The sequence below is a fragment of the Flavobacterium sp. LMO8 genome (genome assembly GCF_009495755.1).
Classification (GTDB): domain Bacteria; phylum Bacteroidota; class Bacteroidia; order Flavobacteriales; family Flavobacteriaceae; genus Flavobacterium.
On record NZ_WIBJ01000031.1, the window covers coordinates 537,092 to 594,762 of the forward strand.

At 31.9% G+C, this 57,671-nt stretch carries 54 protein-coding genes and 2 tRNA genes (2 of these 56 running past the window's edge); 35 read left to right on the plus strand and 21 right to left on the minus strand.

Annotation, left to right across the window (positions count from 1 at the left end):
- Positions 1 to 238, minus strand: partial view of a 30S ribosomal protein S15 gene (gene rpsO / locus GFJ94_RS10385; RefSeq protein WP_133608153.1) — the 5' portion only. It extends 32 nt beyond the left edge of the window; 238 of the gene's 270 nt are visible here — the first part of the coding sequence; its start codon is at positions 236 to 238; its stop codon lies off the left edge, out of view.
- Between the two features lie 90 nt (positions 239 to 328).
- Positions 329 to 787, minus strand: coding sequence for a GAF domain-containing protein (locus GFJ94_RS10390; protein WP_153201464.1), 459 nt, complete (start codon positions 785 to 787; stop codon positions 329 to 331).
- Positions 788 to 850: 63 nt separating this feature from the next.
- Here GFJ94_RS10390 and xrtF point away from each other — a divergent pair, with 63 nt between their 5' ends.
- The 12 genes from xrtF (at position 851) to GFJ94_RS10450 (ending at position 14,493) form a co-directional block, all read left to right on the plus strand.
- Entirely contained in the window at positions 851 to 1,411 is a 561-nt protein-coding gene (xrtF, locus tag GFJ94_RS10395; RefSeq protein WP_238989455.1) for an exosortase family protein XrtF, read from the plus strand.
- Positions 1,392 to 1,835 carry an exosortase F system-associated protein gene (locus GFJ94_RS10400; RefSeq protein ID WP_153201466.1) on the plus strand — a complete coding sequence of 148 codons (444 nt, stop codon included), beginning with the start codon at positions 1,392 to 1,394 and terminating at the stop codon, positions 1,833 to 1,835. Before xrtF ends, GFJ94_RS10400 begins: the two co-directional genes overlap by 20 nt.
- 33 nt (positions 1,836 to 1,868) lie before the next feature.
- On the plus strand, positions 1,869 to 2,693 hold the full coding sequence (locus GFJ94_RS10405; protein WP_153201467.1) for a restriction endonuclease: 825 nt from the start codon (positions 1,869 to 1,871) through the stop codon (positions 2,691 to 2,693).
- A 10-nt stretch (positions 2,694 to 2,703) separates the two neighbouring features.
- Positions 2,704 to 4,059 carry an MBL fold metallo-hydrolase gene (locus GFJ94_RS10410; RefSeq protein ID WP_153201468.1) on the plus strand — a complete coding sequence of 452 codons (1,356 nt, stop codon included), beginning with the start codon at positions 2,704 to 2,706 and terminating at the stop codon, positions 4,057 to 4,059.
- Positions 4,060 to 4,105: 46 nt separating this feature from the next.
- The gene (locus GFJ94_RS10415; RefSeq protein ID WP_153201469.1) at positions 4,106 to 4,513 is read left to right on the plus strand and encodes a hypothetical protein; all 408 of its coding nucleotides are present in this window, start codon (positions 4,106 to 4,108) and stop codon (positions 4,511 to 4,513) included.
- A 55-nt stretch (positions 4,514 to 4,568) separates the two neighbouring features.
- Complete coding sequence (locus GFJ94_RS10420) at positions 4,569 to 6,806, plus strand: TonB-dependent receptor domain-containing protein (protein ID WP_153201470.1); 2,238 nt, start codon at positions 4,569 to 4,571, stop codon at positions 6,804 to 6,806.
- A 25-nt stretch (positions 6,807 to 6,831) separates the two neighbouring features.
- Positions 6,832 to 7,176, plus strand: a complete 345-nt coding sequence (locus GFJ94_RS10425; RefSeq protein WP_153201471.1) for a heavy-metal-associated domain-containing protein — start codon at positions 6,832 to 6,834, stop codon at positions 7,174 to 7,176.
- A gap of 150 nt (positions 7,177 to 7,326) precedes the next feature.
- A complete protein-coding gene (locus GFJ94_RS10430) occupies positions 7,327 to 7,662 on the plus strand; it encodes a hypothetical protein (protein ID WP_153201472.1) in 336 nt (111 codons plus the stop codon).
- Positions 7,663 to 7,738: 76 nt separating this feature from the next.
- Positions 7,739 to 10,234: a YbcC family protein gene (locus GFJ94_RS10435; protein ID WP_153201473.1), complete on the plus strand. Its 2,496-nt coding sequence runs from the start codon at positions 7,739 to 7,741 to the stop codon at positions 10,232 to 10,234.
- 3 nt (positions 10,235 to 10,237) lie between these two features.
- Entirely contained in the window at positions 10,238 to 12,106 is a 1,869-nt protein-coding gene (locus tag GFJ94_RS10440; RefSeq protein ID WP_153201474.1) for a proton-conducting transporter membrane subunit, read from the plus strand.
- 13 nt (positions 12,107 to 12,119) lie between these two features.
- On the plus strand, positions 12,120 to 13,718 hold the full coding sequence (locus tag GFJ94_RS10445; RefSeq protein WP_153201475.1) for a SulP family inorganic anion transporter: 1,599 nt from the start codon (positions 12,120 to 12,122) through the stop codon (positions 13,716 to 13,718).
- Between the two features lie 55 nt (positions 13,719 to 13,773).
- A complete protein-coding gene (locus GFJ94_RS10450) occupies positions 13,774 to 14,493 on the plus strand; it encodes a DUF2490 domain-containing protein (protein ID WP_370513821.1) in 720 nt (239 codons plus the stop codon).
- Positions 14,494 to 14,533: 40 nt separating this feature from the next.
- On the opposite strand, the gene GFJ94_RS10455 is transcribed toward GFJ94_RS10450, so the two are convergent.
- From GFJ94_RS10455 to miaB, 10 genes are all read right to left on the minus strand, one after another.
- The gene (locus tag GFJ94_RS10455; protein ID WP_153201476.1) at positions 14,534 to 16,786 is read right to left on the minus strand and encodes a hypothetical protein; all 2,253 of its coding nucleotides are present in this window, start codon (positions 16,784 to 16,786) and stop codon (positions 14,534 to 14,536) included.
- 178 nt (positions 16,787 to 16,964) lie between these two features.
- Positions 16,965 to 18,590, minus strand: a complete 1,626-nt coding sequence (gene groL, locus GFJ94_RS10460; protein WP_153201477.1) for a chaperonin GroEL — start codon at positions 18,588 to 18,590, stop codon at positions 16,965 to 16,967.
- Between the two features lie 36 nt (positions 18,591 to 18,626).
- Positions 18,627 to 18,902, minus strand: a complete 276-nt coding sequence (groES, locus tag GFJ94_RS10465) for a co-chaperone GroES (protein WP_153201478.1) — start codon at positions 18,900 to 18,902, stop codon at positions 18,627 to 18,629.
- 139 nt (positions 18,903 to 19,041) lie between these two features.
- Positions 19,042 to 19,407, minus strand: coding sequence for a preprotein translocase subunit SecG (gene secG / locus GFJ94_RS10470; RefSeq protein ID WP_162523851.1), 366 nt, complete (start codon positions 19,405 to 19,407; stop codon positions 19,042 to 19,044).
- Positions 19,407 to 20,213, minus strand: a complete 807-nt coding sequence (locus tag GFJ94_RS10475; protein ID WP_153201480.1) for a tetratricopeptide repeat protein — start codon at positions 20,211 to 20,213, stop codon at positions 19,407 to 19,409. Before GFJ94_RS10475 ends, secG begins: the two co-directional genes overlap by 1 nt.
- A gap of 14 nt (positions 20,214 to 20,227) precedes the next feature.
- Positions 20,228 to 20,731 carry an LptE family protein gene (locus GFJ94_RS10480; RefSeq protein WP_153201481.1) on the minus strand — a complete coding sequence of 168 codons (504 nt, stop codon included), beginning with the start codon at positions 20,729 to 20,731 and terminating at the stop codon, positions 20,228 to 20,230.
- On the minus strand, positions 20,731 to 21,990 hold the full coding sequence (locus tag GFJ94_RS10485; protein ID WP_153201482.1) for a sigma-54-dependent Fis family transcriptional regulator: 1,260 nt from the start codon (positions 21,988 to 21,990) through the stop codon (positions 20,731 to 20,733). Before GFJ94_RS10485 ends, GFJ94_RS10480 begins: the two co-directional genes overlap by 1 nt.
- Before the next feature lie 84 nt (positions 21,991 to 22,074).
- A complete protein-coding gene (locus GFJ94_RS12745; protein ID WP_162523852.1) occupies positions 22,075 to 22,248 on the minus strand; it encodes a YcxB family protein in 174 nt (57 codons plus the stop codon).
- 12 nt (positions 22,249 to 22,260) lie between these two features.
- Entirely contained in the window at positions 22,261 to 22,578 is a 318-nt protein-coding gene (locus tag GFJ94_RS10495; protein WP_153201483.1) for a hypothetical protein, read from the minus strand.
- A gap of 20 nt (positions 22,579 to 22,598) precedes the next feature.
- The gene (miaB, locus tag GFJ94_RS10500) at positions 22,599 to 24,047 is read right to left on the minus strand and encodes a tRNA (N6-isopentenyl adenosine(37)-C2)-methylthiotransferase MiaB (RefSeq protein WP_153201484.1); all 1,449 of its coding nucleotides are present in this window, start codon (positions 24,045 to 24,047) and stop codon (positions 22,599 to 22,601) included.
- A gap of 266 nt (positions 24,048 to 24,313) precedes the next feature.
- Between miaB and topA the strand changes: the two genes are divergently transcribed.
- The 7 genes from topA (at position 24,314) to GFJ94_RS10535 (ending at position 33,858) form a co-directional block, all read left to right on the plus strand.
- The gene (gene topA, locus GFJ94_RS10505; protein WP_153201485.1) at positions 24,314 to 26,815 is read left to right on the plus strand and encodes a type I DNA topoisomerase; all 2,502 of its coding nucleotides are present in this window, start codon (positions 24,314 to 24,316) and stop codon (positions 26,813 to 26,815) included.
- A 3-nt stretch (positions 26,816 to 26,818) separates the two neighbouring features.
- Positions 26,819 to 27,967, plus strand: a complete 1,149-nt coding sequence (locus tag GFJ94_RS10510) for a formimidoylglutamase (protein WP_153201486.1) — start codon at positions 26,819 to 26,821, stop codon at positions 27,965 to 27,967.
- Positions 27,968 to 28,123: 156 nt separating this feature from the next.
- Positions 28,124 to 29,506 carry a gliding motility lipoprotein GldK gene (gldK, locus tag GFJ94_RS10515; protein WP_153201487.1) on the plus strand — a complete coding sequence of 461 codons (1,383 nt, stop codon included), beginning with the start codon at positions 28,124 to 28,126 and terminating at the stop codon, positions 29,504 to 29,506.
- 52 nt (positions 29,507 to 29,558) lie between these two features.
- Positions 29,559 to 30,188, plus strand: coding sequence for a gliding motility protein GldL (gene gldL / locus GFJ94_RS10520; protein ID WP_153201488.1), 630 nt, complete (start codon positions 29,559 to 29,561; stop codon positions 30,186 to 30,188).
- A gap of 51 nt (positions 30,189 to 30,239) precedes the next feature.
- Entirely contained in the window at positions 30,240 to 31,769 is a 1,530-nt protein-coding gene (gene gldM, locus GFJ94_RS10525; RefSeq protein WP_153201489.1) for a gliding motility protein GldM, read from the plus strand.
- A 50-nt stretch (positions 31,770 to 31,819) separates the two neighbouring features.
- Positions 31,820 to 32,746, plus strand: a complete 927-nt coding sequence (gldN, locus tag GFJ94_RS10530; protein ID WP_162523839.1) for a gliding motility protein GldN — start codon at positions 31,820 to 31,822, stop codon at positions 32,744 to 32,746.
- 65 nt (positions 32,747 to 32,811) lie between these two features.
- Positions 32,812 to 33,858, plus strand: coding sequence for an FAD-binding oxidoreductase (locus GFJ94_RS10535; protein WP_153201491.1), 1,047 nt, complete (start codon positions 32,812 to 32,814; stop codon positions 33,856 to 33,858).
- A gap of 80 nt (positions 33,859 to 33,938) precedes the next feature.
- On the opposite strand, the gene GFJ94_RS10540 is transcribed toward GFJ94_RS10535, so the two are convergent.
- The gene (locus GFJ94_RS10540; RefSeq protein ID WP_153201492.1) at positions 33,939 to 34,352 is read right to left on the minus strand and encodes a DUF983 domain-containing protein; all 414 of its coding nucleotides are present in this window, start codon (positions 34,350 to 34,352) and stop codon (positions 33,939 to 33,941) included.
- A 144-nt stretch (positions 34,353 to 34,496) separates the two neighbouring features.
- Here GFJ94_RS10540 and GFJ94_RS10545 point away from each other — a divergent pair, with 144 nt between their 5' ends.
- Entirely contained in the window at positions 34,497 to 36,413 is a 1,917-nt protein-coding gene (locus GFJ94_RS10545) for an ABC-F family ATP-binding cassette domain-containing protein (protein ID WP_153201493.1), read from the plus strand.
- Between the two features lie 4 nt (positions 36,414 to 36,417).
- On the opposite strand, the gene GFJ94_RS10550 is transcribed toward GFJ94_RS10545, so the two are convergent.
- Complete coding sequence (locus GFJ94_RS10550) at positions 36,418 to 37,410, minus strand: GSCFA domain-containing protein (RefSeq protein ID WP_153201494.1); 993 nt, start codon at positions 37,408 to 37,410, stop codon at positions 36,418 to 36,420.
- 82 nt (positions 37,411 to 37,492) lie between these two features.
- Between GFJ94_RS10550 and GFJ94_RS10555 the strand changes: the two genes are divergently transcribed.
- Positions 37,493 to 37,870, plus strand: a complete 378-nt coding sequence (locus GFJ94_RS10555) for a RidA family protein (protein WP_153201495.1) — start codon at positions 37,493 to 37,495, stop codon at positions 37,868 to 37,870.
- Positions 37,871 to 37,919: 49 nt separating this feature from the next.
- Here the strand turns inward: GFJ94_RS10555 and GFJ94_RS10560 are convergent, their stop codons facing one another.
- Both GFJ94_RS10560 and alaS read right to left on the minus strand, forming a co-directional pair.
- Positions 37,920 to 38,507 carry a hypothetical protein gene (locus tag GFJ94_RS10560; protein ID WP_153201496.1) on the minus strand — a complete coding sequence of 196 codons (588 nt, stop codon included), beginning with the start codon at positions 38,505 to 38,507 and terminating at the stop codon, positions 37,920 to 37,922.
- Between the two features lie 40 nt (positions 38,508 to 38,547).
- Positions 38,548 to 41,184 (minus strand): alanine--tRNA ligase, encoded by a 2,637-nt coding sequence (gene alaS / locus GFJ94_RS10565; protein WP_153201497.1) that lies wholly within the window; start codon positions 41,182 to 41,184, stop codon positions 38,548 to 38,550.
- Between the two features lie 263 nt (positions 41,185 to 41,447).
- On the opposite strand from alaS, the gene GFJ94_RS10570 reads away from it, so the two are divergent.
- From GFJ94_RS10570 to GFJ94_RS10590, 5 genes are all read left to right on the plus strand, one after another.
- Entirely contained in the window at positions 41,448 to 42,425 is a 978-nt protein-coding gene (locus GFJ94_RS10570) for a M23 family metallopeptidase (RefSeq protein ID WP_153201498.1), read from the plus strand.
- Positions 42,426 to 42,497: 72 nt separating this feature from the next.
- Entirely contained in the window at positions 42,498 to 42,830 is a 333-nt protein-coding gene (locus GFJ94_RS10575) for a MerR family transcriptional regulator (RefSeq protein ID WP_026724163.1), read from the plus strand.
- Positions 42,831 to 42,859: 29 nt separating this feature from the next.
- The gene (locus tag GFJ94_RS10580) at positions 42,860 to 43,453 is read left to right on the plus strand and encodes a LemA family protein (protein ID WP_153201499.1); all 594 of its coding nucleotides are present in this window, start codon (positions 42,860 to 42,862) and stop codon (positions 43,451 to 43,453) included.
- 5 nt (positions 43,454 to 43,458) lie between these two features.
- Positions 43,459 to 43,896 carry a TPM domain-containing protein gene (locus GFJ94_RS10585; protein WP_153201500.1) on the plus strand — a complete coding sequence of 146 codons (438 nt, stop codon included), beginning with the start codon at positions 43,459 to 43,461 and terminating at the stop codon, positions 43,894 to 43,896.
- A gap of 1 nt (position 43,897) precedes the next feature.
- Positions 43,898 to 44,662: a YgcG family protein gene (locus tag GFJ94_RS10590; RefSeq protein WP_238989456.1), complete on the plus strand. Its 765-nt coding sequence runs from the start codon at positions 43,898 to 43,900 to the stop codon at positions 44,660 to 44,662.
- A gap of 182 nt (positions 44,663 to 44,844) precedes the next feature.
- Here GFJ94_RS10590 and GFJ94_RS10595 read toward each other — a convergent pair whose 3' ends face one another.
- The gene (locus tag GFJ94_RS10595) at positions 44,845 to 46,131 is read right to left on the minus strand and encodes an Omp28-related outer membrane protein (protein WP_153201502.1); all 1,287 of its coding nucleotides are present in this window, start codon (positions 46,129 to 46,131) and stop codon (positions 44,845 to 44,847) included.
- A gap of 154 nt (positions 46,132 to 46,285) precedes the next feature.
- Here GFJ94_RS10595 and GFJ94_RS10600 point away from each other — a divergent pair, with 154 nt between their 5' ends.
- Together GFJ94_RS10600 and GFJ94_RS10605 are read left to right on the plus strand one after the other, a co-directional pair.
- Positions 46,286 to 46,759 (plus strand): TlpA disulfide reductase family protein, encoded by a 474-nt coding sequence (locus GFJ94_RS10600; RefSeq protein ID WP_153201503.1) that lies wholly within the window; start codon positions 46,286 to 46,288, stop codon positions 46,757 to 46,759.
- A gap of 60 nt (positions 46,760 to 46,819) precedes the next feature.
- Positions 46,820 to 48,583 (plus strand): DUF6029 family protein, encoded by a 1,764-nt coding sequence (locus GFJ94_RS10605; protein ID WP_153201504.1) that lies wholly within the window; start codon positions 46,820 to 46,822, stop codon positions 48,581 to 48,583.
- Positions 48,584 to 48,652: 69 nt separating this feature from the next.
- On the opposite strand, the gene GFJ94_RS10610 is transcribed toward GFJ94_RS10605, so the two are convergent.
- Positions 48,653 to 51,436, minus strand: coding sequence for an outer membrane beta-barrel protein (locus tag GFJ94_RS10610; RefSeq protein ID WP_153201505.1), 2,784 nt, complete (start codon positions 51,434 to 51,436; stop codon positions 48,653 to 48,655).
- A 131-nt stretch (positions 51,437 to 51,567) separates the two neighbouring features.
- Positions 51,568 to 52,878 carry a ribosome biogenesis GTPase Der gene (gene der, locus GFJ94_RS10615; protein WP_153201506.1) on the minus strand — a complete coding sequence of 437 codons (1,311 nt, stop codon included), beginning with the start codon at positions 52,876 to 52,878 and terminating at the stop codon, positions 51,568 to 51,570.
- A gap of 212 nt (positions 52,879 to 53,090) precedes the next feature.
- On the opposite strand from der, the gene GFJ94_RS10620 reads away from it, so the two are divergent.
- Positions 53,091 to 53,612 carry a hypothetical protein gene (locus GFJ94_RS10620; RefSeq protein ID WP_238989457.1) on the plus strand — a complete coding sequence of 174 codons (522 nt, stop codon included), beginning with the start codon at positions 53,091 to 53,093 and terminating at the stop codon, positions 53,610 to 53,612.
- A 16-nt stretch (positions 53,613 to 53,628) separates the two neighbouring features.
- On the opposite strand, the gene GFJ94_RS10625 is transcribed toward GFJ94_RS10620, so the two are convergent.
- The gene (locus GFJ94_RS10625; RefSeq protein WP_153201507.1) at positions 53,629 to 54,021 is read right to left on the minus strand and encodes a hypothetical protein; all 393 of its coding nucleotides are present in this window, start codon (positions 54,019 to 54,021) and stop codon (positions 53,629 to 53,631) included.
- A gap of 37 nt (positions 54,022 to 54,058) precedes the next feature.
- Positions 54,059 to 54,943 (minus strand): GTPase Era, encoded by an 885-nt coding sequence (era, locus tag GFJ94_RS10630; RefSeq protein WP_133608057.1) that lies wholly within the window; start codon positions 54,941 to 54,943, stop codon positions 54,059 to 54,061.
- Between the two features lie 117 nt (positions 54,944 to 55,060).
- Between era and GFJ94_RS10635 the strand changes: the two genes are divergently transcribed.
- The 6 genes from GFJ94_RS10635 to GFJ94_RS10660 form a co-directional block, all read left to right on the plus strand.
- Positions 55,061 to 55,133: transfer RNA gene (locus GFJ94_RS10635), tRNA-Met, on the plus strand.
- Positions 55,134 to 55,163: 30 nt separating this feature from the next.
- Positions 55,164 to 55,236 (plus strand) — tRNA-Met (locus tag GFJ94_RS10640).
- 139 nt (positions 55,237 to 55,375) lie between these two features.
- A complete protein-coding gene (locus GFJ94_RS10645; protein ID WP_153201508.1) occupies positions 55,376 to 55,825 on the plus strand; it encodes a KTSC domain-containing protein in 450 nt (149 codons plus the stop codon).
- A 55-nt stretch (positions 55,826 to 55,880) separates the two neighbouring features.
- A complete protein-coding gene (locus tag GFJ94_RS10650; protein ID WP_153201509.1) occupies positions 55,881 to 56,369 on the plus strand; it encodes a DUF1761 domain-containing protein in 489 nt (162 codons plus the stop codon).
- Positions 56,370 to 56,434: 65 nt separating this feature from the next.
- A complete protein-coding gene (locus tag GFJ94_RS10655; RefSeq protein WP_153201510.1) occupies positions 56,435 to 57,580 on the plus strand; it encodes a GNAT family N-acetyltransferase in 1,146 nt (381 codons plus the stop codon).
- Positions 57,581 to 57,660: 80 nt separating this feature from the next.
- Positions 57,661 to 57,671, plus strand: partial view of an OmpA family protein gene (locus GFJ94_RS10660; protein ID WP_153201511.1) — the start only. Its footprint extends 2,068 nt past the window's final position; only the first 11 of its 2,079 coding nucleotides appear in the window; it begins with the start codon at positions 57,661 to 57,663; the stop codon falls past the right edge of the window.

The following is a 57,671-nucleotide window of genomic DNA, read 5'->3' on the forward strand; positions in this document are numbered from 1 at the left end:
CACGATATCTGTTGATATCTTTCTTTTTTAAGTAGTCAAGAAGACTTCTTCTTTTACCTACTAAAAGTACTAATGAACGCTCAGTGTTATAATCATGACGATTTTTTTTCAAGTGCTCAGTTAAGTGAGTAATTCTGAATGTAAATAATGCGATTTGCCCTTCAGCAGATCCAGTGTTTTCAGCTTTTCCTCCGTGTTTAGCGAAGATTTCAGCTTTAGTTTCTTTAGACAAGTACATGCTAATATTATTTTAAATGATTATTATGTATGAATTGTATGGTTGCAATTCGGATGCAAAGGTAGTTTTATTTTTTAAAATCACAAGTAATTATGAAAATAACTTCCCAACTTCTTGATTTACAAATTCTAAAAAGCGTTCATCAGCTTCTGTAAATGGGTCAATAACATGAGAATCGATGTCGATTTGTCCAATATTAACTCCGTTAGCAAATAAAGGAACCACTATTTCTGATTTAACAGTAAAACTACAAGCAATATAATTATCTTGTGCTTTCACATCAGGAACCACAAAATTTGTGTTTGATTCTGCAACTTGTCCGCAAATTCCTTTTCCAAATGGTATAACTGTATGATCAGTTTCTGCGCCAACGTATGGACCTAAGTGTAGTGTTTTAGCTTCGTGATTTGCAAAATAGTAACCAACCCAGTCATAATAACTAACGCTCTCACTCAGTAATTGGCAAATTTCTTTTAGTTTTTCGTCACGAGTAGCGTTTTCTTTTTTAATAATGCTTGAAACGATTGGTTTTAATTCTTCAAATGTCATAGTTGTATTTTTTTACAAAAGTATTTAATCTTTACTATAAAAAAATCTATATTTTTGTTAAAAATGTACGTTTTGAAAAACACCATTAATCAATACAAACCTTTTTTTGCTTTTTTAATTAAGTTTCTACTTTTTTATATAGTCTTTACATTTATTTATAAAATGTATTTGAGTCAATATGATCTGGCAAAAAATGAGGTGGATTATTTTACAGAAATCGTTTCTAATCAGACCAAACAATTTATGTTGTTTTTTACTGATAATGCACAATCTATAAAGCATGATAAAGAACCTTCGTTAAAATTTTTTTATAAAGAAAAATATGTAGCAAGAGTTGTTGAAGGTTGCAATGCGGTAAGTGTAATGATTTTGTTTGCAGCATTCGTTTTTGCATTTTCAACTCAATGGATAAAAACATTGCTTTTTATTGTTTTTGGAGTTGTTTTGATACATGTTTTAAATGTGATTAGGATTGCATTATTGACTTTTGCACTATATTATTATCCGCAATATGAAGAACTTTTACATGGCACTATTTTCCCTCTTTTTATTTATGGAGTTGTCTTTATTTTGTGGATTTTATGGGTAACCAAATTTTCAGGCTATGTTAAGAGAACTAATTAAAAATAAAAGAAGACTTCTTTTTATAGGATTAGCGCTCTTGGGACTAATTTTAGTTAGAGCATTCGAAGATAATTTGTTTTACGATCCCTTTTTATCTTTTTTTAAAACGGATTATCAAAATAAACCGTTGCCAAACTTAAATCAGTTTTTATTGTTTTTGAATTTACTTTTGCGATACACTTTAAACACTTTTTTTTCATTGATAATAATTCGATTATTGTTCAATGAAAAACAGTTGATGTTTTTTTCAGGATATTTATTTCTTTTTCTTTTTTTAGTTTTAGTCGCAATTTTTTTCGGATTACTTCATTTTTCTGACCAACCTGATTATTTGATTTTATTCTACATCAGACGTTTTCTAATCCAGCCTTTATTTTTAGTACTTTTTATTCCGGCTTTTTATTATCAGAAGTTAACTCGCTAATTTTTTGTATCTTTATGTAATAATCTTTTGATTATGAAAGTTACAAAATACTCAGGTGAATTAGTTCATTACGATGAACAGAAGCTAATTAGTTCACTCCGAAAATCAGGAGCCGAACTAGCTATGGCAGAAACCATTGTTAAGGAAATTGAAAGCGAAATGTATGAAGGCATTTCCTCGAAAAGAATTTATAAGCGTGCTTATCAGCTATTAAAAAATATTTCCAATGTTCATGCAGCTCGTTATAATTTAAGATCGGCTTTGTTAGGACTTGGTCCAGCTGGATTTTTCTTCGAAAAGTTTATCTCAAAAGTCATGCAAGAACAAGGCTTTCAAACTAAAGTTAGCATTACACTAAATGGGAAATGTATTTCTCATGAAATTGATGTTTTACTTCTCAAAAACGATATAGTTTCCATGATTGAATGCAAATTTCATTCAGGGCAAGATGCAAAAAGTGATGTAAAAGTTCCGATGTATATTCTCTCTCGATTTAATGATTTGAAAGATAAAAAGTACGATTTGTTTTCGGCGAAGCGAAGTATTTCAAAATGTATCATTGTAACTAATAATAAGTTTACCACAGATGCAATTCAATTTGGAGAATGTTCGGGTTTGAGCATGTTGAGTTGGGATTATCCTCAAAAAAACGGTATCAAAGATTTGGTTGATCGTTTTCGAGTTTATCCTGTAACTTGTTTAACCACTTTAACAAAAGCAGAAAAAGACCAATTGTTGATTTTAGATTGTATTACTATTAAAGATTTAATTCAACATCCCGATTATTTAAAAACCATCGAGTTAAGTCATAATCGAACTATAAATGTTTTAAAAGAAGCGAATCAATTAACAAATTAAAGCAAAAATCATGAAAATTCATTTTTTAGGCGGAGCAGGAACTGTAACGGGTTCAAAAACGTTAATCGAACACAATAATCTTAGAATTTTGATTGATTGTGGCATGTTTCAAGGAATAAAATCATTGCGCGAATTAAATCGTGAGCCGCTTTCCATTTTACCTGAAACGATTGATTTTGTATTGCTTACTCATGGACATTTAGATCATTGTGGTTGGTTGCCAAAACTAGTTAACGAAGGTTTTAAAGGAAAAATTTTCTGTACACGACCAACAAAAGAAATTTCACGATTGATTTTGTACGATAGTGCGAAAATTCAGGAAGAGGAAGCTAAAAAAGCCAATGAAGAACATTTTTCAAAACACGACCCAGCCGAACCGTTATATACAGAGTCCGAAGTAGATGCTGTAATTCCGAAATTCAGAGTTGTGGAAAAAGATTTGGATGTGAAATTAGATGATGATGTTTCTTTCAAATTCTTTTATGCAAGTCATATTTTAGGCGCTTGTTCAATTGAATTAACCATCGACGGAAAAGTTTTGGTTTTCTCAGGTGATATTGGTCAAGATGATGATGTGTTGATGTTTCCACCACAAAAACCAAAAAAAGCTGATTATATTTTTTTAGAAAGCACTTACGGAAATCGACTTCATCCTCAAACTGACGCTTTGTTGGAGTTAGAAGTCATAATAAACAACACATTTAATAAAGCAGGAACAGTTATAATTCCAAGTTTTGCTGTGGAACGAGTACAAACCATGATGTATTTGATTTGGCAATTGAAAAAAGAAGAACGTATTCCTAATATGCCTTATATTATAGATACGCCAATGGGAATTAGCGTTTTAGATGTTTTTAAAGATAATCGCACATGGCATAAATTATCTTTTGAAGATTGCGACGAAATGTGCAAAGTTTTTACACTAATTTCTGATTACAAAGATAGCATGAATGCCGTTTACGATAAGCAACCAAAAGTAGTTATCGCAGCAAGCGGTATGATTACAGGCGGAAGAGTGTTGTCCTATTTAGAGCATTTAATAGATAAACCAGAAACTACGGTAACGTTAGTAGGCTATCAAGCAGAAGGAACTCGCGGAAGAAAACTTTTAGAAGGCGCTCAAGAAATTAAAATTTACGGAAAATATTATCCTATTTTAGCAAATATTCTCTTAATAGAAAGTTTATCAGCACATGGCGACCAAAAAGATTTACTGAATTGGTTATCCGAATTGGAAAACAAACCTAAAAAAATATTCTTAGTTCATGGCGAAAATGAAGCTGCAGATGAATTGCGATTAAAGGTGCAAGAGCAATATGGTTTTGATGCTCAAGTTCCGTTTTTAGGGCAAGTCATTGAAATTTAGACTAAAATTAACGTAAATTAAAATTCAATTTCCTACTTTTGCTCCGATGAATTTCAGAAAACACATAAGTATTGTATTAGCTTCCTTAGTATTGCTTGCCAATTTAGGGTTGAGTTTTGCTGTGCATTATTGTAAAGATGAAATTGCATCGGTTTCTTTTCAATATCAAGAAGACGAACCTTGTGTTGAAGATGTAAAATCATGTTGTGCAAAAGAAGATTCTCACGATTCTTGTTGTTCAAACAAATTAATCAAAGTTGAAAAGAAGACTGATGATATATTGGTTAAAACCTTTCAATTAGATTTAGAACCAACTGTTTTTGCTGCTGATTGGAAACCAAATTTAGAGGTATTCAACCCTGTTGCTACAACATCAAACGAAGTGGCTTTTTATTGCGATTCTCATGCGCCGCCACTCTACAAGCTCTATTGTCAATTAGTTTTTTACGCATAATTTATTGTTTTTTATTCTGTAAATCAAAGAATTAATAACAATAAATAAACTTATTATGTTTAAAAATATAGCGTTTTTGCTATTCTTTGTTTCTCAATTTATTTATTCGCAAGAAACCATAAAAGGAATAGTAACAGACGAAAACAATCAACCTTTATTAGGCGCAAATGTGTTTTGGTTCAATACCGCAATTGGTACCACAACAGATGGAAATGGGAATTTTACCATAAAAAAATCTCCCGAAACTACTTTTTTAGTAGTGAGTTACATTGGTTTTGAAACTAAGAAAATTGAAATTACTTCAAGCACGATTTCTGTAGTTTTAAAAGAAGTTAATACTTTGAAAGAAGTAACGATTACCAAAACCAAAAAAGGAACCGAACATTCTTTGTACAAAGTTCAAAACATTCAGGTAATGGGACAAAAAGAGTTGTTAAAAGCAGCTTGTTGTAATTTGTCTGAAAGTTTTAGTACAAATCCATCAATCGATGTTAATTTTTCAGATGCCGTAACAGGTAACCGTCAAATTAAGATGTTGGGATTAACAAGTCCGTATATTTTAATTGCGGAAGAAAATATTCCTTCGGTTCGAGGTGCTTCTCAAGCTTACGGATTGTCGTTTGTACCAGGAACTTGGGTAGAAAGTATCCAAATTACTAAAGGAGCAGGAAGTGTGATTAATGGTTACGAAAGTATTTCAGGCCAAATCAATTATGAAGTTTTGAAACCTTCAAATGATATTCCATTTTTCTTAAATGCGTATGCTTCGCAAGATGAACGTTATGAAATCAACACTCATTTCAATAATAAATTTACTGATAAATTGAGTTCGACTTTGTTTTTACACGGAAATACACGAGTAGGAAAAAATGATATGAACGACGATGGATTTTTAGATGGTCCAATCGGAAAACAAGTTAATATTTTAAATCGCTGGCAATATAATGATGCCGAAAATGGTATTGTAAGTTTTTTAAATGTTCGCTACATGAACGATGAAAAACAAGCAGGTGAAATGAGTTTCAATCCAGATACAGACAGATTAACTACAAATGCTTGGGGAAGTGAAATCAATACTGAAAAAATTGAAATTTCAAACAAAACAGGTTATGTTTTTCCAGATATGCCATATCAAAGTTTCGGATTTCAAAATTCGTTTCAATCGCACAAACAAGATTCGTATTTTGGTTTGAGTCAGTATGATATTCATCAAAAAAGTTTTTATTCGAATTTATTGTTCAATTCAATCATCAACAATACCAAAAATAAATTCACAACAGGTCTAAATTTCACTTACGATGATTATAATGAATTAGTAAATGTGAATTTCAATCGCGATTTTTCAAGAATTGATAATTCGGTTGGTGCCTTTTTTGAATATACGTATGATAATACTGATAATTTCAGTTTAGTAGCCGGAGCACGTGTAGATAATCACAATCGTTTAGGAACTTTTATCACGCCAAGATTACATATTCGTTACAATCCTTGGGAAGAAGCTGTAATTAGAGCTTCAGCTGGAAGAGGAAAACGTGCTGCAAATATTTTTGCTGAAAACCAACAATTGTTTGCATCCAACAGAAGTTTTTCAATCTTGAATACTGATGGGAAATTATACGGATTAAACCCTGAAATTGCTTGGAACTATGGTTTGAGTTTCATCCAAAAATTCAAGTTAGCTGGAAAAGATGCTGAGGTGATTTTGGATTATTATAGAACTGATTTCCAAAATCAGACTGTTGTTGATGTGGATCATTCACCACAAGAAGTCTTGTTTTATAATTTAGAAGGAAACAGTTTTGCTAATTCATTTCAAGCAGAATTTTCAATTGACTTGATGACGCATTTAACTTTTAAAACGGCTTATAAATATTACGATGTGCAAACACAATTCACAAGAGGACAATTAGAAAGACCTTTGCAAGCAAAACACAGAGTTTTTGGAAATTTAGCCTACGAAACACACATCAAAGACAAAGGACAACAATGGAAGTTTGATGTAACATATAATTGGTTAGGCGAACAACGTTTACCTTACACGCAATCAAACCCAGTTCAATATCGTTTGGATGAATATGCACCAGCTTTCGGAACGTTGAATGCTCAAATTACTAGAACGTTTTCAAGTACTTTTGAAGTGTATATTGGAGGAGAGAATATGACGAATTACAAACAAATGAACGGAATTGTTCAAAATGAAAACCCTTTTGGTACTTATTTTGATAGTAGTATGATATACGGGCCAACTTTCGGTGCCATGTACTATGCTGGATTGCGATTTAAAATTAAATAGTATTAAGATTTAAAATATAAAAATCATGAAAAAAATAGTAGTAATAATTTTATCAAGTCTTTTTTCACTAACAATGGTAGCACAAGAGAAAAAAAGCAAAAACAAAAAAGTAGAATTTAAAGTAGCAGGAAATTGTGAAATGTGCGAAAAACGTGTTGAAAAAGCAGCTTTTTCAGTAAAAGGAGTGAAAAGTGCAGAATGGCATGCTGATCATGGCGATATTCATTTGATTATTGATGAAACAAAATGTTCAGTACAAGATGTAGCAAAAGCTATTGCTGCTGTTGGTCACGATACTGAATTTGTAAAAGCAAAAGCCGAAGTTTATAATAAACTTCATAGTTGTTGTAACTATGAAAGAATAGAATAATACCAAATCCGATTAGAATTTCTAATCGGATTTTTTTTTTAAATTAAGGGTAAATTAATTTTTTGAATCAAAATATAACATACATTTGTATTGTTTTTAGTTAGAAGTGAAATCAATTTGAAAAAAAATATAAAATTATTTCCAATTTTCATGCTTGCATTTTTTATGTGGGCTATTGGTGTTTCTTTGAATACTTCAAATGAGGTAGCATTAGAATCTCAAGTTGAATTTCAACAAAAATATAAAGCTTCTGATTTTTCTCATTTTCATACTATTGAGGTTGAAGAAGGAGAGTTTGTAATAATTGAATCAGAACCTGAATTTGAAGTTGAGTTAGATTGTTTTTCAATCTCAACTAAATCTGTAAACATTAAAAACACAAAGTTTACAGAAAGTTCAAATTCCTATTCTGCCCAATTATCTTCTTCAAAAGAAACTATTCCACTTTACGATTTATATTGTAATTGGAAATTCCATTTGTCTTAATACGATAATTATTTTTTAAGATTTCAAACCTTTTGAAATCAATAATTTATTTGTATTAATTCAATTTCATTATAAAATGAAAACACAAAATGTTAGTTTTGATGAGCACAAAGTTCTTCATAACTTAACCCATTATTTACCAGCACAAAATCCGTTGAAAGACTTTGTGCACCACAATACTTTGCACGCTTTTCAAAGTAAAAAATTTCACGATGCACTACTAGAAGCTTCTACTATTTTTGGTTATAAGACTTATTTGTCTATAGCTGATTTCAGACAACGATTTGCTAATAAAGAAATCAATGAAGCCGTTTTAGATAGTATTGTTACAAAAACAAAAGGAGCTGAAAATCTTCAAACTTGGAAAGAAAAATTACTGAAAACCAATTATGATGAATCCGTTTCTCCAAGAATAGGAAGTTTGCGTTCTAATTGGAAGAAATACTATGCTATCAATTTAGAGAAATCGACACATAGTTTATTGTTTAGAGTTTTGTGTAGTTATTTAGATCAAGGGGTTGCTATTTGGAATTTTCCAGTTCATGACAAGGGGTTTTTAGCTTCAATTAGAGAATTAGAAAAAAACACGTTCAAAGGAATTTTCAATTCAAACAGAGCTAAAAAATTATTAGATGAAAATGCTTCTATTACCCAATTACTTGAATTAATTGTAGGGAAAGAAGAATTATTTGAGCAGTATTTGTTTGATCAACAATTTGGACATCCTGGTTGGAGTGGAATGGTAGCCACGATTGAAAATAATCCAAGCTCTTTATTAGATACTAAGCAAATCAGTTTAGAAGAATTAATAAAATTTGAATTGCTTTTAGAGATTGATACTTTAGACACTAAGTTTCATGATATTTGGGCACCACTTGGTTTTAAAATTGAAAACGAGGAATTTTTATTGTTTGAAAAAGTAGCGTACAACGAACTTTTCGATGTATTGTCGCTTTGGCAACAAGCATTTGAATGGAATTTTTATGACGCAGTTTTATCAAATGTTCAAAATGTAAAAGAAGTTAAACAAGAGAATATGCCTAGTTTTCAAGGTATGTTTTGTATGGACGATAGAGAATGCTCGTTCAGAAGACATATCGAACACATCGATAAAAATGTTTGTACTTATGGAACGGCCGCTTTCTTTAATTTTGAGTTCTTCTATCAACCAGTAAATGGAAAATTTTATACCAAATTATGCCCAGCACCGGTTACTCCAAAATTTTTAATCAAAGAAGAACCTAGAAAGAAAAAACAGGCCAAAGATTTGCATTATCACAAACAATCACACTCGTTGTTTTTTGGTTGGATCATTAGTCAAACCTTAGGTTTTTCATCGGCTTTAAAATTGTTCTTGAATATTTTTAAACCTTCGATGTCGCCAGCAACAACATCTTCTTTCAAACATTTACATAAAAAATCAAAATTGGTTATCGAAAACAAAGATGCCAATCAAAGAGAAAATGATTTGCAGATTGGTTTTTCAGTAGAAGAAATGGCCAATAGAGTAGAAGGCTTGTTGAAAAGTATCGGATTAGTGTCAAATTTTTCTCCAATAGTTTACGTTGTTGGGCACGGAGCAACTAGTATCAACAATACACATTATGCAGGTTACGATTGTGGTGCTTGTTGTGGAAGACCAAGTTCGGTAAACGCAAAAGTAGCTTCGTTTGCAGCAAATCATTCAGAAGTTAGAGCTATTTTGAAAGAAAGAGGAATTGATATTTCAACTTCAACGCAATTTTTACCGGCTTTACATGATACGACTCGTGATGAAATTGCTTTTTATGATGAAGATACTTTGTCGGAAAATAATAAAGCATTGCACCAACAAAATGTAATTACGTTTACCAAAGCTTTAGATAACAATGCAAAAGAGCGTTCAAGACGTTTCGATACGATTGATTCTTCATATACTATAGAAAAAGTACACGAAAAAGTTAAACGTCGTTCGTTATCCTTATTTGAACCGCGTCCTGAGTTAAATCATGCTACAAATGCGATGTGTATTGTAGGAAGAAGAAGTTTGTCAAAACAATTGTTTTTAGACAGACGTTCTTTCTTGAATTCGTATGACTACGAAGTAGATCCTTCTGGAGATTATTTAGCCATTATTTTAGGAGCTGTTGCTCCAGTGGGTGGCGGAATTAATCTGGAATACTATTTCTCAAGAGTTGATAATCAAAAACTTGGAGCAGGTTCTAAATTACCTCATAATGTGATGGGGTTAATTGGAGTTGCTAACGGAATTGATGGCGATTTACGTCCAGGTTTACCAAGTCAAATGATTGAAGTGCATGACCCAGTTCGTTTGTTAGTTATTGCCGAACATTTCCCAGAGAAAGTGATGTATGCGATTACCAAAAATCCAGCTACTTACGAATGGTTTAAGAACGATTGGGTGAAATTAGTATCTGTCCAACCTGAAACTAAAGAACTTTTTGTTTTTGAAGAGGAGAAGTTTGTTCCCTATCAACCTATTCAAGCTGTTAATTTCATTAAAGATGAAATGCAGTTGATTGAAACCACAAAAGAGAATCTTCCGGTAGGAATAATTACAAATACGATTTAAGTCATGAACGAGTTATTGCAATATTTTATAGGGTTACCTTTTTTAGGCTTTATTATGAGTTTATTTTTGCCTGAATCAAGAGAAAAAGCCATCTCATGGACGGCTTTTGGAACGGTTTTTTTACAATTTATAGGATTGGTAGTTTTTATCATTTTTTGGATAATTGACGGTGCTAAAGATCTGAATTTAGTAGAATTATCAATATTAAAAACGGATCATTACGAGTTTTTTATCGATTTCTATTTTGATCAAATTTCTGCTGTTTATATGTTCATTGGAGCTTTATTAACTTCAATGATAACTACGTATAGTCGCTATTATTTACATAGAGAAAAGGGATACAAACGTTTTTTTAATACGGTTTTGTTTTTCTTTTTCGGATATAACTTAGCTATTTTATCAGGAAATTTCGAAACTTTATTCATTGGTTGGGAAATCATTGGAATTTCTTCTTTCCTTTTAATTGCTTTTTATAGAGAACGTTATTTGCCAGTCAAAAATGCTTTCAAAGTATTTTCAATTTATAGAATTGGCGATGTCGGATTGTTATTAGCCATGTGGGCAAGTCACCATTTATTTCATGAAAATATCACCTTCATGAAGTTAAATAATTACGAATTGGTTAACGAGCACTTGCAAAATCATTCCATAATCGGAATATTTATTGCGCTTTGTTTGGCTTGTGCTGCGGCTGCAAAATCGGCTCAGATTCCGTTTTCGTCCTGGTTGCCAAGGGCTATGGAAGGGCCAACACCGTCGAGTGCTATTTTCTATGGTTCATTATCGGTGCATTTAGGGGTTTTCTTAATGCTGCGAACGTATCCTTTTTGGGAACATCAAACATCAATGCGAATTGCAATAGGTTTAATGGGACTTACAACTAGTTTAGCAACTTCGGTTATGGCAAGGGTGCAATCTTCTGTAAAGAGTCAGGTAGCCTATAGTTCTATTTCTCAAATCGGAATTATTTTCATTGAAATTGCGCTTGGGTTTGAAACATTAGCATTGATCCACTTTGCCGGAAATGCATTCTTGAGAACGTATCAGTTATTAGTATCGCCATCTGTGGTTAGTTATTTGATAAGAGATCAATTTTACAATTTTCAACCCAAAAGTAAAAAGGAAAGTTTCTTTTTTTCAAGTCGAATTGAAAACACATTCTACATTCTGGCTTTAAAAGAGTTTAATTTGGAAGGTTTCTTGAATATTGTATTATGGAAACCATTGAAAATAATAGGGAAATCACTTAACTTTTTAAACATCAAGAGAATTTATTTCTTTTTTATTCCACTTTATTTAATGGGATTCTTAGCCTATAAATTCAAAGTGGATTTGCCACAACAACTCATTTCAGTTTTGCCAGAAGTTTTCGCTTTTATTGGATTGGTATTTGTATTCAAATCTTTTTCAGAACGAAGAAGTCCATTTTTAGCATGGATTTTAATTGTGATGAATCATTTTTGGATTGCATTAGCCATTGTGTTTAACGACAAAGTTAGCGTAAGTGAAATTGCTTTTTATTTGGCAGGAATTATTCTTGCAGGAGGCATAGGTTATATTGCTTTGCTTCAGCTGAAAAAAATAGAAATGCGAATTTTAATTAGTCAATATTTAGGACATGTTTATGAACATCCAAAATTTGCTTTCTTTTTCCTATTGGCAACACTTGGAATTACAGGATTTCCAATCACTTCAACCTTTATTGGCGAAGATTTGATTTTTAGTCACATCGGTAGTAATCAAATTGTACTTGCCTTTTTCGTAGCATCAAGTTTTGTAGTTTCGGGTATTGCCGGAATCCGAATTTATGCTCGTTTATTCTTAGGGCCTCATGTTAAAACATATCATGAGTTACCTTATAAATCATCATAAAAAATAATTAAAAATGAATTCAAATATAAAAAAATACATACCTGCTGATGGATTAGCGGGATTAAAGGAAAATTTTAAATCGGATGCAATATCTGGTTTTATCGTATTTTTATTAGCATTACCTTTAAGTTTAGGAATTGCAAAAGCTTCTGATTTTCCTCCAATTATGGGATTAATTACAGCTATAATTGGTGGTTTAGTCGTTTCTTTTTTTATGGGTTCTCGCTTAACGATTAAAGGACCAGCTGCGGGTTTAATTGTTATTGTTGCTGGCGCTGTTGCTGAGTTTGGTCAAGGAAACAACGATTTAGGTTGGAAATTAGCCCTTGGAGCAATGGTTGTAGCTGGAATTATCCAAATTCTTTTCGGTGTTTTGAAATTGGGTAAGTTAGCCGATTTCTTTCCACTCTCAACTATTCACGGAATGTTAGCTGCTATTGGAATTATTATTATTGCCAAGCAAATTCCTGTTTTATTGAATGATAATCCTGCTTTAGCAAAAGGGATGGGTCCAATTGAATTGTTATTAAATGTTCCGAAATTCATCGTCAATTTAGATACAAAAGCGTCGATTATTGGAGTTGTGAGTTTGGCAATTATGTTGGGTTGGCCATACATCAAAAACAAGTCGATTAAAATGATTCCAGCGCCTTTGGTAGTGTTGTTATTTGCTATTCCATGCGAATTATTTATGGATTTTGCACACACCGAACCACCTTATGCTTTAGTGAAAATCGGAAATTTAGTAGATAATATCAATTGGAATGTCGATTTTTCGGGAATTAGTCAAACAGGATTATTTATTAAATATGTTATCATGTTTGCTTTGGTTGGTACTTTAGAATCGTTGTTAACTGTAAAAGCCATCGATTTGTTAGATCCGTTTAAAAGAAAATCAGACACTAACAAAGATCTAATTGCGGTTGGAATTGGAAACACATTAGCTGCTGTTTTAGGTGGTTTACCAATGATTTCTGAAGTAGCTCGTAGTTCTTCTAATGTTAGTAATGGTGCAAAAACACGTTGGGCAAATTTCTTTCATGGATTTTTTATTTTGCTTTTCGTTTTATTAGCTGCTCCGTTACTAGAAATGATTCCTAATGCAGCTTTAGCCGCTATGTTAATTAGTGTGGGAATTAAATTAGCGCATCCAAAAGAATTTATTCACATGTTACACATTGGGAAAGAACAATTATTCATTTTCACGGTTACTGTTTTAGTAACTTTATTTGAAGATTTATTACTTGGAATTGCTGCAGGAATGTTGGTTAAAATGATTATTCACGTTGTAAATGGTACGCCAATTTCCTCTTTCTTTAAAGCACCTACGGTGGTTTCCTTTGTGGATAATGAATATAAAGTTGAAATTAATAAAGCCGCTATTTTTTCTAATTATTTAGGAATCAAAAGAAAATTAGAGGAAATTCCGCCAGGTTATCAAGTTAGTATTTGTTTGAAAAAAACAAAATTAGTAGACCATTCTGTGATGGAAAATTTGGAGCATTTTAAACATGATTATGAAGCTCATGATGATGGTGGAACAGTAACTATCATTGGTTTAGAAAATCATAAACCCTTATCTTCACATCCAAAAGCTTCAAGAAAAATCTAATTACGGAATAATGATGAAAAATATAAAAATAAGCTTGCTGTTCTGTATTGGAATAGTGAGCTTACTTACTGTGAATATTAGTCAAGCACAAGTAAAAGAAAGTAATAATAATATTTGGTTGCATTATTTTGGAAAGAATATGATTACTGAAAAATTTTCTTTTTCATTTGAAACCACAATGCGCTACGCCAACGGATTTTCTGAAAAGCAGCAATATTTTATTCGTCCTTCAGTAGATTATCAATTTGCTAAAAAGTTTATGGGAAGTGTTGGATTTAGTCATTACAATACGTATTCCTATGGAAATCCAGCGATGAACAAAATCAGTATTCCAGAAAATCATTTTTGGATTCAAGGAACTTTTGTTCACAATAGCGGAAAATTAAAAATTACACACCGATTACGAGATGAATTTCGATATGTTGGAGTTCCAGCAATGCAATCGAATTGTGATTTAGAAATAGATCATTACGATTATAGAAACCGAATGCGCTATATGTTTTTATTCAATTATCCTTTGATAAAAAATGAAGAAGTAACGAAGTTATTTGCATTATTTGGCGATGAGATTTTCATGAATTTAGGTTCGAATGCAGGAAAAACATTTTTAAATCAGAATCGAGTAATAGGTGGAGTTGGTTATAATTTTGACAAAAACCATCAAATTCAAATGAGTTACATTCATCAAAATATTTGGAATTATACCAATACATTTCAAGAAAGTAATCCTACATTTCGGCTAACTTATACAACTAACTTTGATTGGTCTAAGTAATAAAAAAATCCGATGAGAATTTCTAATCGGATTTTTTTATTTATTTTACTTCTATTACAAAATTTTCATTGTAAAGTTGTCCATTGTTATCGATTCCTTGAATATTGATTGTTACTTCTTTTTGTCCAAAATGTGGAGTTGAAAATTCAAATTCTCCTTTTTCGTTTGTGTAAATATTAGGAATCCAATCAATTGTGCCATAATTTTCAAAAGCTTCTCCACTATGGATAAGATATTTTGGGTTTTCATAGTCAGTGTATGGCTGAAAACCATTTTTAACAACTATTGGTTTTGATTTAATTTGGTTAGGTTTTTCTTTAAATGCGGTTGTTTTTTTTGTATAAATTCTGATAGATCCATTAGCACCGTCGCTTCCCATTCCGTAACCTCTTTTGTTAATGTAAATTTCATCAATATCATTCAAATTCATATTCAAAAGAAAAGTAAAATCTTGTAGTTGTACATTGTCTAAGAAAACTATAGGGGTTCTACTACCCATTAATGATGTTGCATATCTCGCTCTAATTGTTACTTGTCCAGCTTGTTGCGATACATCATAGCCATGAGAAGCTATGAATGATAAAACATCTCTAAAGGTTCCGGCTTCTGTATCATCTATTTTGTATCCTTTAGCCATTGAATTTCCATATTCTCCTCTTCTTTCTAGTTTAACTTTTTTTGCTTGAATTACATCTACATCTTTCAATTCATAAACACCTTCTAGTTTTGGAAATTCAAAATTAGAATCGTAAAGATTTTTTGTAAATGTAATTTCTTCACATATTGGTTTCTGATAGTTAAATGCTTTTAAAAATTTTCTATTTGTATTTTCTAATTTCGAATAAATGCTTAGACTTTCTAATTTGTCATCTTTTTTAATTAACGAAAAATACAAAGTAGACGAGTCAACCGCCATAATGTTTTGAAATTCAAAGCTGTTGTCACCTTTTATTTCAGTACTTTCTTCTATACCGTTTATAGAAAACAATCTTAGTTTTGTATTTTGCTTGTTTGGAACATTTTGATTTATCTTACCAGTAACTGTGATTCCCATATCAAAAGGATGTGTTGGTTTTGGTGCATCATTTAATATGCGAGACCAATTGTATTTTGATTCTTTAACATGTAACAGCATTAAGTCTAACTCAAATGCTTTACGCTTGTTAAAATTTGTAAAATAGTAAGCGGCATCAAAATCTTCGCTATCAAAGTAGTTTTTAAAACCAAGATTAGTTTGAATATTATTATAATTATAGTTTGATTTTGTATTCTTAGGCAATACAGTAATGCTAAAATTTCCAATTTTATTAGGAATTGATGCCTTTATATTTAAACTTTCTTTTGTTTTTACTGTAGAAGTTAAGTTTAGTTTTGTTGAGTTTTCGTTTACATTATATATAACTCTTTCTGAAATAGAATTTAATTCACTATCTAATAATCGTATAATGTTAATTCCTTCAAACAAACTATTTTTCTCAATAAAAAGTTCTTTAAATGGTTGGTCTAAAATAAAATCGACATAGTTAGCATAGTCGTTTTTTTGAATTAAAATAGAATAATTTTTATTTTTATTCTTATTAAAAGTTGTTTCATTAGTATTAATTTTTACCACAACTTTTCCTTCAATAGCATAATTATTTATATGAAGATTTATTCCTTCAATCACGGGTCTTGGTAATTCTTTTGTTAAGGCTTCTTCATTATTTGGAATAATCAATCGATACGTTTCATTTTCGATATTTTTTAATTCAAATTTTCCAAATCCTTCTTGATTTGTTGAAAAACTATTAACAACAACGTTTTTACTGTTTTTTACTTCAATGTTGCTTAATTTTTGACCTCTTCCGAAGCAATTTTTTATGGAAACACCAATGTTGTTGTTAGTTTGGTAAAGTAAACTGCCGCCTTCGAAAGCAAAATTTACAGAGAGTTGATTTTTGCTATTTGTGTTAACTATACTTTTATCTTGAACGTTAATAATTTTAATTTTTTGATTTGTAGCTTCATTTTCAAAAAAATTATTCATGTAATTCGTGTAGGTTTGAAGAAAATAATCTCCTGAGGGTAAATTTTCATTAATTTTAATTTTTCCTTCAACTATTCCATTTGCAGTATAGAATAACTGATTTGAAATTTCCGTATTTTGGTTGTCTACAAGACGCACAAAAACATTAGTGGTTTGAAAATTTAGTTTTGATTCTTTTTTTTCAATGATATATCCTTTAAACCAAATAGTTTCATTGGTAAGGTATGTAGTTTTATTGCAATGTAAATGGATGTTTTCTCTATCCATTTCGTAGTATTTTAATATCCCTTGTTCAGTTTTTTCTTTTATGGTTGACTGAGAAAAAACGCTTAAACATATAAAAGAAAATAATAAAGAGTAGATTTTCATAAAAATAATATTTTGTGTAAATAAAAAAAAACCGCTTGAATTATACAAGCGGTTTCACATCTTTTTAAGAAAAATATTACATCATGCCAGGCATTCCTCCGCCCATTGGCATACTTGATGATTCTTCTTTGATATCGATTAAAGCACATTCAGTAGTTAAAATCATACCAGATACTGAAGCAGCGTTTTCTAAAGCTACACGAGTTACTTTTTTAGGATCTATAATTCCAGCCACTAACATTTGAACGTATTCTCCTGTTTTTGCATTGAATCCGAAATCGGCTGTTCCTTCAGTAATTTTTGCAATTACTACAGAGCCTTCTCCACCTGCATTTTCAACAATAGTTCTCAAAGGAGCTTCTACTGCTTTATTTATGATTTGAATTCCTGTTGCTTCGTCTGCGTTTTCTGCTTTGATGTTTGCTAAAGCGGCTTTTGCTCTTACTAAAGCAACACCACCACCAGCAACAATTCCTTCTTCCACTGCTGCACGAGTTGCGTGTAAAGCATCATCAACACGGTCTTTTTTCTCTTTCATTTCTACTTCAGAAGCCGCTCCAACATATAAAACTGCTACACCACCAGCTAATTTAGCTAAACGCTCTTGTAGTTTTTCTCTATCGTAATCAGAAGTAGTTGTTTCAATTTGCGATTTGATTTGGTTCACTCTTGCTTTGATGTTTTCTGTATCACCAGCACCATTTACAATTGTAGTATTGTCTTTGTCAATTGTAATGTTTTCTGCTGTTCCAAGCATGTCTAAAGTTGCGGTTTCTAATGCATAACCACTTTCTTCAGCAATTACTGTTCCTCCAGTTAAGATAGCAATGTCTTCTAACATAGCTTTTCTTCTGTCTCCAAAACCTGGTGCTTTTACAGCTGCGATTTTTAAACCACCACGTAATTTATTTACTACTAACGTTGCTAACGCTTGTCCGTCAACATCTTCTGCAATAATTAATAACGGTCTTCCAGATTGTGCCACTGGTTCTAAAACCGGTAATAATTCTTGTAAATTTGATATTTTTTTATCGTATAATAAAACGTATGGATTGCTTAATTCAGCTACCATTTTATCTGCGTCAGTTACGAAGTAAGGCGACAAATAACCTCTGTCGAATTGCATTCCTTCTACTACATCAACATAAGTGTCCATTCCTTTTGCTTCTTCAACTGTAATGACACCTTCTTTTCCAACTTTTGAAAAAGCGGTTGCAATTAAATCACCAATTGTATCATCGTTATTAGCCGAAATAGACGCTACTTGTTTAATTTTTTCTGAAGAATCACCCACAGCTACCGATTGTTTTCCTAATTCAGCAACAATGGTTTCCACAGCTTTGTCAATTCCTCTTTTTAAATCCATTGGATTAGCTCCAGCGGCAACGTTTTTCAAACCTTCTTTAACGATAGCCTGAGCTAAAACCGTTGCAGTAGTTGTTCCGTCTCCAGCTAAGTCATTGGTTTTAGAAGCTACTTCTTTTACCATTTGAGCTCCCATGTTTTCTAATGGATCTTGTAATTCGATTTCTTTTGCTACAGAAACTCCATCTTTAGTTACTGTTGGTCCACCAAATGATTTTGAAATAATTACATTTCTTCCTTTTGGTCCTAGAGTTACTTTTACTGCATTTGCTAATGCATCAACGCCACGTTTTAAACCATCGCGAGCTTCAATGTCGAATTTTATATCTTTTGCCATTTTAATTTTGTTTAAATGTTATTGATTAATCTGTGATTAAAGAATTGCGTAAATTTCGTCTTCTCTCATAATCAGGTAATCTTTACCTTCAAATTTGAATTCTGTTCCCGAATATTTACCATATAAAACGGTATCTCCAATTTTTACCGTCATGGTATAGTCTTTTTTGCCATTTCCCACGGCTACAACAGTACCTTTTTGTGGTTTTTCTTTTGCAGTGTCTGGAATTATAATTCCTGAAGCTGTTGTAGTTTCTGCTGCCAAAGGAGCAATTACTACACGATCTGAAATAGGTTTAATGTTTAATGACATGATTATATGTTTTATTTATTAAAATTAATTTGTTGTTTGTTGTTTTTCAGAAATTGTGCCAAAGCGATTTTCTGACAATTTTTCTGTAAAAAAAATGCCAGCACTGACATGCTGGCATTTTTATCTATTTTATCAATTCTTATTTTGCAGAATCAGTTGCAACTGGTGCTGGTGTTGTAGCAGGAGCAGCTTGTTTGGTAGATTCTGGAGTTGTAGGAATAGTAGTTGTGGGAACAGTTGTTTCGTCTTCTCCTAAAACTTTAGAACCAGATGCAGCTCCATTAAAACTTAAACTAGAAAGTAAGATTAATGCAATTAAAATTCCTCCTAATGTCCAAGTACTTTTATCTAAAAAATCTGTTGTTTTTTGAACTCCACCTAATTGTTGAGAACCACCAAATGAAGAAGATAAACCTCCACCTTTAGGGTTTTGAACCATAATAGCTAAGATTAATAAAAAACAAACAATTGTTATCGCAATTAAAAAACCTGTGAATCCCATAATTAATTATTATTTTGTTGTAAATTTTTGATTTCATTTATTCGGTCTGCAAAGAAACTACTTTTTTCTGGATATTTCAAAATTAATATTTCATAAGCTTGTATCGCTTTTGTATATTTTTTTTGTTCCAAATACACTTTAGCTAATGTTTCTGTCATTAAGTGTGTTGGCTCTTCAGTGCTTTTGCTAATATTTGCAGGCGGTTTGGTCGTTTCTTTTACTGGAGCAATTTTTGGATTGGCTTCAATAAATTTATCGATTATATCTATTTTTTTTTGCTTCTCAGGGTCTTTTGAAGTGCTTTTTTCTTCAATTTCACGATTAATTGGGTTAAATTTTGTCAATTGCAACCATTCTTGAAACGAATGTCTTTCAGTAGGAGTAAAAGGTAAAGGTTTACCAATTTCTAATTTTTCTTCTGAAGTTGGTTTAATTATTTCAAGCTCAATTTTTTCTTCTTTAGTTGCAATAGTTTCTATTTGAGGCAAAACAATTACTTCTTCCATATGATGCACTTCAATATCTAACAATGATCTTTGAATTTTATCAATTTTTTCTTGTTGGATTGCGGTGAAATTATCCGAAGTAATAAACTCAAATAAAATCGTTCTATCAGTTGTATAAGCTGCTGTTTTTTTTAATTCGTAATTGTATCTAAAACTTTCCTGATTGAATAATCCTTTTAAATGTAATGTTCGTGCTGCCTGAAAATACGGAAACTGCAAAACTACATTCTCTAAAGCAATAGTTTGCTTTTCGTTTATAGTTTCGGGCTTATTTAAAAGATATGTTAAATCGGATATGTTCAAAATTCACAAATTAATTACCATTTAGCTAATGATTCGTTGAAAACATCTTGCGTAATTCGCTCAAAAATCACATCTAATGCCGTTGTTAATTGTGAACCAACTAATTGCTGATTGGCATCGAAATCATAAAAGAATGTGAAGCGTTTTTCAAAATTATCGTCTTCTTTATTGCGATTTGTAAAACGAACCATTACTGTTACTGTTAATCTATTTTGTGCTGCTCTTTGATCTGCAGTAGCTGTCATTGGTGTAATACGATAATCTACGATTTCTCCTTCGTAAATTAATTCACCACCTTGAGAAACTAAATTTAGATTCGTTTGGTTTTGGATGATATCTTGTAATTCTAAAGTGAAAGTTCTTTCTATTCCAGGCTCAATTAAAGGAGCATTATTTTGAAAGTAATTTACTTGAAATGTTTTAGCATCAACAGGTTTTGCACCAGTAAAATTATAAACTCCACAACTGTTTAGAAGTAGTGAAATAGTGATGCTAAAAACAATTATTAAATATCTCATTATAAATCGTATTGTTTGATTTTTCTATAAAGTGTTCGTTCCGAAATCCCTAATTCATCTGCTGCTGCTTTTCGTTTTCCTTTGTTTCGGTCTAACGATTTTTTGATTAATTCAATTTCTTTTGCTTCTAAACTCAAAGTTTCTTCTTCGTCAACAGTTTCAGCAAATAGATAATTCTCATCATCATCGTCTTCAAACTCTTCTTGCATCAGATTATTTTGATTCGGAAGCATTTCCACTCTTGGTTTTTCTTCAAAAATAGCATTTTCTTCGGGTTTACCGTAAATTTTCTGAATTAATCCTTTATTTGCTTCTTGCACTTTTGAACTTCCGTTTTGCATCAATTCCATCGTAAGCTTTTTCAAATCGTTCAAATCGCTTTTCATATCAAAAAGAACTTTATACAAAATTTCTCTTTCGTTACTAAAATCACTTTCCGATTTTTTAGTTCCAATTACCGAAGGTAAATTTGCATTTTCCTGAGGTAAATAGGAGTGAAGCGTTTGCAACGAAATCTCACGCTTCGTTTCTAAAACTGAAATTTGTTCGGCTACATTTCGTAATTGACGAATGTTTCCGCTCCATCTGTATTTAATCAACAATTGAATGGCGTCGTCATCTAATTTAATAGGAGGCATTTTATATTTGTGCGCAAAATCGGCAGCAAATTTTCTAAACAACAAATGAATGTCATCTTTACGTTCGCGAAGCGGTGGCAACATAATGTCAACCGTACTCAAACGATAAAATAAATCCTCACGGAATTTGCCTTTTTCAATCGCATCAAACATATTCACATTAGTAGCAGCTACAATACGAACATTTGTTTTTTGTACTTGCGAAGAACCGACTTTAATAAATTCCCCATTTTCTAAAACACGTAATAAACGTACTTGAGTGGTTAAAGGTAATTCACCAACTTCATCTAAAAATATAGTTCCGCCATCGGCAACTTCAAAATATCCTTCACGTGTGTTAGTTGCTCCAGTAAAAGAACCTTTTTCGTGACCAAAAAGTTCACTATCAATTGTTCCTTCAGGAATTGCACCACAGTTTACTGCAATGTATTTCCCATGTTTTCTGTGCGAAAGCGCGTGAATGATTTTTGGAATACTTTCTTTTCCAACACCACTTTCACCTGTTACCAATACCGAAATGTCCGTTGGAGCAACCTGAATGGCTTTCTCCACGGCACGATTGAGTTTTGGGTCGTTCCCAATAATTTCAAATCGTTGTTTTATAGCTTGTACTGATTCCATTTTTTTAGTTTAAAAGTTTAAGGTTTAAAGTTTAAAAGTTTCTTCACAATCTTGTCATTCTGACGAAGGAAGAATCTCATAAAATTATTTTAAACTCTTTTTAATGTTTAATGAACTTAAAAGTTCTTTTAATTCGTTATATTGATTGTCTACAAGGTCTGATTTTATAATAACTTTAGCTTGCTTTTTTTGTATGAAAATTAAAAACCATTTATTAGTTTCTTTGATATTATAAATTTCTTTCCAATCGTATTTTATATTATAGGTTTCTCAAATTTCTTCAAAAAAAGAATTATTGAACTTCATTGTTACATCCTCTTTTAATTTAGGATTTTGTAATGATTTTTTTGTTCTTAAATAAATTAAATAGATTGCTATTAATGGATATAGAATAAATATCAAATGCACTGGCTCAAACAAAAGTTCATTCATAGTTCCCAAAAGAATGTTGGCTAACATTAATAGAAACATGATAATGATAAAGAATGAAAATATTTTATATGGTAAAGTAGAAAAAGCAAGATATAAATTTACTTTAAAATATTCTTTTAATTCATATTTTGGTTTTATTATAATTTCTTTTTCCATTTAATCCGTGGCTTATATTCTTAGTTCATTACAGTTGAGTAACCAACCGCTTCTCCAATTAATGTTGCAGCGGTGCAATCTGTGATTTTTACTAGTACGAATTCGCCTACTTTGTAATTTTCTTTTGGAAAAACCACTACGGTGTTTTGGGAGTTTCTTCCACTCCAATGTGCGTCAGAACGTTTTGATTCTTTTTCAATCAATACTTCTACTTCTTGTCCAATGAAACGTTGCGTTCTTTCTAATCCGTGTTTTTGTTGTAAATCTACAATTTCGGTTAACCTACGTTTTTTGACTTCTTCTGGAACGTCGTCTTCCATTTTTCTGGCAGCTAATGTTCCTGGACGTTCTGAATATGCAAACATAAATCCGAAATCATATTTTACATATTCCATCAAACTCAAAGTGTCTTGATGATCTTCCTCTGTTTCTGTAGGGAAACCAGCAATCATATCTTGAGACAATGAAATATCTGGAATAATCGAGTATATTTTATCAATCAACGCCATGTATTCTTCACGGGTGTGTTGACGATTCATTTCTTTTAGAATTCTTGTGCTTCCACTTTGAACCGGTAAATGAATGTAATTACAAATATTATGGTGTTTTGCCATGGTTTCAATCACTTCAACGTGCATGTCTTGCGGATTCGAAGTAGAAAATCTAAAACGCATTTTTGGGAACAATGTCGCACATTTGTCTAACAATTGAGCAAAATCAACTGCTGTAGCTTTTTGGATTTCTGTAGCTTTGTCGTAGTCTTTTTTCAAACCACCACCATACCAAAGGTAACTGTCTACGTTTTGTCCTAATAAAGTAACTTCTTTGAAAGCTCTATCGTATAAATCTTGAATTTCGTCAATAATACTTTGTGGTTCACGGCTACGTTCACGGCCACGTGTAAAAGGAACAACGCAAAACGTACACATATTATCGCAACCTCTTGTAATCGAAACGAAAGCATTAACACCATTACTATTCAAACGAACAGGTGAAATATCGCCATACGTTTCTTCCTTTGAAAGAATTACATTGATGGCATCTCTTCCTTCTTCTACTTCAGCTAATAAATTTGGTAAATCTTTGTAAGCATCTGGTCCAACCACCATGTCTACAATTTTTTCTTCCTCTAAAAACTGACTTTTCAAACGTTCCGCCATACAACCTAAAACCCCAACTTTCATGGTTGGATTGATTTTTTTAACCGCATTGTATTTTTCTAAACGTTTACGAATCGTTTGTTCTGCTTTATCGCGAATAGAACAAGTGTTTACCAAAACTAAATCGGCATCTTCTAAGTTTTGAGTTGTATTATATCCGTTTTCATAAAGAATAGACGCCACAATTTCGCTGTCCGAAAAGTTCATTTGGCAACCATAACTCTCTATAAAAAGTTTTTTTGTATTTCCTTCTTTTTGGTCAAGCACTAAACTCTGACCTTGTTTTTTCTCGTCAATTTCCTTTTCCATATAAAGATTTCCTTTAAATCATTCCGAAGTTTCGGATTGCAAAGATAATACTAAATTATAAAATCTGACAAGATGGCAGAAAAGGTTTAACATGAAATTTTTAAATTATTTTTTGTTCTAATTCTAAGTAGCTGTTTTTTGTGGTTTTTACACCTATATATATAGGAGTAAATTATGTTATAAATGAATTAATTATTGGTAAAAATGCGTTCAAGAAGGTGAAATTTAAAAAAAACCTATACTTTTGCGATTCAAAAAAATGTGAAATGGCAAAGAATTTAGTAATCGTTGAGTCACCAGCTAAGGCAAAAACCATCGAGAAATTTCTGGGAAGTGAGTATCAAGTAGAGTCGAGTTACGGGCACATTGCCGACTTACCTTCAAGAGAAATTGGAGTAGATGTAGAAAATGATTTTAAACCTAAATATGAAGTTTCGGCTGATAAAAAAGCATTGGTGACCAAATTAAAAGGATTAGCTAAAAATGCCGAAATGGTTTGGTTAGCTTCCGATGAGGACCGAGAGGGAGAAGCAATTTCTTGGCACTTATCTGAAGAGTTAAATTTAAAACCAGAAAAAACAAAACGTATCGTTTTTCACGAAATTACGAAAACGGCGATTCAAAAAGCAATCGAAAACCCAAGAGGAATTGATTACAACTTAGTAAATGCACAACAAGCGCGTAGAGTTTTAGATAGATTGGTAGGTTACGAATTATCGCCTGTGCTTTGGAAAAAAGTAAAAGGTGGATTATCAGCTGGTCGTGTGCAATCAGTTTCTGTTCGTTTGATTGTGGAACGTGAGCGTGAAATTCAAAATTTCAATCCAGAAGCTTCTTACAGTATTACAGCTGAATTCACTAACGAAGCTAAAAAAACATTCAAAGCGAAATTACCTAAGAACTTCGCAACTAAAAAAGAAGCGGAAGATTTCTTAACTAAAAATATAGGTTCATCATACAAAGTAGGAGATTTAGAAACCAAACCCACAAAAAAATCACCAGCAGCACCTTTTACCACTTCAACGTTACAACAAGAAGCTGCAAGAAAGTTGTATTTACCAGTAGGAATTACGATGCAAATTGCACAACGTTTATACGAAGCCGGACTTATAACTTATATGAGAACGGATAGTGTAAACTTATCGCAAGAGGCAATGGCGGCAGCTCAAGCCGAAATTACAAGTTACTACGGAAAGGAATTTTCTAAACCAAGAAATTTCAATACTAAGTCAAAAGGAGCACAGGAAGCGCATGAGGCAATTCGTCCAACGGATATGTCGCGTCACACAGTTGATATTGATAGAGACCAAGCACGTTTGTATGATTTAATTTGGAAAAGAACATTAGCATCTCAAATGAGCGATGCCGAATTAGAGAGAACTAATGTAAAAATCGAAGCGAGCAATCATTCGGAAACTTTTTCAGCAACTGGAGAAGTTATTAAATTTGAAGGTTTCTTAAAAGTTTATTTAGAAGGAAACGATGACGACGATGAAGAACAAGAAGGAATGTTGCCTGCTTTAAAAGTAAACGAAAAACTTACGAATAATTACATCATGGCTACGGAACGTTTTTCGCGTCCACCAAGTCGTTACACAGAAGCTTCTTTGGTGAAGAAATTAGAAGAATTAGGAATTGGTCGTCCATCAACTTATGCGCCAACTATTTCTACGATTATTGCCAGAACCTATGTTGAAAAAGGAAGTTTCGAAGGGCAAGAAAGAAAATACACGCAAATAGTTTTAAAAAATAGCGAAGTAAAAGCGCAAGTTTTAACGGAAAATGTAGGTTCAGACAAAGGAAAGTTAGTTCCAACAGATATCGGAATTATCGTAAATGATTTCTTGGTAAAAAACTTCGGAACTATTTTAGATTATAATTTCACAGCAAAAGTAGAGCAAGATTTTGACGAAATTGCAGAAGGAAAAGTGGATTGGGCTAAAATGATGAATGATTTTTACAAACACTTTCATCCAAATGTAGTTGATGTTGAAAAAAATGCAGATAGAGAAAGTGGTGAACGTATTTTAGGAGTGCATCCTGTTTCAGGAAAACAAGTTTCAGTTCGTTTAGGAAAATATGGAGCGATGGCTCAAATTGGTGATATAGATGAAGAAATCAAGCAATTCGCAAGTTTACGTCAAGATCAAAATATTGGAAATATCACGTTAGAAGAAGTATTGAATTTATTCTTACTTCCAAAACAATTAGGTACATATAAAGGAGAAGAGATTGAAGTGAACAATGGTCGTTTTGGACCTTATGTAAAATTTGGAACTCAATTTATTTCGTTACCAAAAGGCGTTGATCCAATGGATGTAACCATGGAAACGGCTCAAGTTTTAATCGATGAGAAAGTTCAGGCTGATGCTCCAATTGGAACTTATGATGGTTTGCCAATTCAAAAAGGAGTTGGGCGTTTTGGTCCTTTCATCAAATGGAACGGAATGTTTATCAATGTGAATAAAAAATACAATTTCGATAATTTATCGCAATCAGATTTAAACGAGTTAATCGAAGAAAAACAACAAAAAGATATTGATAAAGTACTTCATGATTGGAAAGAAGAAGGTATTAAAGTAGAAAAAGCACGTTGGGGTCGTTCGGTAATTACAAAAGGGAAAATCAAAATTGAATTAAGTAAAGATGTTGATGCTTCAAAATTAACTTTGGCGCAAGTTCAGGAAATGATTGAAAAGAAAGCTCCAGCTAAAAAAACGGCAGCTAAAAAAGCACCTCCGAAAAAAACAACCGCAAAAAAGAAATAATCAATGGTTTTTGATTTTTTACAACCCGTTTCAGCTTCAGTTGAAGAATTTATTTCAAAATTATCTAATCAAACATTAGGAAAAAAAGTTGCGTTGCATACTCAAACTGATTTTCCTGTTTTAGAAGGCGTTTCTATTGCTGTTTTTACCGTTAATGAACATAGAGGCAATAATAAAGAGAATGAGGATTATTCTTTTGAAGCCTTCAGAAAAAAGTTCTACGGAATGTTTCCAGGGAATTGGAATACTTCAATTGTAGATTTAGGAACTATTGAGTCAGGAGCTAGTATTGAAGATGCTTATTTTGTGGTAAAAAGTTTGATGGCGGAGTTAATCAAGAAACAAATTATTCCAGTTGTCATTGGAGGAACTCAAGATTTGACTTATCCAATGTATCGAGCTTATGATAATTTAGATCAAATGGTAAATTTGGTTTCGGTTGATAACCAATTTGATTTTTCTAAAGAGAATAAGTTAGATAAAGATGCTTATTTATCAAAAATTATTGTTGAAGAGCCTAATAATTTATTTAATTTCAGTAACATAGGCTTTCAAACGTATTTTAATTCGCAAGAAGAAATAGATTTAATTGAGAAATTATACTTTGAAGCGTATCGTTTAGGAGAAGTTTCAAATAATATAGTGGTTGCAGAGCCTGTTTTTAGAGATGCAGATTTAGTGAGTATCGATATGAATTCAGTGCAATCTTCTTATTCTGGTAATTTTGAAGAGTTTAATCCGAATGGATTTACAGGAAAGGAAATATGTGCTTTGGCGCGATATGCTGGAATAAGTGATAAAGTGACATCATTTGGAATTTTTAATTTTAATCCGAATAGTCAAGAAGTTGTTTTAACGGCTCAGATGTTATGGTATTTTATTGAAGGTTTTTGTTTTCGTTCTAACGAATATCCGTTTGGGACAAAAGAAAACTATATCAAGTATATTGTACCAATAGAAGACGAAGAATTAATCTTTTTTAAGAGCAATAAAACTGAAAGATGGTGGATAGAAATACCGTTTTTAACAAATGTTAATAATAAATTAAAAAGAAATACGTTATTACCTTGCACACATGAAGATTATTTAGCAGCTTGCGAGCAGGAAATTCCAGAAAGATGGTGGAAAGCCCAAAGAAGGAATATTTTGTAAAAGTCGTTATTTTTCAAAGTGTTAAAGCAATGTTAATGCAGGTGTAATGCTAAAATTTAATATTTTTTGCACGTTTTTTAAAAAAATGTTGTTTTTTTCAAAATTATTGAATAGGTTTACGCCCTTAAATAGAAATTACATTTAACCCAAGTTTATATGAAGAAGTTTGTTGCATTTTCAGCAATTTTGTCATTATTTATCAGTTGTGGTAAAGGCGATAAAGGAGAATTAGTAGGAGTGAAAGGAAGGAAATGGCATCCCGAGAAACCTTATGGTATGACGTTAATTCCAGGTGGAGCTTTTACTATGGGTAAAGCCGATGATGATTTGGCTAATATTCAAGACGCACCTACTAAGACAACTACAGTACGTTCATTTTATATGGATGAGACTGAAATTACTAATAGTGAGTATCGTCAGTTTGTTGAATGGGTAAAGGATTCAACTATCAGAACAAGACTAGCTATTCTTGCAGATGAGCAAGGTCAAAAGCCTGGTTCTGGTGGAGGAAAGGGTGGAAGTATTGGTGATTTTGCCTTTGCTGATGTAGACCCAGAAAAAATGACTCCTTACGATAAGTATATGTATGAGAATTATTACAGTGTTGGTACTGATGATGATATTTATGCAGGTAGAAAGTTGAATAAAAAAATCAAACTTATTAAAGAACCTGGAAAATATCCTGATGAACATTATGTAGAGGTAATGGATTCCATGTATTTGCCTGAGTCTGAGTCGTATAATGGTTTAAAAACTATTGATGCTACTAAACTTAAGTTTAAATACAATCAAGTAGATTTGAATAAAGCGGTAAAGAAAAAAGGGCGTAAAAACTTTTATGAAGATGCACCGCCAATCGAAATTTATCCTGATACAACTGCTTGGATTAAAGATTTTGCATATTCTTATAATGAACCAATGCATAATGATTATTTTTGGCATCAAGCCTATGGGGATTATCCTGTAGTGGGTGTTTCATGGAATCAAGCTAAAGCTTTTTGTGCATGGAGAACTATGTATAAAAATTCACACATTAAAAAGAAAAAAGGTAGAGATCAAGTAAATTCATTCCGTTTGCCTACAGAAGCTGAATGGGAATATGCTGCAAGAGGTGGAATTGAAGGAGGTACTTATCCTTGGGGAGGTCCTTATGCTAAGAATGACAGGGGTTGTTTTATGGCTAACTTCAAGCCAAATCGTGGGGATTATGCTGCTGATGGTGCCTTATATACTGTGGAAGCAAAATCATATGAACCTAATGATTTTAATTTGTATAACATGGCTGGAAATGTTTCTGAATGGACTGAGTCTTCTTATTATGCAGAAGCTTATGAGTTTGTTTCTACAATGAATCCACATGTAGCTGATAAGAAAAATCAAAGAAAAGTAGTTCGTGGAGGTTCTTGGAAAGATGTTGCTTATTTCTTGCAAGTTTCAACTCGTGATTATGAGTATGCTGATTCGGCAAGAAGTTATATAGGTTTCAGAACCGTTCAAGATTACATGGGAACTGATGCAACGGGTACCCGTCCAAAATAATTTAACCAATTTTATTAATATAATTAACTTAACTAACTAAATTTTATTTATTATGGCAATTTTAAGCAAAAAAATGATGGGATTCCTTTACGGAATGGGAGCGGCAGTAGTAATCGTTGGAGCATTATTTAAATTAATGCACTGGCCAGGTGCTGGACCAATGCTTGTGATTGGTTTATTAACTGAGGCGTTAATCTTCGCGTTATCAGCATTTGAACCAGTAGAACATGAATTAGATTGGTCTTTAGTTTACCCTGAATTAGCAGGTGGTGAAGCTAAAGCAAAAGATAAAAAAGAAAACCCAGCTGATGCTCAAGGTTTATTATCTCAAAAATTAGATAATATGTTGAAAGAGGCTAAAATTGATGGTGAATTAATGGCAAGCTTAGGAAACAGTATTAAAAACTTCGAGGGTGCTGCTAAATCAATTTCTCCTACTGTAGATGCTATGGCAGGTCAAAAGAAATATGCTGAAGAAATGTCTACAGCTGCAGCTCAAATGGAAGCTTTAAATAACTTATACAAATTACAATTAGATAGCGCTTCAAGAAATGCTACTGCAAATCAAGAAATTGCTGACAATGCAGCTAAATTGAAAGAGCAAATGCAATCAATGACTTCAAACATTGCATCTTTAAATGCTGTTTACGGAGGTATGCTTACTGCTATGAGTAACAGATAATTAGTTTTATCAAATTAAATAATTATTAATTAAAACTAATTTAAAGAAAAAATGGCAGGAGGAAAATTAACCCCTAGACAGAAGATGATTAACCTAATGTACTTGGTTTTCATCGCAATGTTGGCATTAAATATGTCAAAAGAAGTATTAACGGCTTTTGGTAATTTTAATGACAAATTCTCAGAATCTAATAAATTAACAGAGCAGTCTAATGCAACTTTATTATCTGCTTTAGATACAAAAGCATCGGATGAGCCTGCAAAATATGCTGAGCCAGCAAGAAAAGCTAAAGATGTTGCAAAAATCTCTAAAGATTTTGTTGCTTTCTTAGAAACGGTTAAAGCTGAAGTTACAGAAGGTATTGAACCAGATGAAACAGGTAAATTACCATTCGAATCTATGGACAAATCTACTATCGACGAAAAATGGTTTGCTGGTGATGGATATAGCCCAAGAGGTACAGAAATTGTTACTAAAATTGACAAGTATGTTGCTGATGTTAAGAAAGTATTAGGTAATGACGTAAAGTATATTCCTTTTATTAAAGAAATAGAGAAAAAATTCTCAACAGCTGATATCGCAAATAGAGAAGGTGTAAAACAAAAGTTTTTAGATTATAAAACAAAAGGTTTCCCTGCAGTATCTACTTTAACATTCTTAACTGCTATGCAAAATGATGTTAAAAATACTGAAGCTGGAGCATTCAACTTATTCTTAGGTAATGCATTACAGTCAGCTGCATCTATGAAAAACTTTCAAGCTATTGTAGTTTTAGACAAAAATGCATATTTCGCTGGTGAGCAAGTTACTGGTAAAGTGGTTTTAGGTCGTTATGATGCAAATACAGTTCCTACATCATTCAAAGGGCCTGGTAAAATTGAAAACGGTCAAGCTGTTATTTCGATGACTGCTGGTGGAATTGGTGAACAAAATATCTCTGGTGAATTTGGTTTCTTAGAAGATGGTAAAGAAGTTCCATTAAAATTCGAAGGTAAGTATGTTGTTGTTCCTCGTCCTAACCAAGCTATTATTTCAGCTGACAAAATGAACGTTGTTTACCGTGGTGTTCCTAACCCTATTTCTATTTCAGTTCCTGGTATTGCTTCTAACAAAGTTAATGCTAGTGCTCCTGGAATGTCGAAAGTAGGTGATGGTAAATTCATGTTAAAACCACAATCTGGTGCTGAAGTTAAAATTAACGTTAATGCTACAATGCCTGATGGTAAATCAATGTCTAGTGCTCAAGTATTTAGAATTAAAGGTTTACCTGCTCCAACTGGAAAAGTTGGTGGTTCTGAAAAGAATAAAGGTCCAAAATCTAACTTAGGAGTTTGCTCAATAACTGCTGTTATGGAAGATTTTGATTTCCCTGTTACTGTTAATGTAACTCAATTTAACATTAAAGTACCTGGTCAACCAACAATTGTAGTAAATGGAAATAGAATGGATGCTAGAGCTAAATCTGCCATTGCAAAAGCGCAAAGAGGTGATGTTGTAGTTATTTCTGAAATCAAAGCTAGTTTTAGTGGTATTGATCAGATGGCTAAGAAAGTATCAATTTGTACTTACGAAATACAATAATATAAAATAATTTGAGTTTATCTTTGTAGACCAAATAAAAAATGAATAAAATGAATTGGAGAAATAGTATTGCAATTTTAGTATTAGGTTTAAGTGTTACTACTTTTGCTCAGTCAAACTTATTAAATGCTAAGACACCCGATCAAATCGGAAAGAAAACAGAAGCTGAATTAAGTGCTGATAATGACAAACCTTTACCATACGGATATGTTCATGATAGAGATATCTTGATGGGTAAACGTATTTGGGAATTTATTGATCTTGATGAAAGAGTTAATTTTCCATTATATTTTCCAGTTGAGGGAGATGTGATGTCTTCTCCAGATAGAAGACCTCTATACAATGTCTTAGTAAATGGTATTAAAGAAGGAAAAATAACTGAAGTTTATGATTCAAGTTATTTTACTACTAAAAAAACTTTAAAAGATATTGAGTCATCATTATTCACTGTTGATACTACAGATGTTGGTCTAGAGCAAATGAATGAAGATTTAGAAGCTTACAGAAAAGGCGATAAAAAAATTGATGAAGAGTTTATCAGAAAAACTGAGATTGAAGCCATTGATGTAATTGCTTATAAAGTGGTAGGTTATTGGTATTTTGACAAAAGACAAGGTGAGTTAAAATATAGACTTTTAGGAATTTGCCCAGTTATGCCAGATGTTTTTGATAAGAAAAATGGTACTGCGCCAGAAGCTGCTGAACCTGTTGAGTTATTTTGGGTTTATTTCCCTTCAACAAGAGATATTCTTCATGAAGCTAAGGCCTTTAATAACAGAAACTCTGCAATGCCATTTTCTTTTGATCATATGTTAAACGCTCGTCGTTTTGGTGGTATGATTTATTTAGAAGAGAATGTATATGGTGATCGTAAGATTGCTGACTACATGAAAGAAAATGCTCAAATGCAATTGTTAGAATCGGATCGTGTAAAAGAAAAGATTCGTGATTTCGAACAAGATATGTGGAATTACTAATAGTATTTCTCCAATTTCATTTAAAAAACTCTTACCATTTGGTAAGAGTTTTTTAATTTTACACCATGATAGATTTTATAATCGTAGGAAATGGTTTAGCCGGAATTTCATTTGCAGAAATTGCTTTGCAAAACAATAAATCAATTTTTGTTTTTGATAACAATTCCCAACCTTCATCTCGAGTTGCAGGGGGATTGTATAATCCAGTAGTTTTAAAGCGTTTCAGTGAAGTTTGGAAAGCAAAGGAGCAAATCGATTTTGCTTTTCCTTTGTACCATAAAATTCAAGCTAAATTAGATGTGGTTTTTGACTTTGAATTGCCAATACTTCGTAAATTATATTCTGTTGAAGAACAAAATAATTGGTTTCAAGCTGCTGATAAACCAAATTTAGCGCCTTTTTTAGATTCCAAATTAGTTACAAATTCTTATGAAAGTATTGCATCTCCATTTCACTATGGAAAAGTAAATCACACTGGTTATTTAGAAATTTCAACTTTGATTGAAGCCTATTCTACTTATTTGAAATCACTTAATATTTTTTCTAATGAAGGTTTCAATTATGAAGAAATTGAATTTTTAGATAATGGTCTCCAATATAAAAGCATACAAGCTAAACACATTATCTTTGCAGAGGGTTTTGGATTACACGCTAATCCTTATTTTGATAATTTACCATTAGATGGTACAAAAGGGGAATTATTAATCATCAAAGCTCCTAATTTAGATTTGGATGTCGTAATAAAGTCAAGTGTTTTTATACTTCCTATTGGTAATGATTTGTATAAAGTAGGAGCTACTTACGATTGGAAAGACAAAACAAATACTCCAACTGAAGAAGGAAAACAAGAGCTAATTGATAAACTTTCCGAATTAATTTCATGCGATTTTGAAATTGTACAACATTTTGCAGGTGTTCGTCCTACAGTTAAAGACAGAAGACCATTAGTAGGAACTCATCCAGTTCATTCTCAATTACATGTTTTAAATGGTTTAGGAACGCGTGGAGTAATGCTTGGACCTTATTTAGCCAATCAATTGTTTCAGCATATTGAGAACAATATTCCTTTGGAAAAAGAGATTGATATAATAAGATGTTATAAAAAAAAGTAGTTTTGTCATGCTGAACTCGTTTCAGCATCTAACACAATAAAAAAGAAGCTGAAAATAATTCAGCTTGACAAATCAATATTCTATCTCAAAGTAGCTTTCTTTTCGCCTTTGTGTTGTTTCCAATCTTTGTCGTAACTCATAAACATATTGATCCATATGTTTCTTGATAAGCGCATGATTACGGGCATAAAAACTATTAACGTAATAATTATAGCTATAAAATTGTTTACCAAATTCTTTTCTCCAACAAAGAAATAGGTGATGATAAAAGCCGCTACGCCAAATGCAATTCCAAGAGCATAACTCACATACATAGCACCATAAAAAAAGGATGGTTCAATTTTATATTTGGTTCCACAATGGCTACAATTTTCGTGCATTTTGTATACATTGACAACATTATACGGATTTTTGTCTAAATACATGCTTTCTTCATTGCAAGTTGGACAACTTCCTGTTAAAATACTATTTAATTTGGATCCTTTTTTTAACATTTGCAAAATAATTTACACAAAGGTACAATAACATATAATTTCTTGTGTAACAATTATTACAAATATCAATTTGTTTACTGAATTTTGAGTTTAATTGAAAGTAACTCTTAAACTCATAAACAGTTAAACTTATAAACTTTTCAAATGTTAAACATACATAATTTATCGGTTTCATTTGGTGGAACCTATCTTTTTGAAGAAGTAACTTTTAGATTGGGTTCTGGAGATAGAGTAGGACTTGTCGGAAAAAATGGTGCTGGAAAATCAACCATGTTGAAAATTTTAGCGAAAGATTTTGCTCCAGATTCTGGTCAAATTGCTACAGAGAAGGAAGTGAAAATGGGATTTCTTCGTCAGGATATCGATTTTGTAAAAGGAAGAACCGTTTTGGAAGAAGCATACCAAGCTTTTGAAGAAATTAAACGTGCCGAATTCCGAATCGATGAAATCAATCACCAATTAGTTACTCGTACCGATTATGAAAGTCAAGAATATTCTGATTTGATTGAAGAATTGAGCGATGTAACACATCATTATGAAGTTCTTGGAGGTTACAATTATGTAGGTGATACGGAGAAAATTCTGTTAGGTCTTGGATTTAAAAGAGAAGATTTTGACAATCAAACCGATACTTTTTCGGGTGGTTGGAGAATGCGTATTGAATTAGCGAAGTTATTATTGCAATCAAATGATATTTTACTTTTAGATGAGCCTACGAATCACTTGGATATTGAAAGTATCATTTGGTTAGAAGGTTTTTTACGAAATTTCCCAGGCGTAGTTGTAATTGTTTCGCACGATAAAATGTTTTTGGATAATGTAACGAATCGTACCATTGAAATTTCATTAGGTAAAGCATATGATTTCAACAAACCGTATTCTGAATATTTAGTGTTACGTCAGGAAATTCGCGAAAAGCAATTGGCAACGCAAAAAAATCAAGCCAAGAAAATTGAAGAAACCGAAAAGTTAATTGAAAAGTTCCGTGCGAAAGCATCAAAAGCTTCGATGGCGCAATCGTTGATTAAAAAATTAGATAAAGTAGAACGAATTGAAGTCGATGAAGACGACAATTCTGTAATGAATATCTCGTTTCCAGTTTCACAAACACCTGGAAGAGTTGTTGTTGAAGCCGAACATGTTACCAAAGCCTATGGTGATAAAACCATTTTAAAAGATATTTCACTTTTAGTAGAACGTGGAAGTAAAGTGGCTTTCGTGGGTCAAAATGGTCAAGGAAAATCAACGTTTATGAAAGCTATTGTAAACGAATTTGAGTACGAAGGTTCTATTAAATTAGGTCATAACGTGCAATTGGGCTATTTTGCTCAAAATCAAGCGGAATATTTAGATGGCGAAATCACGCTGTTACAAACCATGGAAGACGCTGCAACAGATACGAATCGTTCTAAAGTTCGCGATATGTTGGGTTCTTTTTTATTCCGTGGCGATGATGTAGAGAAAAAAGTAAAAGTACTTTCAGGTGGTGAACGAAATCGCTTGGCACTTTGTAAATTGCTTTTGCAACCTATTAACGTCTTGGTTATGGACGAACCAACGAATCACTTGGATATTAAGTCTAAAAACGTTTTGAAAGCCGCTTTAAAGCAGTTTGAAGGAACTTTGTTGTTGGTATCTCACGACCGTGATTTCTTGCAAGGCATGTCAAATATTGTGTACGAATTTAAAGATCAGAAAATCAGAGAATATTTAGGCGATATCAATTTCTTCTTAGAGCAAAAAAATGCCATGAATATGCGCGAAATTGAAAAGAAAGAGGTGGTTTCAAATACAAATACGAATAAAGTAGTCAAAAATATTTCTTACGAAGACCAAAAGAAAGCCAAGTCTTTACAAAACCGATTAAGCAAAATTGAAAGTCAAATTCAGCAATTAGAAAAAGACATTCAGCACGACGATAAAGCATTGGCTTCAAATTATGACAAACATATTGAAGATGCTACTTTTTTTGCAGCTTACGAAAAAAAGAAAAAAGAGTTGGAACAATTATTAGAAGATTGGGAAAACGTGCAGTTAGAAATTGAAGAGTTGAATAGTTAGTTTTTTAACTTTCAAAAGATATAAATGGCAACTTTTTTTGAATAGTTGTCATTTTTGTTTTTAAATCTGCTATAAACTTTTGATGACTTTCAGTATTCTTATTAAACGGACGATGTTTTAACCCTTTTTGAATCGTACAAATTTCATTCATCAAACCAAATTCTGTTTCCGAAATATTATTTTCAAAAAATTTAATCCATATATAATCTATAGCTGTTTGATTAGGATGTAACATGTCTTCAGCATAAAAACGATAATCGCGCAATTCGTCCATCATGATTTCATAAGCAGGGAAATAGATATTATTCTGAGTTGTCAGTTCGAGCGAAGTCGAGAATTTTTGATTTAATACCGAATGAATTGCAGCAATTAAATGTGATTTGCTCAGTGTATTTTCAATAAAACCATCTTTAATATGACGAACAGGGGAAACCGTAAAAATAAATTTGCAATTTGGGTTAACCGATTGTACAAAAGAAATAATGCTTTCTATACTTTCTTCAATCTGTTGAATAGAAAGTAATTCTTTTGTAAACTGCTTTTGAGGCACTTTATGACAATTAGCAACAATACCATTTTTGTCAGCCTGAGCTTGTCGAAGTCGATACACCCACGAAGTCCCTAATGTGATAACGATGTGTGTTGAATCGTTTAATTGTTGATGTGTTGAGTTGATTAATTCGTTTAAAGAATTTAGAAAAGTGTTTTTATCCGAATTTGATAATGCAGAATGTACATCAAAACAATGCCATAACTCGTTATGAAAAAAAATATCGTTTTCGGTAAATTGTCTATTTTCAACACAACAACGAATTAATTTTTCTAACGAAACCGGATTGAAAATAATACCAAACGGATTTACAGCTGTCTGAAATTTAAAATACTCAAATTTTTCACCCATATTCTCCGCAAAACAGGAACCCAATAATATGATTTTCGAATCATAATCGATTGGAAAGCTGCTTTTTTGAATGGGTATTTTGATAGTGAATTGCAAATCATTTAGGTTTAGACCTCAAATTTAAACTACTTTTTACAAAAAAACGAGTATTTTTACTTAGGATTTAATTCGCTAAAAAATGATTGAAAAAGAATACATAGAACCTAATGAAGGTTTCTCTCAAACCGTTGTTGTAAAAACCGGAAATTTCAAAACACTTTACATTTCTGGACAAATAGGTGATGGTGCAAATTTAGAAGCACAAACCATTGCCACATTTCAAAATTTAGAAAAGCAACTGACTAATTGCAATGCTACTTTTAAAGATGTAGTAAAAATGAATACCTACATCGTAAATTTTAATCCTGAGATGGATTTACCTATTTTCAGAAAAATCAGAAAAGAATTTTTAGGAAATGAAAATTATCCAGCAAGTACTTTAGTAGGTGTAGAAAGTTTAGGAAGAAAAGAATGGTTAATAGAAATTGAAGCGATTGCGGTGAGTAATAAAAAGTGATTTAAAGTAAAAAACCTCCTAGAAGTTGAACTCTCAGAGGTTTTTCATTTTATTTATAAATTCTTTTTAATTGAATGGCTAAATTTTTGGCCAATCTTTCAAATGCTCCAACAACTCTATCAGATTCATTCGGTACAACGACTACATTTTTTTCGAAACCAATTACTTTGTCAAAATGAACAACTAATAGTTTTTTTGAATTAATGGTATCAACAAAGTCAATTGTTGCAGATAATTTAGCTGGTTCAATGGCATAACCTGGATAAATCCAAGTTAAGTTGACTTTCATTAAATAGGGTGAATCATCGACAATTTTGCATTCCCCTTTTTTGAAATACGTATTAAAAAAAGAGATAAATGCTGGATTATAATATTTCTCTCTGTATGAAAACCAATTTTTTCTGAAATTTTCTGCTTTTTCAGGATTAGCTTTTCTTTTTTCCATTTTCTCTTTTAGAAAATCTTCTTCTGAATCAAAACCGTGAACTTGAATTTTTGCGTAGTTAAATTCAACTTTAAATGAATTATTTGTACTTAAATTCTCAAATTTTCCTTCAAGTATTTTATACCTCTGAGAATAACACATCGTAGTAAAAAAGACAGTTACAAAAAGAAATAAATTTAGTTTTTTAAACATTTTTTTGTTTTTAATATCCTTAAAAAAAAATAATTTATTTTTACTTCATAAAATCAACAACTTTCTCAATCGCTTCTTTAATTCCAACAACATTTTTCCCTTTTCCTGAAGCAAAGAAAGGTTGTCCACCACCATTTCCGTCGATTAGTTTTCCTAATTCTCTGATGATATTTCCAGCGTTTAATCCTTTTTCGGCAACTAGTTCTTTTGAAATGTAGCAATGAATATTTGGCGCATTATCTTCAATAGAAGCTAAGAATACAAACGTATTTGGTTTTGAAGTTCCAATAGCTTGCGCTAAATCTTTAGTCGAACTCATAGATAAATCTACTTGTTTTGCTAAAAATTGGATTCCGTTGATTTCTTGGAAATCGGCAACTAACGTATTTTTTAATCCTTCGATTTTTTCTTTTACTAATTGCTCTAATTGTTTTTTCAATTTCGCATTATCATCTTGTAATGAAGCAACTGATTTTAAAACATCTTGCGGGTTTTTCAATACTTCTTTGATTTCTGCTAACGTATTCTCTTGCGAAGTATAAAAATCTTTCACAGCATCACCAGTAATTGCTTCAATACGACGAATTCCAGCCGCAACAGCACCTTCAGAAATAATTTTGAAATGCCAAATGTCAGCCGTGTTTTTCACGTGAATTCCACCACATAACTCTTTACTGTCTCCAAATTCAATCATACGAACTGAATCACCATATTTTTCACCAAACAAAGCCATTGCACCTTTATTTAATGCTTCTGTGATTGGAATATTTCTATGTTCTACTAATTGTAATTGTGCTTCGATTTGTTGATTCACACTTGCTTCAACTTGACGTAATTCTTCGTCTGAAACTTTAGAAAAATGCGAGAAGTCGAAACGTAAATAATTTGGATTTACTAACGAACCTTTTTGTTCCACATGCGTTCCTAAAATGCTTCTCAAAGCCAAATGCATCAAATGCGTAGCCGAGTGATTTTTAGAAGTAGAAGTTCTTAAATCAGTGTTTACTTTGGCAACAAAGCCAGCTTCAATATTTTCTGGAAGTTGTTTTGCGAAATGTAATATTAAATTATTTTCTTTTTTCGTGTCAATAATTTCAATGGTTTCATTTGCCGAAACTATTGTTCCTTTATCCCCAACTTGTCCACCACCTTCAGGGTAAAAAGGTGTATTATCTAAAACAATTTGGTATAAAACACCATCTTTTTTAGAATCTACTTTTCGAATACGTGTAATTTTTACTTCGTTTTCGGTTTTATCATAACCCACAAACGTTTCCACATTTCCTGGAATTAAAACATTCCAATCTTCAGTAGAAACTTCAGAAGCTGCACGAGAACGCGCTTTTTGTTCTTGCATCGCCACATTGAAACCAGCTTCATCTAAATCGTATCCTTTTTCACGAAGAATTAAAGCTGTTAAGTCAATTGGAAAACCAAAAGTATCATACAATTCAAATGCTTTTGCGCCAGAAACTTCTTTTCCAGTGGTTTCTGCCATTACGTTTTCTAATAATTGTAATCCTTGTTCTAAAGTTCTTAAGAAAGACGCTTCTTCTTCACGAATTACATTGGTAACTAATTGTTGTTGCGATTTAATTTCTGGGAAAAATTCACCCATTTGATTCGCTAAAACCTCCACCAATTTATTAATGAATGGTTCTTTTGTTCCTAAAAACGTAAATCCGTAACGAATCGCACGACGTAAAATTCTACGAATTACATAACCAGCACCAGTGTTCGATGGTAATTGCCCATCAGCAATTGCAAATGCTACTGCACGAACGTGATCAACAATTACACGAATCGCAATGTTGGTTTTGTTTTGTTCTTCCGAAATGTTTTTAACTTCGTTTGAAGTGTATTTTAATCCTGTAATTTGTTCTATTTTTTCAATAAGCGGTGTAAAAACATCGGTATCATAGTTTGATGTTTTTCCTTGTAATGCCATACACAAACGCTCAAATCCCATTCCGGTATCAACGTGTTGTGCTGGTAATTTTTCTAACGAACCATCAGCTTTACGGTTGAATTCCATGAATACGTTGTTCCAAATTTCCACTACTTGTGGATGGTCGTTATTCACTAAACTTTTTCCAGAAACTAAGGCTTTTTCTGCTTCCGTACGTAAATCAACGTGGATTTCAGAACAAGGTCCACATGGTCCTTGGTCGCCCATTTCCCAGAAATTATCTTTTTTGTTTCCTAAAATTATGCGGTCTTCACTAATTAATTCCTTCCAAATATCCCATGCTTCTTGATCAAATGGAACATTTTCATCTGGATTTCCTTCAAAAACAGAAACGTATAAATTTTCTTTTGGAATTTTATAAACTTCCGTTAATAATTGCCAAGCCCAATTAATTGCTTCTCTTTTGAAATAATCACCAAAAGACCAGTTACCTAACATTTCGAACATGGTGTGATGATAAGTATCAAAACCTACATCTTCTAAATCATTATGCTTTCCTGAAACACGAAGACATTTTTGCGTATCGGCTATTCTTGGGCTTTTTGGAGTTCCATTGCCTAAGAAATATTCTTTGAATTGGGCCATTCCCGAGTTGTTAAACATCAAGGTTGGGTCGTCTTTTAAAACGATTGGCGCAGAAGGAACAATTAAGTGTCCATTAGATTCGAAGAATTGTAAAAACTGTTTACGAATGTCTTGTGATTTCATATATATAATATATTTTTTATCGGTATTATATGGTATCGCTTTTTTTAGCTGTTTTGTTGCACAAACTATTTATTGTTGCGATTTCATTATCAATTATTTAGTTCTGATTTTAATTATTGATTTTGGTAGGAATTTGGGATTAGATTTTTGAAAAATATCCCAACTAAAAAATAAAATAGCTTTAGAATGAAACATTTCTTAAATTTGTTCGTATAACCTATGTCAATCAATAAATTTGGCACAAAAATAGTATATTTTCATATATGTCGAAGGTAAAATATTATTACGATTCAGAAAATTTAGCGTATAAACGAATTCGAACTAAAAAAAGGAAGAAATTTGGTTATGTAGTACTGTTTTTGTTGTCTTCAGCACTTTTTGGATTCTTAATTTTTTTGCTATTGATTAACACCAGTTATTTTGAAACGCCAAAAGATAAAATTCAGGCACGAGAAATTGAAGCTTTGGCTTTAAATTATAAAGTTTTGAATAAGAAGCTGGATTTGATGAATGAAGTTTTAGAAGCGATTGAAAATAGAGATAACAATATTTACAGAATATATTTTAATACTACTCCAATTTCAGAGGAAGAACGTAAAGCGGGTTTTGGAGGTGTAAACAGATACAAAGATTTGCAAGGATTTAATAATTCGGAGTTAATGGAAAACACTACAAAACGTGTGGATATTTTAACGAAAGAATTGGTAATTCAATCCAAATCGCTAGATGAAATTGTGGCTTTGGCGAAGCAAAAAGAGAAGTTGTTAGCGGCAATTCCGGCAATTCAACCAGTTAAAAATGAAGATTTAAAACAGATGGCTTCGGGTTATGGTTATCGAAGTGATCCATTTACGAAAATTAGAAAGTTTCATTACGGAATGGATTTCACTGCGCGAACAGGAACGCCTATTTATGTAACAGGAGATGGAGTTGTTTACAAGGCAGATGCTTCGTTATCAGGATACGGAAATCATATAGAAGTGAATCATGGTTATGGTTATAAAACGTTGTATGCGCATTTAAGTAAATACAATTGCCGACCAGGACAACGTGTAAAACGTGGCGATATTATTGGATATGTGGGAAGCACAGGAAGAAGTCAGGCACCACATTTACACTATGAAGTGTTTAAAAATGGAGAACGCGTAAATCCGCTGAATTTCTATTACGGAAGTATTTCAGCAAAAGAATATATAGAGATTTCAAAATTAGCGAACCAAGAAAATCAATCGTTGGATTAACGATTTAAGATTGATGATTAATGATTTCAGGAGTTTTGAGCTTGTAATTGAATTTGAACTTGAACTTGAAAAATGCATTTAGAATTAGCACCAAATAAAAGATATTACAGCATTGGAGAAATAGCCAAAGCTTTTAACGTAAATGCCTCCTTAATTCGTTTTTGGGATAAAGAATTTGATATTCTAAAACCAAAGAAAAACGCCAAAGGAAATCGCATGTTTACGCCAGAAGATGTTAAGAATTTGCAATTGATTTATCATTTGGTAAAAGAGCGCGGATTTACTCTAGAAGGTGCCAAAACACATTTGAAAGAAGGTCAGAAAAAAACCTTAGATAAATTTGAAATTATCAGCAAATTAGAAACGATTAAAGCACAATTGAACACAATTAAAAATCAACTATAAACAATTTATAAACTTTAAAAATTAAAATTATGAGAAAGTGGATAATTCCAGGAGCAATTATTGCGGTATTAGTTTTATTTGCAATTAGCTCTTACAATGGGTTAGTCGGTGTACAAGCAGATGCTAAAACAGCTTGGTCAAAAGTAGAAAGTTCATACCAAAGAAGAAATGATTTGATCGATAATTTAGTTAGAACTGTAAAAGGTTCTGCTGATTTTGAAAAATCTACATTAGAAGCGGTTATTAATGCTCGTGCAAAAGCGACATCAATTACTATTGACCCAACAAATGTTACTCCAGAACAAATGGCTCAATTTCAACAAGCAAAAAGTGCTGAGATGAGTTCTTTGTCTAGACTTCTTGTTTCTGTAGAACAATATCCAAATTTAAAGACAACTGAAGCATTTAAAGAGTTACAGTCACAAATTGAGGGAACAGAAAATAGAATCAATGTAGAAAGAGATAGATTTAATGACTCAGTAAATGTTTATGACAAAAAAATTAAATCTTTTCCATCAGTGATTTTTGCAAAATTATTTGGATTCAATGAAATTGCAAGATTTAAATCTGATGCAGGTGCTGAAAAAGCTCCAAAAGTAGAATTTGATTTTGATAAAAAATAATGAAAATGTCTAAAACCGAAGAATTTTTAAGCAAAGAGGAAGAACAAGAAATTGTAAATGCTATTGTTATTGCCGAAAAAAATACTTCGGGAGAGATTCGTGTACATATTGAAGAAAATAACACTAAGCCTCCTTTTGAAAGAGCACAGGAGGTTTTTCATCTTCTTAAAATGGATGAAACAGAATTAAAAAACGGCGTGCTTTTCTATATTTGTATGCAATCTAAAAGTTTTGCGATTATTGGCGATAAAGGTATCAATGATTTAGTGGAACCTAATTTTTGGAATTCTACTAAAGATTTGGTGATTGAAAAGTTCAAAGAAGGTCAATACAAAAATGGATTAATTAAAGGAATTATTGAAGCTGGAGAACAATTAAAAAAATACTTTCCTTACAATCATGATGATATTAATGAATTGTCTAATGAAATATCTAGAAATTAAGATGAGAAAATTAGTTCTATTCATTGCGTTGCTTTTTAGTTTTACACTTCAAGCTCAATTAAAAATTCCCCAAAAGCCTTCTTTCATTCCTCCTGTAATTGATAGTACAAATACTTTATCAAGTCAAGAAAAAGAGAGTTTGTATAAGAAACTTGTTATTTATTCTGATAGCACTTCTACAGAAATGTTTGTGATGATTGTTTCAACAACACAAGGCGAAGACATCGCAAGGTATGCTACAGATTTAGGTCAGAAGTGGCAAATTGGTCAAAAAGGAAAAGACAATGGGATTATCTTGTTAATTGCTAAAGATGATCGAAAAATGACTATTCAAAATGGTTATGGTGTTGAGCATTTGCTAACCGATGCATTGTCGAGAAGGATAATTGAAACCGTAATAAAACCAAACTTCAAAGAAAATAAATATTATCAAGGAATTGACGAAGGGACAAATGCAATTTTCAAAGTTTTAAAAGGTGAATTTAAAAATGACAAATCAAACAAAGAAGGTAGTATTTTACCAATATTATTAATTATAGTGTTTGTTATTGTGTTTTTAATAATTGCATCTAAAAACAAAGGTAACAATAGTGGGAATTCAGGAGGATTTGGTGGTCCAGATTTAATTGATGTTATCATTTTAAGTAGAATGGGACGTGGAGGTGGATTTGGAAATGGCGGTTTCGGCGATGGTTCATCTGGTGGATTTGGTGGATTTGGCGGTGGAGGAAGTTTTGGAGGAGGAGGAGCTAGCGGAAGTTGGTAATTTGAAATATAATTCTCTAACATTGTCATTCTGCCGAAGTAGGAATCTCCTACGAAGTAGGCATACTTTACGCGAAGCGAAAAACAAACTTGAACTTGATTTTTGAATTTGTACTTGAAATAGAAAATAAAAAACTCGTTAGTATTGCTAACGAGTTTTCTGTTTTTTATTATAATTTTTGATTATTCTACTTCAAAAGTTTGTGTTTCATTAGCTCCAGCTTCTCTTGAATTTAAAGCTTTTTTAGAAGAATCTAATACAACAGCTACAAAACGAACATTAGCGGCATTAACATTACCAGGAATGTTATAGTTAAATGTTTTAGAAAATTCGTCATTTAAATTGGTTGAACCTGTTATTGTTTCGCCTAAAATACTAGTAGATAGAACAGCTCTTAAAACATGATCATGCTCAAAATCACTGATTACGCTAGACCCACCATAGTATGAAGTGTAATTAGTTTGATCATATATCAAATTATTTTCAAGTGCATAAACAACTAATTTAAGATTGCTAAAGTTAGATCCAAATTTTACATTAACTTGAACACTTGCACTACTACCAGATGTTGTAGTTGTCATGGCAACCCCAACTTTAGGATTAACTCCAGATGTTAAATTAACGGCTTGGTTAATTGATGTTGTAGCAGTTTCAGGATAATTCCATTCTGTGGTTCTATTTAGCATAGCTGTTGGATAACCAGTTAAGCCAATTTGAGATTCTAAAGCACCAGCGGCTGAGAAGTTATATGGGTCATTTCCTCTGTGTATTGCAACTACTACTGCATCATTAGTTTCTTGATTTACTAAGTCAATAGCATAAGCAACACGAGGGCAATACCCACACCAAGTCCCTGTAAAGTCTTCAATTAATACTCTTTTGTTAAATTTAATTACATCGTTAATGGTAATTTGAATAGTTGGAGAAGTAATCATGCTTCCGCCAGAAGGAGTATGAGTTGAATAAACATTTATTGTTCCAGCTGTAGTTGTAGTAATTGAGCTACCAATAATTGCAACATCATTCATATAAAAAGTAGAGGAAGAAGTTAAATCAGCACCATTATTACCAACAGCTCTTAAGTTAACAACATCACCTTTATCAACACTTAAAGTAGTTGTGGTAGTAGTAATACTTGTTAAAGGAATTGGAGCTGCATTAAATAATACATTTACAGTTGGACTAGTAATTCCATTTCTAACAGCTTTTATCGCATATGAACCTACTACGCTGCTTGTGTAAACATTTCCAGTAATTGCTATATTATTAACATAAAAAGTTGTTTCAGAAGTAACATTTTCTCCGTCTTCATCTACAGCAGTAAAAGTAATGTTTTCATTAACATAGCGAGCATAAGAATCAGGAGTTAATGTTAATGTGTCAGAATTTCCATTGTTTTCTTCATCACTACTACATGACGTATATAAAATACTGCCAAGAAGTGCGAAAACTAATAAAAGTTTTTTCATAATAAATTGATTTGGTTTGATATTAAATAGTTTAATGCTTGCAAATAAATAAAAAAAATCAATATAATGTTAAAATAAACTTAATAATTTTTTATTTTTAGTTGCTAATATTCCAATAAATCAGTTTATTTGCTCAAATTTAAAACAAATTAAGATGAATAAAATATCCCTAATCTTCCTTTTTTTTGTGAGTTTGTCATATTCTCAACAAAATTTGCCAAATGTAAATCTTAAAAATATAGAAGGTCAAACTATAACTTCTACCTCTTTTAATGAAGTAGATAAACTTTATGTTTTTTCTTTTTGGGCAACATGGTGTGCTCCATGTATCCAAGAATTAGAAGCAATTAGCGATGTGTATTCAGACTGGAAATCTAATTTAAATATGGAACTTATTGCAGTTTCTGTAGATGATTCTAGAACTATAAAAAGAGTTAATCCATTAGTAAATGGAAAAGGTTGGGATTATAAAATATTATTAGATACAAATCAAGATTTTAAAAGAGCTTTGTCTATTGCAAATGTACCTTATTTAATTGTTGTTAAAAATGGGAAGATTGTTTTTACTCAAAGTGGACATTCTCCTGGAGGTGAAGAGGAACTTTTTGAAAAATTAAAAACGTTATAAAAAAGATATAATTTCATAATTATAAATTAAATTTGTTGATTATGATCAAACTTGAATTTTATGAAAAAAATCATTGCAATTATTGTAGTTTTATCTACTTTGACAGGGTATTCACAAGAAGATAAAAATGATAGTATAAAAAAAAATAAAATTAAAATTTTTGGTGGTTTAGAGTCAAATGCTCAATGGTATCTTAATGATAAAAATAGAGAATTGAGTCATCCAGATTACCCAATTCGCTCAAATAATTATTTATCAGTAAATGCAAATTACGGAAGATTTTCTGCTGGAATTCAATTTGAATCTTATCAATCTTTAGCGTTGTTGAATTATAACCCTGGATTTGAAGGAAATAATGTAGGTACATTTTATGCAAATTATAAATCGAATAAGCTGGATGTAACTGCCGGTCATTTTTATGAACAATTTGGGAGTGGGCTTATTTTTAGAACTTGGGAAGATAGAGCTCTTGGAATAAATAATGCTTTAAGAGGATTACGAGTAAAATATAATCCAACTGATAATTTGATGTTTACCGCTTTGTATGGAAAACAAAGAACCGGTTTTCATGTTGTTGATTCTGATATTTTTGGTTTTAATTCTGATTTTAATTTAAGTGGATTAATAGGAATAAACAACTTTGATTTGTCAACTGGATTTAGTGTTATTTCAAAAAAGGAAGATATAGATCCGGCTGTTATAGATCCAAAATTTAATAAAATAACAAACGCATATTCAAGTCGAATTAATTTTTCAAAAGGGTCATTTTATTTTACAACCGAATATAATTTTAAAGACAAAGAGCCTGTATTAGTTAGAACAGATCTAGATAACGATTTTATTAAGTCTGGAAATGCTTTATTAATAAATTTTGGCTATTCTAAAAAAGGATTTGGATTAGATGCAAATTTTAGAAGGATAGAAAATATGGCGTTTTTATCGCAAAGACAACCTGAAGTTTATGCTCCAGAAATTAGCAGTTTGTATTTTAATGATAGAATATTAAATTTTGTGCCAGCTTTAACTAAACAGCACCACTCAAATTTAGCTAATATATATGTTTATCAAGCTCAAAATAGAGTTGCAATGCAATTTGATGAACAAATACAAAAATTTGGTGAGATTGGTGGTCAAATAGATATGTTTTATGAGTTTAAGAAAGGAACTAAATTTGGTGGAAAATATGGTACTAAAGTCTCAATGAATGTTTCTAATTGGTTTAATTTAGATGCTGATTATTCTTACTTTGATAATTTTGGAAATATTCAACCAGATTATAAAACAAAGTTTTTTGGTGCTAAAGAAAAATATTTCTCTGATTATAATATTGAATTTTCAAAAAAATTATCTTCAAAATTTAAAGGCTCTTTGATGTATTCTAATCAATACTATAACGACCAATATATTAGAGGTATTTTTCAAGAAAATGTAATTAAATCTAATATTTTATTTGTTGAAGGTGTATATAATATTAAAGGTTCAAGATCGATTACTTTAGGTCTAGAACATATGTGGGCAGATAATGATAGAGGTAATTGGGCTTCATTTTTATTAGAATATAATCATAATCAAAATTGGTCCATTTTTATGATGGATATGTATAATTATGGTTTTGATAAAGAATCAGGGAATGTTTTAATTTCAGGTCATTTAGATGAGTTTGATATCCATTTTTATAATTTTGGTGGTTCATACAGGAGAGGAAGTACTAGAATAGCGCTAAATTATGGAAGACAAAGGGGTGGATTAGTTTGTGCTGGTGGAGTTTGTAGAGTTGTTCCTCAAAGTACAGGTGTTGGTTTATCTTTGACTAGTACTTTTTAAGTTGTTTAATTAAATTCATTTTGCATTAGGATTAAAAAAAAGAGCTCGATACATTTTGAGCCCTTTTTTTTAATCTATAATCATTATACCTCCCTCTTTTTTCTTGCCTCCAAATTTTTCTAATTTATAAGTTAGAGAAAACATCGCATATTGTTGTAAAACTGTATTTTCCATATCAGTAATGGCGGTTGGCGTAATCGTTCTTGTAGTGCTGATGTTTTGATTTAAGACATCATACACTTTTACTTTGGCTAATAATTTGTCTTGGAAGAAATTATATCCCAAACTCAAATTCCATAAATAGAAATCTTTTTGAAAACCATCTGCTATATTAGAGTTGTAGTTGTAACCAAAATCACTTCCCAAAACTACTTTTTTAGGCCAATAACTTGTGATTTCTATCTTAGCACTATGCTTAAAATTCTTAGTATTGTCAATTATGTAATTCGTAAAATCGTTAGTAATATACGTGTATCGGTACGACGGACTAATGGTAATCATTTCATCAATTGACCAAGACATATTGGCTCTTGGATTTAAGGTCAATCCTTTTGATTCAAATAATTCAGCATTGGTTAATCCTTGATCATAATTGTAACCTAACTGCAAACCTACGCCATATTTAAACGTTCTTTTTTCTTTTTTTACTGATTTGTTTAAACTAAAGCCAACATATGTATTGTAAGCTCTATCAATGTTTTGATAGGTAGTTGTTGCTTTAAAATCGCTGTCATAAGTGGTAGAAGATGCAATTTGATTTACATTGTAATTTCCTCCGGCATACGCATAAAAACCGCTTTTAGTAGCATAATCATAATTATTGAAATTCGTATAAAGAGAATATCTTTCGTTAGGTTTTAAATCGGCATTTCCAATAACCGTGTTTAGCGGATTTGCTAAATTTTCGAATGGTAAAATTTGGTTGGCACTTGGTAAATTTACTTCGTAAGAGTAGTACGTGTAAAACGATTTTGATTTACCTAATGTAATGCTCAAATAACCATTCATTTTAGGATACATATAGTTTTTGTTAACCGCTGTTTTGTTTGATAAATAGGTCGATTGATTATTGAAATTGATAATTTCCGTTCCCATCGAAATACTTCCTCTAATTTTCTTTTTTCGTAAACTAATTCCAACCATTGGAGTTACTGATGAAGTTGAAGAAATAATATCGTTTGATAGTAAATCGTTATAATTGGAATACGAATTTAATCCATTATCAAAATCATACGTTTCTCTTACATCTCTAGATTTTTTATAGCTATATGAAGTTTCAAAATTAAGTGTAATTGAATCTTTCAAAGGTTCGTTATACCCTATTTCGGCTCTAAAACTATCATCTTTTGAATTATCAATTCTAAATTGATTTCTATCATCATCGGTATTTCCCGACTGAAAAAAGGTTGTAGTGGTTTTTGTAATTAAATCGGAATCATTTTTACTGTTTTCGTTGTTTAATGATGCGCTAATTCCTCTTCCTTTTTTCTTTAATCCTTTGTAAAAATAAATGTTGTTTTTAAAACTGTTGTTTTGGCTTGACCAATTATTATCACTTGTGTTTTCATTCAAAGCAGCTCCTGTTCCGTCAAATGTAGCATCAAAACCAGTGTTTTTATTTTTTATTTCGCTTTTTGAAAAGCTTGGGCTTATGTACAACGTTGCTGTTGAATCTAATTTAATCTCAAAATCCATTGCAATGTTATGTCCGTCTGTTATGGATTTAGTTTTAGATTCGGCTAAAGTATTGGTGTTTCCTGTTGGAAGTAAATTAATTCTATTGGTTCTATTGTTGTTGTTTGTTTCTGCGTTTGAATAATAGTAACTTCCGTTTGGATTAATTTTCTTTTTTGCCCATTCGTCTGCAAAGTTTACGCCAATCATGTTTGAAGTGGTTATTCCGTTATTGCCTCCAAATTGCATTCCGTTAATGCCAAAACTACCGTTATCGTTTACCCAAATAGATCTATTTCTCCCGCCACCCATATTATCAAAAATCTCATCCATAGAAAAACCGATAGAGTTTACGTTGTTTGAAGATCCTAAAACACTAATCTTTTGAGTGTCTTTAAAGTAGTTGAAGAGCATACTCGATTCGTAACGTTCTTCTGTACCATATCCCACATTCGCTTTTCCGAAAACACCTTTGTTTTTATCTTCCTGAATGGTTAAATTGATGGTTTTTTCATCTGAAGTAGCATCTTGTCCTGATAATTCTTCTTCTTTTGTTTTGGTGTCGGTAACTTGAACTTTACTAATAATTTCTGCCGGTAAATTTTGAGTGGCAATTTTGCCGTCTTTGCCAAAGAAAGGTTTTCCGTTTACTAAAATATTATTGACTTCTTTTCCGTTGACCGTGATTTTACCTTCTTCGTCAATTTCAACGCCCGGAAGTTGTTTCAATAAAGCTTCCACATTGGCATCTGGACGAACTTTAAATGACGAAGCATTAAATTCTAAAGTGTCATTTTTAATCGTAACAGGTGGTGCTTCAGATTGAATAACCACTTCTTTTAAAGAACTTACGTTTTCTTCAAGTCTTATGGAACCAAAATCTTTATCGGCTTTTAAATTTTCAATTTTTTCTGAATAATCATTATATCCAATGTAAGAAATTTTAAAAAGAATAGCGTTTTCATTTTTTTTTGTCTTGATGGTGAAATTTCCATTCTTATCCGAAATTGTATAATCAATCAAAGTAGAATCTTTTACTGATTTCAAATAAATAGTTGCCGATTCAAGTGGGATAGAAGTGTTTTTGTCGATAATTTTTCCTTTTAAAGAAATGGTGTTTTGACTAAAACTTATGGCTGAGCATAAAAATAAAATAAGGAAGGCGATTTTCTGGAACATGAAAAAGCGATTAATTAGTTTAAGTTGTAATTAACAGCGAAATAAAATATTTATTGTGTGAATAAAAATTTTCTTACGAAAAATTTAACAAAAGCCACAAAAAAAACCGAAGCGTTAACTTCGGTTTTCTACTATTTCTGTCTGAAATAAATATCAATTGGAACGCCACTAAAATTGTATTGTTCTCTCAATTTATTTTCAATAAAACGTTTGTATGGATCTTTTACATATTGTGGTAAGTTAGCAAAAAACACAAACTGAGGTGTTGGTGTTGGCAACTGCATACAATATTTAATTTTCACATATTTTCCTTTTAAAGCTGGTGGTGGCGTTGCTTCAATAATTGGCAACATCAACTCGTTGAATTTTGAAGTCGAAATACGTTGTTTTCTGTTTTCAAACACTTCAACTGCTGTTTCTAATGCTTTTAGTAAACGTTGTTTCGTTAAAGCCGAGATAAAAAGAATAGGCACATCGGTAAATGGTTGTAATTCTTCTCTAATCTTACGTTCGTAATCACGAGTACTCATGGTATCTTTTTCCACCAAATCCCATTTGTTTACTAAGATAACAACACCTTTTCGGTTTTTTTCGGCCAACCAAAAAATACTTTGATCTTGTCCTTCAAATCCACGAGTAGCATCAATAACTAATAAACAAACATCACTGTGTTCAATTGCTCTTACCGAACGCATTACCGAGTAAAATTCTAAATCTTCTTTTACTTTTGCTTTACGTCTAATTCCGGCCGTGTCAACCAAGTTGAATTCAAATCCAAAACGGTTGTATTTCGTATCAATTGCGTCACGAGTAGTTCCAGCAATATCGGTTACCACAAATCTATCTTCGCCAATTAAAGCATTGATGAAAGATGATTTACCAGCATTCGGTCTTCCAACCACACAAAAACGTGGTAATGGTTCTACTTCTTCAGTAACTTCTGGCATTTCAGGTAACACTTCGACTAATTTGTCTAAAAGTTCTCCCGTTCCGCTTCCGCTCATTCCCGAAATCGTGAAATATTCTCCTAATCCTAAGTTGTAAAATTCAACAGCGTCTTTTTCACGCATAGCGTTATCCACTTTATTTACAACTAAAATAACTGGTTTTTTAACTTTACGAAGTAATTTAGCCACTTCGTCATCCATTGGTGTTATGCCTTCCTCAACATCAACCACAAAAACAATAGCATCCGCTTCGTCAATAGCTAATTCCACTTGTTTACGAATCTCTGCTTCAAAAATATCGTCCGATCCTTTGATATAACCTCCAGTATCAATTACAGAAAACTCCTTTCCGTTCCACTCACTTTTTCCATAATTTCTATCACGCGTAACACCGCTTACTGAGTCAACAATAGCTTCTCTTCGCTGAATTAAACGGTTAAAAAATGTGGATTTTCCAACATTTGGTCTTCCTACAATGGCAACAATATTATTCATAATCTTATTTTGAATCGGCAAAAGTACGATTTTTTTTGGAGCTTTTTCCAGCTATCCACTACAACTCCACAATTTTAGCTCTTTTTTTCTAATTTTATTCGGTCAGCTTCTAAGGTCGCTGTCCAAATAAAAAGAAAAAATAGGTCAAAAATTTGCGGGGTTTCCGTTGCTATCTGGGCTAGGGCGTGAAATTTGTTCAACATTTGTTAAAATTGTATATATTAGCTTTAAAATCAGAAGAAATGGAGCCTGAAAAAAGTATTGCACTACGACCAAAATTTGAAGTCGAATCAAAAAATAGTGTCGATAAAATTTTAGAAAAAGCAAAACAGCTAAAAGCCGAACTCAAAGCTGATTACCAAATTAAAATAATCGATGAGCATTTGTATTTCTATTTCAGCAAAGAAAAAAGAAAATACTATTCGCCATTTTTACATTTGGAATTAGAAGCAAACGAAGGTAAAACTATAGTAAAAGGTCTTTTTGGTCCAGAGCAATTGTTGTGGACGCTCTTTATGTTTCTACACTTCATTATCGCAGGATTGTTTTTAGTTTTCGCTATGATGGCTTACACGCATTGGTCACTAAAACAATCCACGGTTTTAGATTTCAGCATCATGGGAATCATGGTAGTTTTTTGGTTTTCGCTCTATTTTATGGCACGATTAAACAGAGAACGCGGTGTGCCACAAATGCACGAATTAGAAGATTTGATGTATAAGGTTTTGGAGTAGGAATTGCTTCGAGTGATTATTTTTTCCATGAAAATTTTTTCGAACCATCTTGATTTTTAAATTCGGATGACTCAATCCAATCATATTTTCCGTCTTTATCTTTGTATAGAATTAAGTAATCCGCTTTAATGTTTTCAATATATTTTGACAGTTCAGTTGTACAAGATTTTAAATCTTCAATTTCATAGCATGAAATATGAGTATGAATGTTGTTCTGACCCGTTGGATCTTCAATTCCAATTGTAATTTCAGAATTATAAGTTGCTATCCAAATTGAAAAAATTCCTGAGTCACTTTTCAAATCACAATCAAATGATCCGTCATCTTGATATTTTATTGTTTCAATAAATTCTGGATAGTTTCTCTCAATAAATTCAATTATTAATTTTGAGAATAATTTTTGTTCCATTCCATATTTATTTTAATAATATCATATTGCTTGCAACTTACTTCTGGTTATACCCAAAACGTTTTAATTGGTAAGCGCTACTTCTCCAATCTTTATTTACTTTAACGTAAGTGGCTAAGTGAATTTGTTTACCAAAGAATTTTTCTAAATCTTCTCTTGCTTGAATACCTACACGCTTTAAAGCGGCACCTTTGTGACCAATGATGATTCCTTTTTGCGTATCGCGTTCCACCATAATTACGGCACGAATTCTAATAATATTATCGTCTTCGATAAATTCTTCCGTTTCAATTTCTACGGCATACGGAATTTCTTTGTCGTAATTCAATAAGATTTTCTCACGAATGGTTTCGTTTACAAAGAAACGTTCTGGTTTATCAGTTAAAGCATCTTTAGGATAAAATGCTGGAGAAACCGGAAGTAATTCGATGATTCTATCAAAAACCGTTTGCACATTAAAATTCTCTAAAGCCGAAATAGGAAAAAGTTCTGCATTAGGTACTTTTTCTTTCCAAGCTTGCACTTGTTCTTCTAATTGTTCTTGGTTCGATTTGTCAATTTTGTTCAACAACAACAAAACTGGAATTTTAGAATGGATAATTTTGTTGAAAAAAGCTTCGTCTTTTAATTCTTTTTCTCCAATCTCAACCATATAAACTAAAATGTCAGCATCTTCAAAGGCCGATTTTACAAAATCCATCATCGAATTCTGTAATTCATACGCCGGTTTTATAATTCCTGGCGTATCTGAAAATAAAACTTGAAAATCATCTCCATTTACAATTCCTAAAATACGATGTCTTGTAGTTTGTGCTTTCGAGGTGATAATAGAAAGACGTTCGCCTACAAACGCATTCATAAGAGTTGATTTTCCTACATTCGGATTTCCAATAATATTTACATAACCTGCTCTGTGCTCCATTTCGATATATTTATGGGTACAAAGGTAGTGATAACGCCTGAAATAGTAGAAAGAAAACATTATTTTTAAAAAAGTCTTGTAATTTTAAATAAAGAGTGTACCTTTGCACTCACAAACCGCGGGATAGAGCAGTAGGCAGCTCGTCGGGCTCATAACCCGAAGGTCACAGGTTCGAGTCCTGTTCCCGCTACTAAGAATTTATTGAATCACAACCGTACATCGCGGGATAGAGCAGTAGGCAGCTCGTCGGGCTCATAACCCGAAGGTCACAGGTTCGAGTCCTGTTCCCGCTACTAAGAAGCTTCACAGAAATGTGGAGCTTTTTTTATGTAATTAATTCATTAATATATGGTTATGTTTTATTTATTGTTTTAGTTTTTTAGCTTGATTAAATAATAAAACACTACTTTTGCACTTTTATTTTTAAAAATTATGAATCCAAAGAAAATTGCCGAGTACAGAAAGTTACTTGATGTTACTAAAACAGCTACGCTGAAAGAATTAAAAACCATTTACAGAAATAGCATGAAGGAAGATCATCCTGATACTATTGCTGATCCAGTGGAGCGTTTAGCTGCAGAAGAAAGAAGTAAAAATATTATTGAGGCATACCATTTTTTGGTTAGTATTGCTCCTGAAACACAAGAAAAAAACAAAGAAGTATATCAAAAAACTACTTCAACTGTAAATATCCAAGATTTTTATATGGATAATGGTGTGTTGTATATTTCATTTTTAGATGGTAGCAATTACGAGTATTTTAGTGTGCCAAAAGTAACGTACATTAAAATGGTGAATGCAGAATCGCCAAGTCGTTTTGCAAGAAGACATATTTATAATGAGTTTTTATATCGCAGTGCGAGTAAAATAGTTGCAGAGTAAACAATTGTTAATTTTTTTCTATCTTTGATATACTAACCAATAAACTATATCAATTATGGAAATGAATTTTTTAGCTATTTTAGTGGCTGCTTTATCAAGTTTTGTTGTCGGATTTGTATGGTACAATCCTAAAGTTTTTGGAACGATTTGGATGAACGAAATCGGGATGACTGAGGAAAAAGCCAAACAAGGAAATATGGCGAAAATCTTCGGATTAACTTTTGTTTTTGCGTTCTTGTTGGCATTCATTATGCCGACGTTTGTAATTCATCAATTTGGAGCTTTAGGAATGGTTGGTGGACCTGTTGAAGCAGAAAAAGCCTTACCTTCATATGCTGCTTTTATGGCAGATTATGGTGATGTATTTAGAAGCTTTAAACATGGAGCTTTACACGGTTCAATTATTGGTCTTTTTGTGGCATTGCCTGTAATTGCAACAAATTGCTTGTTTGAGCAAAAATCATTCAAATATGCAGCAATAACTTCTGGTTATTGGATTGTAGTTATGACTATAATGGGTGCTATTATTTGCGGCTGGAAATAAAATAAATTTTAACATTTAATTATATAGGAATCGCTCTACATTTGTGGAGCGATTTTATTTTTACATTGGACGGAATTTTATTTAAAATATACAATTCAGTTAAAGATTTACCTGCGCTTTGGGACTCAGTGGCTCAAAGTAATGTTTTTCTGCAAACACCTTATCTATCTGTGCTTGAGCGTTCGGCTCCTGTAAATATGGAGTGTTTTTACATTGGTATTTTTGAAAAATCGGAACTAATAGGTGTTTCATTAGCGCAATATTTAGATTTGAATAAATTAGAATCTTTTGGAGAAAGAGACAAATCACTAAAAATCGCGATTCGTAATTTTATTTTCAAAAATTTTGCTTCTCACACGCTTTTCCTTGGGAATAACATGATTACAGGTCAAAACGGATACGCCTTTACAAAAGAAATCGATTTTGATTGTATTAGTGATATTTTAATACAAAGCGCAGAAGAAATAACATTGTATTTCAAGAAAAAAGGAATAAAAATTCATTTGGTTTCTTTCAAGGATTTTTACGAAGATTGTGCAATTGAAATGAAAAAGTATAGTTTTAAAGAAATATACGAATTCAATACACAACCTAACATGATTTTTTATTTGAATGAAAAATGGAAATCAGAAGAAGATTACATAGCGGCACTTTCAAAAAAATATCGAGACCAATTTAAAAGAGCGCGAAAAAAGAATGATGGAATAATTGTTAAAAATCTTTCTTTCGAAGAAGTTATTCAGCATGAAAATACGATTTACGATTTGTATCATTATGTAGCTAAAAATGCCCCATTTAATACTTTTTTCTTAGTAAAAAATCATTTTTCAACTTTAAAAGGACAATGTGGCAATCGATTTCAGATTTTTGGTTATTTTTTGAATGAAAAGTTGGTTGGTTTTCATACACTTTTACTGAATGATGAAACCTTAGAAACCTATTTTTTAGGCTATGACGAAACGATTCAAAAAGAAAACATGCTGTATTTGAATATGTTGTACAACATGACGAAATACGGAATTGAAAAGGGGTTTAAAAAAATTATTTTTGGCAGAACAGCGTTAGAAATCAAAAGTTCAGTAGGAGCATCACCAGTTCAAATGTCTGGGTTTATTTATCACAATAATAAATTGGTAAACAAATTTATTGGTAAAATCTTCAAACAATTAGAGCCAGAACTTCATTGGCAACAAAGGCATCCATTTAAATAAAAAATAGGGCATATTACGTATGTAATCTTAAAATTATTAAATTATATTTGTAAAGTTTATACAATCAAATCTTTACAATTATGCGATTTAC

Bases quoted from the DNA above. Each gene is read 5' to 3' on its own strand.
- GFJ94_RS10445 (WP_153201475.1), top strand. From the start codon at position 12,120: ATGAATTCAAATATAAAAAAATACATACCTGCTGATGGATTAGCGGGA.
- gldL (WP_153201488.1), top strand. From the start codon at position 29,559: ATGGCAATTTTAAGCAAAAAAATGATGGGATTCCTTTACGGAATGGGA.
- GFJ94_RS10400 (WP_153201466.1), top strand. From the start codon at position 1,392: ATGTTAAGAGAACTAATTAAAAATAAAAGAAGACTTCTTTTTATAGGA.
- GFJ94_RS10595 (WP_153201502.1), bottom strand. From the start codon at position 46,131: ATGAAAAAACTTTTATTAGTTTTCGCACTTCTTGGCAGTATTTTATAT.
- GFJ94_RS10645 (WP_153201508.1), top strand. From the start codon at position 55,376: ATGAATCCAAAGAAAATTGCCGAGTACAGAAAGTTACTTGATGTTACT.
- groES (WP_153201478.1), bottom strand. From the start codon at position 18,902: ATGTCATTAAACATTAAACCTATTTCAGATCGTGTAGTAATTGCTCCT.
- GFJ94_RS10435 (WP_153201473.1), top strand. From the start codon at position 7,739: ATGAAAACACAAAATGTTAGTTTTGATGAGCACAAAGTTCTTCATAAC.
- gldK (WP_153201487.1), top strand. From the start codon at position 28,124: ATGAAGAAGTTTGTTGCATTTTCAGCAATTTTGTCATTATTTATCAGT.
- GFJ94_RS10605 (WP_153201504.1), top strand. From the start codon at position 46,820: ATGAAAAAAATCATTGCAATTATTGTAGTTTTATCTACTTTGACAGGG.
- GFJ94_RS10455 (WP_153201476.1), bottom strand. From the start codon at position 16,786: ATGGATAGAGAAAACATCCATTTACATTGCAATAAAACTACATACCTT.
- GFJ94_RS10590 (WP_238989456.1), top strand. From the start codon at position 43,898: ATGAGAAAATTAGTTCTATTCATTGCGTTGCTTTTTAGTTTTACACTT.
- GFJ94_RS10650 (WP_153201509.1), top strand. From the start codon at position 55,881: ATGGAAATGAATTTTTTAGCTATTTTAGTGGCTGCTTTATCAAGTTTT.
- gldN (WP_162523839.1), top strand. From the start codon at position 31,820: ATGAATTGGAGAAATAGTATTGCAATTTTAGTATTAGGTTTAAGTGTT.
- GFJ94_RS10440 (WP_153201474.1), top strand. From the start codon at position 10,238: ATGAACGAGTTATTGCAATATTTTATAGGGTTACCTTTTTTAGGCTTT.
- GFJ94_RS10415 (WP_153201469.1), top strand. From the start codon at position 4,106: ATGAATTTCAGAAAACACATAAGTATTGTATTAGCTTCCTTAGTATTG.
- GFJ94_RS10540 (WP_153201492.1), bottom strand. From the start codon at position 34,352: ATGTTAAAAAAAGGATCCAAATTAAATAGTATTTTAACAGGAAGTTGT.
- GFJ94_RS10430 (WP_153201472.1), top strand. From the start codon at position 7,327: ATGCTTGCATTTTTTATGTGGGCTATTGGTGTTTCTTTGAATACTTCA.
- miaB (WP_153201484.1), bottom strand. From the start codon at position 24,047: ATGGAAAAGGAAATTGACGAGAAAAAACAAGGTCAGAGTTTAGTGCTT.
- GFJ94_RS10535 (WP_153201491.1), top strand. From the start codon at position 32,812: ATGATAGATTTTATAATCGTAGGAAATGGTTTAGCCGGAATTTCATTT.
- GFJ94_RS10625 (WP_153201507.1), bottom strand. From the start codon at position 54,021: ATGGAACAAAAATTATTCTCAAAATTAATAATTGAATTTATTGAGAGA.
- GFJ94_RS10585 (WP_153201500.1), top strand. From the start codon at position 43,459: ATGTCTAAAACCGAAGAATTTTTAAGCAAAGAGGAAGAACAAGAAATT.
- era (WP_133608057.1), bottom strand. From the start codon at position 54,943: ATGGAGCACAGAGCAGGTTATGTAAATATTATTGGAAATCCGAATGTA.
- alaS (WP_153201497.1), bottom strand. From the start codon at position 41,184: ATGAAATCACAAGACATTCGTAAACAGTTTTTACAATTCTTCGAATCT.
- GFJ94_RS10610 (WP_153201505.1), bottom strand. From the start codon at position 51,436: ATGTTCCAGAAAATCGCCTTCCTTATTTTATTTTTATGCTCAGCCATA.
- topA (WP_153201485.1), top strand. From the start codon at position 24,314: ATGGCAAAGAATTTAGTAATCGTTGAGTCACCAGCTAAGGCAAAAACC.
- GFJ94_RS10560 (WP_153201496.1), bottom strand. From the start codon at position 38,507: ATGTTTAAAAAACTAAATTTATTTCTTTTTGTAACTGTCTTTTTTACT.
- gldM (WP_153201489.1), top strand. From the start codon at position 30,240: ATGGCAGGAGGAAAATTAACCCCTAGACAGAAGATGATTAACCTAATG.
- der (WP_153201506.1), bottom strand. From the start codon at position 52,878: ATGAATAATATTGTTGCCATTGTAGGAAGACCAAATGTTGGAAAATCC.
- GFJ94_RS10555 (WP_153201495.1), top strand. From the start codon at position 37,493: ATGATTGAAAAAGAATACATAGAACCTAATGAAGGTTTCTCTCAAACC.
- GFJ94_RS10480 (WP_153201481.1), bottom strand. From the start codon at position 20,731: ATGAGATATTTAATAATTGTTTTTAGCATCACTATTTCACTACTTCTA.
- GFJ94_RS10410 (WP_153201468.1), top strand. From the start codon at position 2,704: ATGAAAATTCATTTTTTAGGCGGAGCAGGAACTGTAACGGGTTCAAAA.
- GFJ94_RS10600 (WP_153201503.1), top strand. From the start codon at position 46,286: ATGAATAAAATATCCCTAATCTTCCTTTTTTTTGTGAGTTTGTCATAT.
- GFJ94_RS10495 (WP_153201483.1), bottom strand. From the start codon at position 22,578: ATGGAAAAAGAAATTATAATAAAACCAAAATATGAATTAAAAGAATAT.
- GFJ94_RS10420 (WP_153201470.1), top strand. From the start codon at position 4,569: ATGTTTAAAAATATAGCGTTTTTGCTATTCTTTGTTTCTCAATTTATT.
- GFJ94_RS10485 (WP_153201482.1), bottom strand. From the start codon at position 21,990: ATGGAATCAGTACAAGCTATAAAACAACGATTTGAAATTATTGGGAAC.
- GFJ94_RS10545 (WP_153201493.1), top strand. From the start codon at position 34,497: ATGTTAAACATACATAATTTATCGGTTTCATTTGGTGGAACCTATCTT.
- GFJ94_RS10510 (WP_153201486.1), top strand. From the start codon at position 26,819: ATGGTTTTTGATTTTTTACAACCCGTTTCAGCTTCAGTTGAAGAATTT.
- groL (WP_153201477.1), bottom strand. From the start codon at position 18,590: ATGGCAAAAGATATAAAATTCGACATTGAAGCTCGCGATGGTTTAAAA.
- GFJ94_RS10580 (WP_153201499.1), top strand. From the start codon at position 42,860: ATGAGAAAGTGGATAATTCCAGGAGCAATTATTGCGGTATTAGTTTTA.
- GFJ94_RS10575 (WP_026724163.1), top strand. From the start codon at position 42,498: ATGCATTTAGAATTAGCACCAAATAAAAGATATTACAGCATTGGAGAA.
- GFJ94_RS10405 (WP_153201467.1), top strand. From the start codon at position 1,869: ATGAAAGTTACAAAATACTCAGGTGAATTAGTTCATTACGATGAACAG.
- xrtF (WP_238989455.1), top strand. From the start codon at position 851: ATGTACGTTTTGAAAAACACCATTAATCAATACAAACCTTTTTTTGCT.
- GFJ94_RS10570 (WP_153201498.1), top strand. From the start codon at position 41,448: ATGTCGAAGGTAAAATATTATTACGATTCAGAAAATTTAGCGTATAAA.
- GFJ94_RS10425 (WP_153201471.1), top strand. From the start codon at position 6,832: ATGAAAAAAATAGTAGTAATAATTTTATCAAGTCTTTTTTCACTAACA.
- GFJ94_RS10390 (WP_153201464.1), bottom strand. From the start codon at position 787: ATGACATTTGAAGAATTAAAACCAATCGTTTCAAGCATTATTAAAAAA.